Genomic DNA, 51,011 nt, shown 5'->3' on the forward strand with positions numbered 1-51,011 from the left:
TACTTGCAAGAATATCTCAATGCGTTTTGCTACCGTTTTAACCGGCGAGCATGGGAAGCTGAATTACCTTCCCGTCTCCCGAGTGCTTGCTTGTGGCACAATCCAATTAAACTGAAAATAGTTTAGAGGCATATTATTTAATAGGAACAACGCATGGCTTTTTCGGAATACAAAATACTGCACGTTACCGAGGGCGGGCTCGGCACTATTTTCTTGGGAGCTTCAGGATTGCCGTTAAAAAAACTCGAATCGGTGCTCAATAAAGAAGCTGCAGACGGTTGGCAACTTGTCTTCCAGCTCGTTGAACAGAAACGCTTCATGTTATTCTGGAAACGCGAAGCTGTGATCATCACGCTTGGCCGGTGACATTGCGCATAACACTTGACGACACCCCTCTAAGGCAACATCCATGATTACCGAACAGGACGTACTTGACGAAGAAGAGCGCCTGCGCAAATGCGTGCGCGCCCTGCCCGAGAACAAACGGTTTGCCTTTCACAACCTGGCGGAAAAACAACTGAAAGACCCGGACACCTATGCAGCATTAAACTATATCTTTATTGTCGGCCTGCACCATTTTTATCTGGGCAGATGGGGTCGCGGGCTGTTGAATATCAGCATTTTTTCCACCGGCGTGGTGATGCTGTTTACGCCCCTTGTTATGATTGGCATATTACTCATGGTGTTTATCAGCATCATTGAACTGTACGCACTGTTCAGATCGCAGATTATCGTGCAGACGCATAATAATGCCATGATGAAAAAGATTTACCAGGAGATAACGAAGGAATCCGGTAACCGGCACCGTCCATAAACACATGCGCGCGCCGCAGTTTTTGAAAAATCCAGAACTGCACCGCGATATGAAAGTGTAAAAAATTTTTACACCTTGTCAGTTCGATCTTCATTACCCGCACAAAACAAATTATAATTCATGTCATTATAATTATGGCACATTATTTGCTTGCCTTTTATTGGTACTGATGCAAAGCGGCTGAGTATGTAACTTCGCCGTTTCAGCGCATGCTTTGCACATTGATAAAAACGATAAATAGAGTCTGAGAGCAGCGCACCGCCATATTCGTTCAAAACGAAAACAATAACCGGTTACATACACAGCGTGCGTGTAATCTCGGAACGGGGAGAATACATGTCTGCAGGACCAGAGCTGCGTTCATACAGCAGCAACCTAACACAGGCCAACAGCAATGTTCGCGATATCCGCGGACTGATTGAAGACGTTGACGAAAAAATTGACCGAGTTGAAATGGCCATAGATGCCGTCGACGCCGTCGAGAACAAAGCCGATGAATTCAGCGATACTATTGCCAAACTCAAACTCAATCTGAAATTGATGGATAAGGCCGGCCCCTTGAAATTTCTGGCCAAAGTAGCCGGCAAAGTGCTCGACAGTGTCCAGAATGTGACCAACAAAGTCAGGGACAAAGCCAAACAGCTGGCAAAAAAAATTGATGACAGCAAACTGGAAGAAAAGCTCGATGCAGCCCAGGAGAAACTGGACAGTTACGATCTGAAACTTGCCGGCACGCAAAACCTGCTGATCAAAAATATCACTGCTGTTGATCAGTTGATTACTGCACTTGACAAAGCTGATGAATTTGACCCCGATGGCGACCCTGCCGCACCTGCCGCAGCCGGCGCAGACGCTTTGGTGGCCCCGCCGAATGATGCGATCACCGCTATCAATACGCTTTTTGCTGAAGTCAAAGAGAAAACGCAGATACTGGATAATGCGGTGCCCAGCGCAACGTTTTTGCCGGTACTCAGCGTACGGATCGCATTTGACGGCATTTCTTCGTCGCTGAGTTTCCTGCGCGGACCGCTCAATGCGGTTTCAAAAGTGCTAAAACCAATTGAAGGTATCCTGGATGCAGTCGGTTTTATCTTTAAAATAACGGTCGAGCCTATCATTGATTACATTCTGGATACACTTGGCATCAACCGTATCATCAATTCAGTTTCGGACAAAATCAATAAACTGCTGCCCAACCCGGGCATTTTCGACAATATTCTGGAGGATTTTGACACTGCGTTCCTGGAAATCGATCCGCTCGGTCAACTGGAGGACTATCTGGGCGTATCGTCCTGGCTGGACGAACTCAACCAGAAAGTTGTTGACCCCGTTGGCGATACGCAGACCGGACCGATCGGCATCGGCACGCCATTAAACGATCCGCTGACGGGCACAGGCAGCCATAACCTGCTGTATGGCGGCGATGGAGACGACACTCTGACTGGCGAAGCAGGCACCGATATCATGGTCGGCGCTGCAGGCAACGATTTTCTGGATGGCGGCTCAGGCACCGATATCGCCGTATTCAGTGGCAGTTTTTTGGAATACAACTATTCTCAGTCCGAAGATGGCGAGTCGATTACGTTCAACCACCTGTATCCGACCAACCCGAACCGCATTGACGGTACCGATGAAACACAAAACATCGAATTATATGTTTTCGCTGACATCGCCCTGACACCCGACGTTTTGCTGAACAGTGTATTCAGAGCAGTAACCGGACAAAACGTACTGGATGGCACTGAAAACAGGGATATTCTGTTTGGCCGTTCGACAGCCATCACCATTAACGCATTTGGCGGCAATGATATGCTCGCCGGCAGTCCCGCCAGCGGCGATTTTCTGAATGGCGGCTCAGGCGATGACCTGCTCGTCTTCACTGGCGGCGAAGACACATTTTCCGGCGGTTCCGGCAGCGACACCTGGCGGTTTCCAATCAACAATGAATCCGGCAATCCAACAATTGATGCCGATATCGAACGCGGAACAATCTTTGCAGGCAGTGATAATACGTCAACATTGTCCTCCATCGAAAATATCGTGGTTGAAGATCATCGCCAGTCGTTTCAATTTGGCGACGCCACCGACAACCGGCTGGTCGCCGCCGCCGACCGGGACGTGCTTGACGGCCGGGCGGGGAACGACTTTCTCGATGGCGGCGGCGGTCAGGATATTCTAATTGGCGGTCCCGGCAGTGACGCATTGTTCGGTGCGGAAGGCAACGATACACTGGTCGCAGGGGATGTGGCCACACCCGGAAGTGTTAATTTCTACGATGGCGGGGAAGGCGACTTTGATGCATTAACCTACGCCTCCGATATTCGCGATGTTCTGCAGCGGGAATATATTAATGATGGCATCCGTTTAAAAGCCCGCTCCCAGGAAGCCTCCGGACCGGTGCGAATATTCGCCGAAACAGGCCAAATCGAGCGCTTATCCACAGACGGCAACACCGTGATCGTTACCGATACCGCCGTGAATATAGAACAGTTTGCGGGTTCCGATTTCGATGACACGCTCTATGGCGGCTCTGGCAACCATACGGAAATCGACGGTGGCCTAGGTAATGACACGCTGTACGGTGAGCGGGCCGGGCGCTATGTCGGCGGCGGCGCAGGCGACGATACCATTTATGCGGGCACTGGCGGCGCCAGATATGACGGCGGCGGCGGTTTTGATACGCTGTATCTGACCGAAGTCCCGGATGTCCGCTGGCTTGTTCGCATCGACGGCTCAATCGGCTCATCGCTGCGTGTATTTAATGCACTGGAAGGCAGCGAACTGGCCACGCCGGACGGCAGCCTGCAAAATGAAAGCGGGCCTTCCGTTATTGCCTCGGGCAACGTGGAGAATTTTGACGTTTACCACGGAGGCGGCCTGGATGATTACTTCGATATCAGAGAACGCGGCCTGATCACCGTTTATGCAGGTGACGGCAATGACTTTGTCCTCGGCAATAACGGTGGAGACAACAATCCATCGTTTGAATTGCATGGCGAATCCGGTGATGATGAAATTGTAATCAAGGAAGCCGGTCTGGCATCCGGCGGCGAGGGAGACGATACCATCGAGATTGATGCGGGCTTGAGCCAGACCGTGCAGGCCATGGGCGACAATGGCGACGATATCTTCATCTTGCGCAGCGGCGATGTGAATATCGACGGCGGCGAAGGCCGGGATACGCTGTCAGCAAACCAGCGCAGTATTTTTGCAGGTCTTGAGGTTGATCTGCTTGCCGGCACCATCGGTACATTCGACGACAGAGAATGGTTCACCGGTAACGTTCGCAATGTTGAGGAGCTCATTGGCGCCAATGATTACCCTGATTTACTGCAAGGCAGCAACACCGGCGAACGCTTCATCGGCGGTGGCGGTAACGATACCATTCACGGCCGGGGTGGACAGGATGCGCTATACGGCGGCCCTGGAAACGACAACCTGTTTGGCAATGATGATGACGATCTGCTTCATGGCGGCGCCGGCAATGATCTTTTAGACGGCGGCAGTGGCATCGACACCGCTTCATGGGCATTTGCGGCACCGGGCGCTCAGCAGGGAGAAGTCGAGAGCAGCAGCTTCGGCCACCTGGACGCCGATCTCGATTCAGGCAGCGCAATTTTCAGATTGTTTTCCGGCGGACAGGAAAATAACACATTGGCCGCAATCGAAAATATCATTGGCGGAGACGGCAACGATACGCTGCGTGGTGACAGTTTTGACAACATGCTGGCAGGCGGTTCCGGTGACGATCTTCTGGAAGGTCGTGGCGGTAATGACGTGCTGGTACTGGATGGCGATGACACCGCCAATGGCGGTACCGGCGACGACCGGTTCGTCATAGGCCTGGGCGATATGTCGATAGACGGCGGCGATGGCAACGATACGCTCGATTTCGGCACGTTAAAGGGAACCATACACATAGACACGTCGGCAGGCACGTATGAGGCTGAACTCGAGTTTGACAAACCCGTCTGGAAGGACGGTTCCGGAACTGCGCCGCGCAATGCGAACGGTATAGCGTTCACGCCGCAGGATGTGCTGGAGGCGGATGCAACCTTCTCAAATTCAACAGACGACCTCGCGTTAAACGCAGCTCTCAACGCTTCCGAAACAGACACAGACACAGAGACAGAGACAGACGCAGATCTGGCAATTGATTTTGTTACAGAAACACAAACAGTTAGCGGCACATTCAGTAATATTGAACAATTTATTGCGGGCGCAGCCACGCTGGTCGGCTCAGCCGGCGATGACCGTTTTGACGGGGATGATGGCGTTAATGTGTTTGAAGGAAAACAGGGCAATGACATTATAGACGGGCAAGGCGGGTCGGATACGACGATATTCTCATACCCAATCGCTAACTATACAATTTCACGAAATGCCCAAGGTATAGAAATCGTAGACACGGTCAATGATGATGGCCGGGATACACTCACCAGTATTGAGCGTTTACTGTTCTCCGATATTGGCATTGCGTATGATCTGGATAGCGGTGCAGGCCAGGTAGCCAAATTGATTGGCGCCGTTCTTGGTGCCGGGCATGTCAATAATTCCAGAATTGTCGGTATCGGTCTGGATCTACTCGATGACGGCATGAGCAGTGAAGAATTGGCTGAACTGGCAATCCAGGCCGCCGGTCTTGAAACGCCACAGGAAATTGTTACGCAGCTCTGGACCAATGTCGTGGGGTCGCCGCCGACAACGCAGCAGGCGCAGCCATATATCGATGCCCTGAATAACGACATGACAACCGGGGAGCTGGGTGTGTTGGCTGCGGAAACCGATTTGAACGCGGTGAATATCGGTCTGGTTGGATTATCGAATACCGGGATCGAATACACGATTTAGCTGCGATACACACTCATGCAATCCGTGTACCGGATGATCCGCAGTACCATTGTAACAGCAGCAATACCGGCTGCTCCAATGGCAATGCGGATTAATGCAGTTTCTGTAGCTGTTCGTTCAAGCTGTCCAGTCGAGTATTAAAACCCGCCAGCCGTTCTTTCTCCTGCGCCACCACGGCTGCCGGCGCACGCTCGACAAAATCCGGATTGGACAGCTTCGCTTCAGCCTTGGACTTTTCAGCCGCTATTCGCACTATTTCCTTATTCAGGCGCTCACGTTCGGCATCGACATCGATCTCGATTTTCAACATCAGTCTGAAATCACCCACAATGGAAACCGGCGCGTCGGCGTCGGGCAATTGATCCAGAATTTCAATTCCGGACAATCTGGCAAGCGCCATAAGATAAGGGCTGTTAACAGTCAGTACCTGCTTATCGCCCGCAGCCTGCAGCGGCACCTTCTGTGCCGGCGAAATATTCATTTCACCACGCAATGTACGGCAGGCGTTGACCATCTCCTTGAGTAACTGGATTTTCTCAATCGATTTCTGGTCAATTTTTTCCAGATCGGCTACCGGGTAAGGCTGGCACATGATGCTTGCACCGTTTTTTCCAGCAAGCGGCGCCGCTTTCTGCCACAGTTCCTCGGTAATAAACGGAATAATTGGATGCGCCAGGCGCAGCACTGCTTCAAGCACACGCACAAGTGTTTGACGTGTTGCCCGCTGTTCGGATTCGTGGGTACTGTTTAAACGGACTTTCGCCAATTCTACGTACCAGTCGCAGTACTCATCCCACACCAGTTCATAGATTTCCCTTGCAGCCAGGTCGAAGCGATAGCAGGTGAAATATTTTTCAATGGCAGCCTCGGCCTGCTGCAACCGGCTGATAATCCAGCGGTCTGCATCCGAAAATGCATACGTTTGCCGTGTATCCAGCCCGGTATCCCTGCCCTCGCAATTCATTAAAACATAGCGGGTTGCATTCCAGAGTTTATTACAGAAGTTGCGGTAGCCTTCGCAGCGCTGCAGGTCGAACTTGATGTCCCGTCCATGCGAAGCCAGACTGGCAAAAGTAAACCGCAGCGCGTCCGTGCCAAAAGCCGGTATTCCCTTGGGAAAGTGCTTGCGGGTGTTTTTTTCGATTGCCGGTGCAGTTTTAGGGTTCATCAACCCCGTTGTCCGCTTGGCAACCAGATCCTCCAGCGAAATACCGTCGATCAGATCCAGCGGATCCAGCACGTTACCTTTGGACTTGCTCATTTTCTGGCCTTCCGCATCACGGATCAGTCCGGTGATATATACTTCTTTGAATGGCACTTTACCGGTGAAATGCAACGACATCATCACCATGCGCGCCACCCAGAAAAAAATGATATCAAAACCGGTAATCAGCACCGAAGTGGGCAGAAATGTGTTCAATTCCCGTGTATCGTCAGGCCATCCCAGTGTTGAAAAAGGCCACAACGCAGAAGAAAACCAGGTATCCAGCACGTCGTCGTCCTGCTTGAGACCGGTTTTACCCGACAACTGCCGTGCTTCTTCAAGATTATGCGCAACGGTGATATTTCCATCCTCGTCGTACCAGGCAGGTATGCGGTGCCCCCACCAGAGTTGACGGGAAATACACCAGTCCTGGATATTCTCCAGCCACTGATTGTAAACATGCGCCCAGTTGTCAGGCGTAAATTTCACTGCGCCATTTGCAACCACTTCCAGCCCGCGCCGGGCCATTTCTTCCATGGACACATACCACTGGTCGGTCAGCATGGGTTCGATGATAGTATTGGTACGGTCACCGCGCGGCGCCATCAGTTTATGCGGCCTTGTTTCAACCAGATAGCCATGGTTTTCAAGGTCGGTTACGATTTTTTTTCTCGCATCGAAACGGTCCATGTCCTGATATTGTGCCGGTGCAAGTTCGCTGATTTTACCGTCGAGTGTAAAAATGCTGATCGGCACCAGTTGATGCCGTTGCCCCATCTGGTAATCATTAAAATCGTGCGCCGGCGTAATCTTGACACAACCCGTGCCAAATTCCGGATCAACATAGCTGTCGGCAATCACCGGAATACTGCGCTCGCACAACGGCAAGCGCACATGCCGCCCGATTAAATGCTGGTAGCGTGTATCTTCCGGGTGTACCGCAACTGCGGCATCACCCAACATGGTTTCCGGCCGGGTGGTTGCAACAATAACCGCTTCATCGGCGGAAATATTGCCGTCGGGTTGTTCGAGCGGATAGCGGATATGCCACAGATAACCGTTTTCCTCTGTCGAAATCACTTCAAGATCGGATACGGCTGTTTGCAAAACCGGATCCCAGTTCACCAGCCGCTTGCCACGATAAATCAGCCCTTCACGATAAAGACGGACGAACACTTCGGTCACGGCACGGGATAATGCCGCATCCATGGTAAACTGCTCCCGCGTCCAGTCACACGATGTGCCTAATCGCCGCATCTGCCGGGTTATCGTAGAACCCGATGATTCTTTCCACTGCCACACGCGTGCTAAAAATGCTTCCCGCCCGAGATCACGCCGGTCAATATTCTCTTGGTCCAACTGACGCTCAACAACAATCTGTGTCGCGATCCCGGCATGGTCGGTGCCCGGCTGCCACAGTGCATTATCACCTTTCATACGGTGATAACGCGTCAGTGCGTCCATCAGCGTATGCTGGAAAGCATGCCCCATATGCAGTGTTCCGGTTACATTGGGCGGCGGCAGCATAATACAGTAGGCAGTTGCATTGTCTTTATAATCGGGTTTGAAATATCCTGCGGATTCCCATACTGAATACCATTGGTTTTCAATCAGTCTAGGATTAAAACTTTTCTCAAGCTCCATGAAATTTGTAATCTGAAAGGTGGTTAATTATCTTGGTTGGTATGAAATAAAATCTTTTTATTATAAAGGAATAGAACATGATTTACGTATTGTGCGTGATTGCACGTATTGGACTATCCAGCTGTGCAACTGCTTTCGAAGCACACGCTCTGAACAGGCATTGAAATTTCCCCGCCCGGCAGCTTTTCAGTTTTGCTGTTCCAGCAGAACTTTTTCCTGAACAATAATACGGTTCTCCAGCGCACGCACCAGAGCCTGCCTGTCGGCCGCATCCAGTTCAATGCTGGCATCAACCAGTGCGGCATCCAGCAGTAAACGCAAGGGTGACAATTCATCAAATTGTGTTTGCAATTGCTTGGATCGTAGTGTCACGCATTCAGTAAGCACGGGGATCTTGTCAACATCACTGACATTTTCAGACGTCACAGTCGACCTGTCATAGTGATGATATTTGTCAATCAGAAAATTAAATTTTTCCAGGACTTTGTCATTTTCTGCGTCCACTTCAGTCTTGACTGTATCAGACATAAACACTTCCCTTTTAAATTTAACCTAATGCTGTTGAAGCTGATGGTGATGCAACACGTATCCGGCTTGCTGGTAAAAACGGTAACGTTTTCGGGCTGAGATTTTATCCGCGTATGACTGGCCCGCTACTTCAATTACGCGTTTGAACTGCGCAAAATCCGGCGGGCATTGTTCATGCAGATTCAACAATATGGTACAGCCATTTTCCAGCACCACGCTGCCACTCAGAACAATGGGCGTTGATTTGACCAGCGCTGTATCGTCATGCATGAAACAATGCGGCAAAAAGCTCGTTTGCTGAAAGGTCCAGAGCAGCTTGTCGAGTTTTTCCAGCGTTGTCTGATTTAACGCGTAAACAATGATGCGTGCATTCTGACTCAAAGCCTTCTCACAAAGCCTGCACGCAACACGCAGCTTGTCCGCCGCATTCGAATAAAAATAGATTTCAGTCATTATCTTTCGTAACACAACAGAAAAGCACCTTAATTTTTTGCATTCGCCTGAGCAATCAAATAATTAGTCAGCAACGGCACAGGCCTGCCTGTCGATCCTTTTTCCTTACCTGATTTCCAGGCCGTTCCCGCGATATCCAGATGCGCCCAATGGTATTTTTTAGTAAATCTCGATAAAAAACATGCTGCGGTTACAGTACCCGCAGCACGCCCGCCGATGTTGGCCATATCCGCAAAATTGCTTTTTAACAAATCCTGATAATCATCCCACAGTGGCAGCTGCCAGACCTGATCTGCGGCTTGTTCGCCCGCCTTTATCAACGCCTGCGATAACGCTTCATTATTGCTTAGCAAACCTGTCGCCACATGTCCCAGCGCTATCACACACGCGCCGGTTAATGTGGCAATATCGATTACTGCTTTTGGATTGAAACGCTCTGCATAGGTTAATGCGTCACAAAGAATCAGCCGGCCCTCCGCGTCGGTATTCAACACTTCAATTGTCTGCCCAGACATGCTCGTCACCACGTCACCCGGCTTGGTTGCACTGCCGCCCGGCATATTTTCCGTGGCCGGTATAATCCCAACGACATTAACCGGCAAACTGACTTCGGCAACAGCCTTTAGCGTGCCGAGCACACTTGCGGCACCACTCATGTCGTACTTCATTTCATCCATGTCCGCAGCCGGTTTTAATGAAATACCACCGGTATCAAAAGTCACGCCTTTACCTACCAGCACGACGGGCTTTTCTTTTTTTCCTTTCCCCTGATATTCCAGCACAATCAGTTTTGCCGGTTGATGACTGCCGCGTGCAACAGCCAACAATGCGCCCATACCCTGTTTCTCCATATCTTTCTCTTCGAGAACAGTAACTTTGAGTTTGTATACTTTGGCCAGTTCTTTGGCCTGTTCCGCCAGATAAGTCGGCGTACAGATATTGGGCGCCAGATTGCCCAGATCCTTGGTCAGACTCATACCATGCGCGATAGCCGCACCTTGACTCAGCGCTTCTTCACCGGCCGCCAGATCGGCGCGGTTACCTATGCAGATAGTAATTTTGCGCAGCCCCTTTTTGTCAGCTTCCGGTTTGCTTTTGAGTTGGTCAAAACGATAGTTGCTTTCAACGGCCAGTTTAGCTATCTGCATAACTTTCCAGGCATTGTCACGCTTTTGAACAGGTATGTCCGATAAAAAAAACGCACAGTCAGTAGTGCCAGTATTCTGTAGTGTGCGGAATGTTGTTTGGACAGCCGCAATAAATGCGCTGCCACCGAATTCCTGTTCCTTGCCTAGGCCGACCAGCAGTACGCGTTTGCTTTGAAGATTTGGAATTTTATGCAGTAACAGCGCAGTATTAGCTTTTCCTTCCAGATCGCCCTGACCGATGATCTCTTTGATATAACCTTTCGAGAGACGATCCAGCTCTTTCGCCGCATCCGTCATTTTTTTCGATTCAAAAATGCCCACCACCACGCAGGCGCTTCGTTGTTTATCCGTGGTTGCTACTTTGATTCCAAATTCCACATCGCACTCCTTTATTTTTTGCTATTTTCTCAGTTTAAAATCCAAACACGAATAGCCAGTTGACAATACTACACTTGTCTTTACTTGTGTCATACCAAAATCCGCGCTTATGGGTTAATATAACACGGTGTCGAGCGATGCAGGATAATGGCAGGCAATGTATTGTCAATCGAACGTGCCCGGTCAACCTTTCTTTTTTTGCCGTATCCAGCAATTTAGGAGCCGCGAATAAATATTAGTATTAATATAACCACTTCAATTGGTGTTGCCTCCTACATGCAGGATATAACGCAATTCACACAACCCGAGGATTTACTAAAAACCGCGGATTCAGCACTTTATACGGGAAAAAACGAAGGCCGCAACCAAATTGTCGAGCGGCAAAAACCCTAGGGGGCGTTAACAATTAGTGAATTATTTCTGTTGTTCCTGAGACTGTGCCAGGCAAGGCATGAGAAGCGCCGCTTGGTTATTCCAAATGAAGGACGAATAACGCGGCATGGCGATATTTCAGGAACAATCCATAGGGCTGGGCCCATTTTAGTCCTCAACTGCGTTATCATTCGCGCACGTAGCGTGACTACATAGTAGCGCTCACGCTGCCTTGCTGAGGACTAAAAATTGTTAATACCCCTAGCCAAATCTATTCAATAACCCAAAAATCACTTTATGCATCTTATTATTCAAGGTATTGAAGTCGAAAATTATGACTTAAGATCGCTGGCCAAACTTGCCGGCGCCAATGAAATTGAAAAAATCTCCGGGCAGGCATTCAGACTGAGAAATATCCAGCGGCAGGAGGGTATCAGTGACTATTGTAACGAAGCCGGACTGGACTATGCGGTTGTCAAGCCGGACCGACACCTGTCGGATTTCAAATTACTCGCGATGGATATGGATTCAACACTGCTTGCAATCGAATCAATCGATGAAGTTGCAGACTTCCAACAAATTAAGCAACAGGTCGCTGAAATTACGCGCAAAACCATGTGCGGCGAAATCAGTTTTGAAGAAAGCCTGACGCAACGTACCGCACTGCTGCGCGGCGTACACATTGACGCATTGCAAACAGTTTACGACGAACGTATGCAACTGAGCCCCGGCGCTGAAATTATGCTCAAAAAAGCCAAAGCCGCTGGTTTGAAAACCATGGTTATTTCCGGAGGGTTTACTTTCTTTACTGACCGTATCAAAGAAAAACTACAATTGGATTTTGCAGCCGCTAACACAATTGAGGTTCAAGAAAACAAACTTACTGGAAAAGTACTGGGAAAGATTCTTGGCCGGGAAGGTAAAGCCGAGGCGTTAAGCAGTGTTTGTGGGAAACTGGGAATTCCACATGATCAGGTCATTGCCGTCGGTGACGGTGCCAACGATCTGGATATGCTGGCGGCAGCGGGTATCAGTATAGCCTACCACGCCAAACCCGTGGTACAGCAGCAGGCAACTTATTCCCTTAACCATGTCGGTTTGGACGGCATCATTCATTTGTTTAACCAGTAAAATTCACCTGGCTAATAAAGTGGATCATACATGAGCGACTGAATATATTCATCCAGATTTTCCGGCAGCTTTTCACACGCCAAACCGTCACGTCTTACCGCCTGACAAACCGCTACCGCAATCGAACGGGACACTTCGCGCACACGATTGAGTGATGGATACACCGAGCCTTTTGCGATTTCCTGATCGGTCACGTGTCTGGATAAGGTTTCCGCTGCGGCCAGAAACATTGCTTGCGTGATCCGCCGCGCAGAACAGGCAGTCACGCCCAAGCCGAGACCCGGAAAAATATAGGCATTATTGCCCTGTCCGGGCGCAAAATGCTTATCCCGGTACTGAACCGGCTCAAACGGGCTGCCGCTGGCGAAAATAACACGCCCATCACTCCACCTGTAAGCTTCTTCCGCCGTACATTCGGTATGCGATGTCGGATTTGACAGTGCAATAATCACAGGTCTTTCATTGACCGCAGCCATTTGACGCACAACCGGCTCGGTAAATGTGCCTGGCACACCTGTGGCGCCGATCAGCACGTCAGGTTTGATATCCGCAATCGCATCAACAAAACTACAGGGCAAATGTTCATGCGCAAATGGTTTAATGCGTGGCTTGATGTTTTCATTGGTCGACACTACCAGCCCTTTTCTATCAATAAACCACAATCTCTTCCGAGCCTGCTGCATATTCAAACCCGCCGCATGAAAAGCCGCCGCCATTAATTCCGCAGTCCCGCCGGCAGCGGAACCTGTTCCAAGGAACATGACTGTCAAATCGGAGAATTTTTTTTGTGTTATTCGGCATGAAGCATAAACGCCCGCCAAAGTTACCGCTGCCGTTCCCTGAATGTCGTCATTAAAACAGCATACTTTATCGCCATATCGATCCAGGAAATTGAATGCGTTTGGCGATAAGAAATCCTCGAATTGAATCAGGATGTTGGGAAACTGGTTCTGAACCGCTTCGACAAACTCATCGACCATGGACAAGTATGCATCGCCTTGCAACCGCGCATATGGATAGCCCAGATATAATGGATCTTCGCGTAAAGACTGATTATTGGTGCCCACATCCAGCATCACAGGCATGCAGTGCGCTGGATGTATTCCGGCACAGGCGACATACAAAGCCGTTTTTCCGATAGAGATTCCCATACCGTTCGCACCCAGGTCACCGAGGCCCAGCACACGCTCTCCATCGGTCACTACAACGACCCGCACATCCCGCTCCGGCCAGTTACCAAGTACAGATTCAATATCCCCACGATCTTCCGGCGTGATATAAAGTCCCTGAGGCCGCCTGAAAATATGCGCGAATTCCTTGCAGGCTTCTCCGACTGTTGGTGTGTAAACCAGTGGCATAATTTCGTCCATATGATCAATCATGGTACGGTAAAAAAGACGTTGATTACGGTCCAGCAATGCATTTAAAAAGATGTATTTTTCAATGGCACTGCTTTTGCGCCGCATATTTTCAAGTGCACGTTCCTTTTGTTTGCTGATATTTGCCACATCGTAGGGTAACAGTCCGCGCAAACCGTACTGTTTACGCTCTTCCCGTGTGAACGCCGTTGATTTGGTGCAGGCCGGATCATCCAGCAATGCTTTTCCGTATAACTCTTTCATAATGCTTGCCTTCTACTATTGATCGTTTCGATAAACACCCTGACGAAAGCCGATATATCGATAGCCAGAAACTTTTCAAAATACATTCCGCACGGGGAAACAGTAACGCATTCTATTTCAAACGCTTCATGGCGCATAACACATGACGGCACCTAGTACTCTATCAGCCCAATCCGTCTTTCGACCGACACTGTCCGTTTACATTGAACTTCGCATACATTTTACACTCGATATTGCATGTCCGGCCTTGCCGTTTGCAGATATGTGAAATGCGCATGTGACGCAAAAACAGTATAATCAAATAAAATTGCCAATAGCGTTACGCTATGTCCCAGAAAGCCATTAAGATAGCTATTTGATAAACTTTTATTGACTTGTACTGGTTTAACATATCGACGCTTGCAAAAATCCAATTTTTTCTTTTATATCTATTAAATTAATTTAGGCTTTTATATATGAGACAATCACCTTTTCCAACGCCCAACCCTGATTTGTACACTGAAGAAGATATTTCAAAGCTTGTTCATGAATTCTACGCCAAAGCGCGGAAAGACCCATCACTCGGACCGATATTTGAGGAGCATGTTATCGACTGGGATGCCCATTTTGTCCAGATGACCAATTTCTGGTCTGCTCAATTACGCGGCACCAGCCGCTTTCGGGGCGCACCAATGCCAAAACATATCGCCCTACCCGATTTGTCAGCCAGTCTGTTCGAGCGCTGGCTTGCGTTATTCAAACAGACAACAAGGGAAATGGATAACGCCGGACTTGAACAACATGCCAACATGATTGCTGCTTTTATTGCAAACAGACTTTGGCACGGGTACCAAATGAGCCATTACCCTGACAGGCAACCCGTTGAACTCAATGCTGTTTAATCGCTAACTGTAAAAGCAAGAATAAAACAACATTTACACGCTTTCTCTTGTATTAAAAATTATAAATCCAGCTTAAAGTTATATTGTTTGTATGAATATTATTTAACAGAGAAATCTATTGAAAAGCATCAAAAGCAAAATTTTTGTTTTCGCTTTATTGTCTACACTGGTTCCTTCGCTTGTGCTCGGTTTGCTCTCATTCCATCAGAATGAGGAGCTGATCCAGGATAATGTCAAGCGGGAATTACGAATTTTAGCCAGTCATGCGAGTCGCGAGGTCGACGCGTGGATAAACCAGAATATTCATGAAGCCAATTCATTGACCTCAGCTAAAATCATTATCGATGCGCTTTCAAATGCAGCCAGGCCACAGAACGCCCAGAGCAAAAGTTCACCGGAAATTCTGACGCATTATCTTATTTCGGTACAAAAAAAACTTGACACAATTTTGGAACTGACTGTACTCGACACAAACAAAAATATTTTCGCCAGCAGTTCCTCTCGATATGTGCTTAACGAACCCCTTCAAAATAATTGGTTAGGAGGCAAAATAACGCATACCCCTGTTGTCTCTCCACCACAGCTGCATGCGTATTATGAAACTGTTACGGTCAGTATTATTCTACCTATCGTCTCTTACGATGATTATATTCTGGGACAGTTAGCAATTACGTATGATTTGAATAATGTCAAATCTGTACTAAAAAGTTCAACCAAATCACCTCACGGAGAAATTCTTTTAGTTGATTCGGATGGCCTTCTATTGCTGACAAGCCGTGCCGAAATAACACATCCGTCAATACTTTCTCCCTTTGCTTTTGATTACTTAAAAAATAATCCCGGGGAATCCACCACTTTTCAAAATTCTTCACAAGAAAACATAATTGCTCTTGCCTATACTGCAAAAAAGCTACCGCTTACAGTCATTGCCACAAAAAATCACCGTGATGTTTACGCCGCTTGGTTAGAACAGCGCAACCTGTACTTTATACTGGTAGGAATATCGATCTTTATAGTCGCGGTTATTGCAACTTATCTAGGTCATTCCATTGTCACTCCCCTGCAGCGTTTGATTAACGCAACAGGGCAAATTGTAAAAGGTAATCTGGACATTCCAATTACCAATGTAACACAAAAAGATGAAGTTGGAAAACTGGCGCACATGTTTAACCTGATGACGGAAAAATTACGCCAGAGCCAGTCAAAAATTTTGACTGCCAACAAGGCCATGCAGCAGAAAAATCAATTACTGGAAAAGCTATCGATTACAGATGGGTTGACCGGTCTATATAATCGGAACAAACTCAACCTGATCATCAATGAGCAACTGCTCAGGTATCAGCGTAATAAACGGCCTTTTTCCGTGCTCATGATAGATGTAGATTATTTTAAGGAACTCAACGACAGATTGGGCCATATTGCCGGTGACGAAATATTAGCTGCTGTTGCCAAAAATTTATCACAATCAATTCGAAGCATAGATTTCGCCGCACGTTATGGCGGCGACGAATTTATTATTATATTGACTGAAACCAATATCCAAGAAGCCGCCATCACTGCAGAACGTATACGCATCAAGACTTCAGAGATAGATTGCAAAACAACCAACAATAAAATCCAAGTAACATTAAGTATCGGCATTATACAGTCAGAGCCAGAAGACACCTCTCCAACAACCATTATTTCACGTGCTGATCATGCATTATACAAAGCGAAAAATGCCGGAAGAAACCAAGCATATGCGGTTCAACCCGTTTCTATCCTAACCTGAAAAAAAGCACATCAGCGCGCTGGATCTGCCTGCTTGCAGAAAGAATGCAAAAAATTACTTTAACTTGATCTAATTGTACATAACACGTGACGACACCCTAGTCGTCAACGACCACGCTAACCAATGAATTGAACACCCACCCCTGCATACTTTCATCAGTCTGAACCATCAACCAGTTCCCCTGATATGCATTTGCAGTCAATACTGTGTCTTTATTCAATGTACCGATAACCAGCGTATGTCTGCCAGGTTCTCTGCGCAGATTTGCATTCGTTGTGGTATGCAAGATAATCGGCGTATTAAACCTTATGGTTGGCCGGCTGGGGAGTTCTCGCTCCTTATCTGACACCATATTGATAAATTCAAGCGCCTGGGAAGCATAATAGGTTGCAGTTGCGTAGTCGCCTTGCCCATAGTTAGCAACAGCGGCATCAAGCAATCGCGTTGCCTCTTCAAGGAGTTCAATATCAGGTTGGGCAGTCAGCTGCTTTCTGATATATTCCATGGCTACTTCGGCTTCTGAAATCAACGAAGCCGAACTCGGCTTTGTTGCCAGTCTGTGCAGTGTAACTTGAGTACGTGCTATTTCTTTACTTGAAGCCTGTATCACCTGTGCTTGATCTTGTTCGCGTGCGGATATGCGTTTGATCACCGCATCCTTCTCAGCCAATTGCTTTTCCAGGTTTTCAACTTTTATTTTCATGCTCTCGAGTTCCTGCTGATGCACCCTGACAGGCATCTGTTCTTCATAATACGCCAATTCAGGTTCAACCGGTTCTTTTAGCAAAGCGCATCCGGATAGCAGAACACCTGACAGCAGGAATGCAGAAAACGGCAGTTGAGATTGGCTTGTTATTTGCAGTTGACGTGACATAGTAGCGGACATGAGCAATTTCGATATGAATTTCCTGCAGATAACAATCGGAACAGTTATCATTAACTTGAATTTTTTTGCATCTTGGTATTTGCCATCACCAGAACTATATACAAACACTGATACATAACCATGCAAACCTAACGGCTTAATACAACTTCCAAAACAAATTTACTGCCAATATAAGCCAACAAAAGCATGGCAAAGCCAGCCAACGTCCAGCGTATCGCGATCCTGCCACGCCATCCATAGAATTGCCGCCCAATCAACAACGCCGCGAATGTTCCCCACGAAATGAAACCAAACAATGTCTTATGCGTAAATGTCAACGGCTGGTCGAACACTTCTTTGGAAAAAACAATTCCGCTGAGCAGTGTCAGTGTCAATAAAATAAAACCAACCCAAATAATAGCAAACAGCAACTTTTCCATTGCCAACAACGGTGGCAGATTGGTTAATAACGAATGCGCTGCGGGGTGATGCAACTGATACTCAACGACTGTCATCAGAACGGCATGCAGTGCCGCTATCGTCAACAGACTATATGCGGACATTGCCACGATCAAATGTGCTTTAAATGCTGGCAGCTCGGTATTTTCCAGCGGTTTCAGTGAAGGAAAAACAAGCGGTAACACAACAGCAATAGCTGCAGCAGCTGCAATCGGCGCCAGTAACGTCTGCAACCCCTGGTATCGATTAAAAAATCCCGAAAACCAGTATATAGCGGCAGTCAACCATACTATCAGTGAAACCGCGCCGCCAACACCGAGATTGAGTCCTGTACCTGCAAGAATTGTTCTATAAAGCACGAATGCATGAAGCATTAGCGGCACAAACATAACATAATGAACGTAGCGGACAGTCGCAGCGGCACTTTTTTCTTCACCGTTCGTTTGCGTAGAGGGCTGCCTGTAAAGACTGCGCCAGATCAACCAACCGACCAGACTATAAAGCAAAAAAGCTGCAAGATAAGTTAAAATGTCAATCATTGATACGGTCATTAAATAGATAGACAATTATTAAGTCTACATGGCACGTTAACAAATTCATAGTATGCACATGCATAATGCATGATTTTTTCACCACCGTATTACTGATATACATTTATTTTCTGAGGTTTTTTGTATGTTTGAAAATCTAACCGGCCGGCTTTCTGATGTCATCAAAACGCTAAAAGGCGAAGCACGGCTCACCGAAAGCAATATCCAGAAAGCACTGCGTGAAGTTCGACTGGCATTACTTGAAGCAGATGTCGCCTTACCTGTCGTGAAAGAATTCATCGCACGTGTGAAGGAAAAGGCGGTTGGACATGAGGTCATGAGCAGCTTGACGCCGGGCCAGGCACTTGTGGGTGTTGTCCATCAAGAACTCATGGCCATTATGGGCGGAGACAAAGCTGACCTTAACCTATCGACGACCCCTCCCGCCGTCATTTTAATGGCCGGTTTGCAAGGGGCAGGCAAAACAACCAGTAGCGGAAAGCTTGCAAAATGGCTCATGGATCATAACAAGAAAAAAGTATTGCTGGTTTCTTGCGACATATATCGCCCTGCCGCCATCCATCAGTTGGAACTTCTGGCAAATCAAACCGGCGCCGATTTTTTCCCGGTTCAGAGTGGACAAAAACCCGGCGAAATTGGAGCAGCCGCATTGGATTACGCGCGTAAACATCACCATGACGTCATGATAGTTGATACGGCCGGCCGATTGGGTATTGATGAAGCTATGATGCGGGAAATCAACGAACTTGAAAGCCTACTGAGTCCGATCGAGACATTATTTGTTGTCGACGCCATGCAGGGACAGGACGCTGTCAACACGGCAAAAGCTTTTTCAGAAGCATTACCGTTGACCGGCGTTGTGCTAACCAAGCTTGACGGTGACGCGCGCGGTGGTGCCGCATTATCGGTTAAACATATAACTGGAAAGCCCATCAAGTTTACGGGCATTGCGGAAAAACTGACCGGACTGGAAGCCTTTTATCCTGACCGCATGGCTTCACGTATTTTGGGTATGGGCGATGTTCTTGGCTTGATTGAAGAAGCACAGCGCAGCACTGACGAACGCGAAGCTAAAAAACTGTTAAAAAAAGTCAAATCAGGCAAAGGATTCGATTTAAATGACTTTAAAGCGCAATTTCAACAAATGAAAAATATGGGCGGCATGAGCGCCATGCTTGACAAGTTACCTGCACAATTAAGCCAGGCTGCGCAAAGCGTTAACGTGGATGATAAAGTGATTAGCCGCACTGAAGCCATTATCAATTCAATGACACTACAAGAACGCGTCAAACCAGAAATACTTAAGGCGTCGCGTAAAAGACGTATCGCGGCAGGTGCAGGCGTTTCCGTTCAGGAAGTTAATCGTCTGTTGTCCCAGTTCGACCAGGCAAAAAAAATGATGAAAATGATGAACAAAGGCGGCATGACAAAAATGATGCGCGGCTTAAAAGGTATGTTTCCCCGGGCGCGTTAGACTTCTCCTTGATCAGCACGGATTTACAATATGTTTCAGTCTGCGACAACCGGAACCAGTTCAAGTCCGACGACCTGATCCCCCGCATTTATTTTTCTTTGTGAAAACCAGCCGATATTCATTTCCAGAGCATATTTTGCCTGACCAGCTGAATAATAAGCAGAAAGAGTATGAGGCTGCATGTCGGCAATATTGATAATAAAACCCTTTTCATCAATGAAAGCAACGCTTAACGGTATCATCGTGTTTTTCATCCACATACCATAATAAGCGTTTTTTGGAAACACAAACAGCATGCCGGCACTTTCATCCAGATGCTCCCGAAACATCAATCCTTGCGCTCTGGAAGCATACGTAGCAGCAACCTCCGCTGACAAAGCATAACCGGATATCTGCAATGAAATCCGCCGCGGGTCGGTGGCCGCCGCTCCCGCCGTACCCGACATGATCACAAACGAACAAAAACAACAGGCAAGCATTATCAAACGCATACTCAGTGCTTCCTCAGTGCTTTCCTGTGCTGCCAAATCCATTTTCCCCGCGCTGACTGACGTCGAATTCTTCAACTACATTAAAGCCGACTTGCACAACGGGCAGAACAACCAGCTGCGCAATACGTTCCATCGGCTTTAACTCAAACGACACCTGCCCCCGATTCCAGCAGGATACAAAAACCTGCCCCTGATAATCCGAGTCAATCAGTCCAACCAGATTTCCTAAAACAATCCCATGTTTGTGGCCAAGTCCAGAGCGCGGCAAAACCATTGCCGCCAAACCGGAATCAGCGATATGCACTGCGATACCAGTTGGCACCAGAATTGTTTGTCCAGCTTGTATTGTTTCAGTCTGCTCAATACATGCGCGCAAATCCAGTCCGGCTGAACCCGGCGTGGCATATGATGGCAGATGCTCATACAAACGCTTATCGAGAATTTTTACATCTAGTTGCGTCATATCTTGTTCAATTTCCTGTCGCATTGCTGCTGTAAATATAATTTAGCAATATGCCGGATCAACCGGCCGGCCTGCAATTGCTTGGAAGCCCTTTCAAGAACATGTTGGCCGTCATCATCGAGCAAAATCAACGCAGCCTCATCGGAATTCATTGCTTCCTGCGCCCAATTGGCAACCAGCAAAGGCAATTTTTTTTGGCGCCGCTTACGCGCCGCGTTTTTTTCCAAATTCTCAGTTTCCGCCGCAAAGCCAACACAAAATGGAGGTTCGGGTAAATATGCGACTTGCGCCAGTATATCCGGATTCGGCATCAACTCCAGAACCAGCTTTTGATCTGTTTTCTTAATTTTTCTCGGACTAATATTAACTGCACGATAATCTGCCACGGCCGCAACGCCAATAAAAATATCCGGTTTTTCCCTGGCTATTACTGTCTCAACAGCGCCCAGCATTTCCCGTGCACTCGACACATTTATCAACCGGTTAACAGCAGGTGCGCTCAAGCATGTCGGACCGGTAACCAGTGTCACCGTAGCGCCGGCATCCAGCGCAGCCTGTGCAAGTGCATACCCCATTTTTCCAGAACTGATATTTGTAATGCCGCGCACCGCGTCAATAGCTTCAAATGTCGGCCCGGCAGTGATCAATACATTTTTGCCTTGCAACAAACCATTAGATAATCTTTGCTGCACGACAGCAAGCAATGCTTCAACTGCAAGCATGCGCCCCATCCCAACTTCGCCACATGCCTGTTCTCCATTTTCGGGTCCGGCAATAATTACGCCATCATTTTGCAAGCAACTGATATTCCGTTGCGTGGCCGGATTCTCCCACATTTTTCGATTCATCGCAGGCGCAATCATTAATGGACAATTGCGCGCCAAACAAACTGTCGTCAACAAATCATTTGCCAAGCCACATGCCAGTTTTGCAATAAAATCAGCACTTGCCGGTGCAATCAATATCAGGTCCACATTTCTGGATAGATTGATATGCGCCATAGCACTTGCTTTATCAGCTTCCCATAAATCAGAAAATACAAACTGACCGGTCAACGACTGGAAAGTTATTGGTCCGATAAAACGACACGCTGAATCAGTCATCACGGTTTTTACCAGGCACCCCGCCTGTGTTAATAGACGCGCGAGCTCAGCCGCCTTATATGCCGCCACCCCTCCTGTAACCCCAAGTAGCAGGCGTTTACCGGATAAAGATGACCCAGCATAGTTATTATTCATATAAATCTGAGAAAAATGAGTAGTTCAATATCATATGCCGTTCATGCAGGCTGATTGCTAAAATTTTAACTTAATCACATTCATTTCGATGCCGTATCAATTGAAAATCCAATAAATATTTCACAGCTATGGCAATTACCGACTGGCCTACTCATGAACGCCCCCGAGAGAAACTACTAAAACTGGGCGCAAAAAACCTGTCAGATACAGAGTTACTGGCCATTTTCCTGCGTACAGGTACTACTGGCAGAAACGCAGTTGAACTTGCTAGAAATCTGCTAACCCATTTTGGTGGCCTTAGCAATCTATTTTCTGCTGATAAAGCGGCACTCTGCAATGTTCAGGGTGTTGGAATCGCCAAATATACACAGTTACAGGCCATTCTTGAAATAGCACGCCGCACAATCTGCGAAAAACTTGAACGCGGCTGTATGATGAATACACCTCAACTTGTACGGGATTTCTTGCACCTAAGTCTCGCAAATAAACAGCATGAAATTTTCATGGCCATCTTTCTTGACGCAAAACATCATATGATTGCAACCGAAGAACTGTTCACCGGGACACTAACTCAAGCCAGTGTTTATCCACGCGAAGTCATTAAACGTGCTTTATATCATAATGCCGCTGCCATTATTTTCGCCCACAATCACACCTCGGGCAGCACAGAACCAAGCCAAGCCGACAAGGCACTGACACATATACTAAAAAAGGCGCTTGACTTAATAGACATCAAGGTGCTCGACCACTTTATCATAGGTAATAATGAAATAATGTCATTTGCAGAACATAATCTTATCTAACAAACGCCGATAACACACGTCATCTCGATTGCACCAAGCGTATCCTGCAGACGTAAAAATCTTCATTTCAATAAATGGCAAAACAAATTCTTCTCCGATTATATATTTGGAAAAAAAATAAAAATCGCGATATAATTTAGTTCTTTGCAATTTCTGGGTGTACAAATAATATATGGCACGAGTATGTGAAGTTACGGGTAAAAAACCGCTGACCGGGAACAATGTATCTCACGCAAACAACAAAAGCAAAAGGCGTTTCTTACCAAATTTACAGAGACGTAAATTCTGGCTGGAGAGTGAGAACCGTTGGATCAGCATGCGATTAACGAACGCGGCCTTACGCACAATCGATAAAAAAGGAATAGATGTAGTTGTTGCTGAAATGCGAGCACAAGGTAAACGCATTTAACCCTAACTGATTAGTTTACAACAACATAAAGGAAGCAACCCATGCGCGATAAAATCAAGCTCGAGTCTTCAGCCGGAACCGGACATTTTTATACAACAACAAAAAATAAACGTGCAAACCCTGAAAAATTAGAAATTACAAAATTTGACCCGGTTGCCCGTAAACACGTCAAATACAAAGAAACAAAACTTAAATAACTGTAAATTCAGATTCTTGAGTATAAAATTAGCACAGAATTTACTTGCAAGCTAGCTGCTAAAGCTTCAATTTATTTGTCGAAGTACGCTTTTCATGAGTCACTGCTGAGATAACAAGCAATCAACGGCCTTACGCAATGCAGCCACTTCAGCTTGCAGCCTGATGACCTCTGATTTGAGCGCATCAAATTCGTTGTATGACACAACGGAATTCGTATCCGTTTTGGAAGGTATATCGCTGAATTCTTTGTCATCAGGGTTTTCCGAAAGCAAATGCATCCAGCGATTTTCCCGCGAGCCCGGTTTTCGCGGCAATTTCATCACCAAACTTCTGTCTTTACCCGCCTCGGCCAATTCCTCAAGAAAAGCTTCAACCGATGAAATATCAGCAAACTTATGTAGCCGTCCACAATGAATGCGCAATTCTCCGGCTGTTTGCGGTCCTCTCAATATGAGCATGGCTATTAACGCAACTGATTGAAACGGTAATTTAAGTTCCCGTTCAACATGATGCGCATAACGTACCGCGCGCCCACCACTTGACTCCGAAACCAAGGACAACTGTTTTAAATTTTCAACCGCTTCCAGGACGTCTGCTGGCGAAGCATTCATCACAGGAGACCGATTCGACCTCTGGCTACAACCTGATATCAAGGCATTTAATGTAAGCGGATAGATATCTGGAACCGTGTATTGTTTTTCAATCAATACGCCCAGCACACGGGCTTCAATTGATGATAATACTGGCAACAAGGAGCTATTCACTTATTCACTGTCAATGAATGGCTAGTTTCAAAATAATGCAGAATCATTTTATAAACCATATGAACACAACCCTTACTTATATAGCATAAACTATGAAATAGCGAGCATGCGGTCTAATGCTTGTTTAGCCAGGCCAGCTTCTGTTGTCGGTACCTGAATACGGTTAACGACCGTTCCATTAACTAGATTCTCTAGTGCCCATGCCAAATGTTGCGGATCAATACGGGCCATGGTTGAGCACATACAAACCAGTGGCGACATAAACTGTACGATTTTATTTTGCGATTTAAATTCGTCGGCGATCCTGCTCACCAGATTCAATTCCGTTCCAACCAACCAACGTGTTCCCTCCTCGGCTGCGGCAATCGTTTTGATAATATATTCGGTTGAGCCGACATAATCCGAAGCGCGACAGACTTCAAAGCTGCATTCCGGGTGGGAAATGACAATACCATCAGGATGTTGGTTGCGGAAACGGAGAATATGCTGCGGCTGAAACATTTGATGTACAGAACAATGACCTTTCCATAGCAGTATCTTTGCCCGTTTGATTTGTTCCGGAGTCAATCCACCCATCGGTTCGTCAAAATCCCATACCACCATTTCATCCAGCGGTATACCGAGCTGGTGACCGCTCCAGCGGCCCAAATGTTGATCAGGAAAAAACAAAACTTTCTCACGCTGCTGAAAGGACCATTCGAGGATTTTACCCGCATTGCTGGACGTACAGACAATACCCCCATGTTCACCGCAGAAGGCTTTCAAATCGGCAGCAGAATTGATGTAAGTAACCGGGGTCACGACATCTTCGGGTGGCAAAATATGGGCAAGCTCGCGCCAGGCACGTTCCACCTTTGTCAGACTAGCCATATCTGCCATCGAACAACCCGCAGCCATATCCGGTAAAATCACAGTCTGCTCGTCACTCGACAATATATCCGCCACTTCTGCCATGAAATGCACACCACAAAACACCAAGTAATCCGCATCAGTCCGCGCAGCCTGATAGGCTAGTTTTAATGAGTCGCCAGTCAGATCCGCGTGGCAGTAAACATCCGCGCGCTGATAATGATGCGACAAAAGCACTACTCGCTCACCCAATACTTTTTTTGCTGCCGCTATACGTTGCGCACACGCCTCGTCCTGCATGTGGTCAAAATTTTCAAATTTTATCGCTTCAGCCCGCATACAATATTTCTTTCTTTTAATTAATCAATAAAAACGTTTACATTAACATAGAAAAAGGAATTCTCATCCCAAAACTGTATTTCTCAACAATCAAACAACTCTTTCAAATGGCTTTGCAATTTTATATTTCTGCCTGCCTGTCGACAGCAGTGTCAACTTCAATCGCAGCCATCAGCTATATGAATGTTTATTTATATAAGACACCCCTTAGTACTCTATTCATTGATAAGCGCATATCCAAAATACAAGCTACCCGCGCTTTTATAGCGTCAATCGGAATATAATATACTACCGTCTGTCGTTATAATGACATACTTTTGGCACAGTAAGTTCTGCTATAATTTTCAATCATATTGGTTTTGCATAGATAATAATGCTTACCACACAAATCCGCGCTGGTTAACCGTATTAATCTTCTGAAAATTTATGACAACAATTGTCATTTGAGCTTATGTCCATGTTTCGACGCCAAAGCTTCAGCTTTTCCTTTATCGTGCTGGTTGGATTAACGGCGCTGATACTATGGTTCGACAATGTAACTGAGCGGCTACCATCAGGTGCAGATGGCGATTTATACCAACAACCTGACTATATCGCCGAAAATATTTCGGGACTGCGTGTGGAATATGCACAATCGATTCAGCAAATCTTTCATGCAAAGGAAATGTCACACTTCATAAATCAGGATTTTACAAAGCTCAATAATGTCCATTTCATGCACGCCAAACCTGACACGCCCCCATTCCGGGTGTCTGCCGATCAAGCTGAAATTCATGAGAATGGTAAAAATATTTACTTAAGGGGCAATGTAAACGTTATCAGAGGAACCGATGAAGACGACAAAAAAATCATACTTAAAACAGAAACACTTCATCTTATTCCGGATCAAGAGCTAGCTAAAACAGATCAATCAGTCATAATCACGAGACTTAACACGACCATCCATGCAACTGGCTTGAAATTTAACAATAAAACGAACACGATTGAACTATTGTCACACGTACGCGCGTTTGACCGGTAACTCAAACTTTATGAAGTGTCACTTTTTTCTTTTTTTATTATTTTTAATTTTGTCATTCAGCGTATATGCTGAGCGCGCCGATCGTGATAAGCCAATTCATCTTGAAGCAGACCGTGCAACTGTTGAGGACATAAACCGCAAAGACTCCACACGCGTGAGCATTTTTACAGGCAATGTCATTTTGACGCAAGGCACGTTGCATATCAGCGCCGACAAGGTGGTGATAAAAGAGGACATTAATGGATTCCGCCATGCCACTGCCACAGGCAATCTGGTCAGTTTTCGTCAAAAACGTGATGGAACTGACGAATATGTTGAAGGTTGGAGTAAACGTGCCGAATATGATAACAGAACTGACAAAATAGAATTATTCAAACAAGCCCGTTTAAAGCGGGGAGAAGACGAAGTCAACGGTGATTATATTTCCTACAACATGAATAGCGAGTTTTTTCAAGTCATTGGCAGCTATGAACACGGTGAGGAAACAGATACTGATAATCGTGTGCGCATCATTATTCAGCCCAAAAACAAATCTGCCGAGTCCAGTTCAGAATAAGCGTTTATAAAACATGTTATAAGCGTCTATGAGTATATTAAGGGCTGAAAATTTAAAGAAACGTTACAAATCACGCACTGTGGTTCATGATGTCTCTTTTTCGCTTAACAGTGGAGAAGTAATTGGCCTGTTAGGTCCTAACGGTGCGGGAAAAACAACTTGTTTTTACATGATTGTCGGACTTGTATCGCTTGATCACGGCAATATTTATCTGGATAATCGCAGCTTAACACAACTCCCTATGCATGAAAGAGCACGTTTGGGCCTGAGCTATCTGCCTCAGGAAGCTTCCATTTTCAGACGGCTCACAGTTGAAGAAAATATCTTAGCCATTCTGGAATTACACCGTCTAGATAATGGCCAATTAGAGCAACAACTTGATTCGTTATTACATGACTTACATATCAGTCATATCCGTAATCATGCTGCGGTCAGTTTATCCGGTGGCGAACGCAGACGGGTAGAAATTGCACGTGCGCTGGCTTCGCGCCCCAGGTTTATTTTACTGGACGAACCATTTGCAGGTGTTGACCCTATAGCCGTTATGGACATTCAGAAAGTTATCAACTTCCTAAAAGAACGTGATATCGGCGTTCTGATTACCGATCACAATGTTCGTGAGACATTAGGTATTTGTGACCGTGCCTATATCATCAGCGACGGAAAAGTCTTAGCACAGGGCATGCCAGATGAAATCATTTATAATGAGCACGTCAGAAAGGTTTATTTAGGTGAGCATTTTCAGTTGTGACAAACCAATCGAACGCTTTTTTAGATTAATCAACACCTATCTGTTTCTTGGAATCATGAAGCCTACGCTCCAATTAAAACTCTCACAACAGCTAAATCTCACACCGCAATTGCAGCAATCCATAAAATTATTGCAATTATCCACGCTTGAATTAAATCAAGAAATTGAGCGCTTAATCCAGGAAAATCCATTGCTCGAATTAAGTGAAAACTGGGATATCAAACCTTTTGAAACCGAGGAATCTGAAAACGATCAACAGCCGCATAATATGTCTGATGAAAAAGATACCGCACAAACCGATCATGATTTTGATCTCGATATGGAATGGTATGAAAGCGGCAGCACATCGCATACTACGCAAAATGAAGATTACGAAATACCACAAATGGCTGCCGAACCGGCCTCTCTCAGAAATTATCTTTCTCAGCAGTTGTCTCTCAGCCATGCAACGGAACGAGAAAAACAGATTATCAGCTTATTGATCGACAGTTTAAATGATGATGGTTATTTAACACAGGATCTGGATGAACTACTAACTATTCTGCCTGCCGAACTAGGTATTGAAATTGGTGACTTGAATCGCGCCCTTGTTTATCTTCAACATATGGACCCACCTGGGGTAGGTGCACGAAATCTTCAAGAATGCCTTCTGTTGCAATTACAGAGCTTACCCGAAAATAACGCACACAAAAGACAGGCTATCCGGATAGTGACGCAATACCTTGATATTCTGGCTTCTCATGATTATACGTTAATCAAAAAATTATTAAAATGTGACGACAAGTGTCTGCGTGCAGTACAAAAACTGATTGTAAACCTGAATCCCAGGCCGGGATCTGATTTTAATTCGGCAAATGCCCGCTATATTATTCCCGACATCATCGTCAATAAAGTCAATGATGTCTGGGTTGCCAACCTGAATGTGAACGCGTTTCCGAAATTAAATATTAATCATTTTTACGCCAATATTCTTAAACAAACGCATGATGAAGCATCAAAAAGCATGTCTAATCAACTAATTGAAGCCAGGTGGCTGATTAAAAATCTGCAGCAGCGCTCCCGCACCATCCTCAAGGTATCAAATGCCATCGTTGAAAGACAACAACAATTTTTCGAACACGGAGAAATCGCCATGAGGCCGCTTATTCTTCGAGAAATTGCAGAGTCCCTGAGTCTTCATGAATCGACAGTTTCGCGTGTTACAACCCAGAAATTTATGCTTACACCTCGCGGCATTTTTGAGCTGAAATATTTTTTTGGCAGTCATGTCACCACAGACACAGGCGGCGCCTGCTCAGCCACAGCTATACGGGCATTGATCAAACAACTTATCCAAAAAGAAAACCCCAGAAAACCACTGAGTGACAACAAGATAGCAGGTATTTTGGAGCAACAGGGAATTGTAGTTGCTCGCAGAACAATAGCAAAATACCGGGAATCCATGCAGATTCCTCCCGCCAATCTTCGCAAGACATGTTAACAATTTAAAGGAAATAATATGAATTTAAAACTAACAGGCAACCATGTAGAAGTAACTCCGGCGCTACGTGACTATGTCAATACCAAAATCAGCAAAATTACACGTCATTTTGATCATGTAATTGTTGTCAACGTTATCCTGTCTGTGGAAAAACATAAACAAAAGGCAGAAGCGAATGTGCATATCAGCGGCAAAGATATTTTCGTCGAGGCAGACAGCACTGATATGTATGCTTCTATCGACAGCCTGATTGACAAATTGGATCGTCAAGTTTTAAAACACAAAGAAAAAAACCTTGAAAAAAGAAATCATCAAGGATTGAAGGACCAAGAATTCGATTAATCCATGTCAGAATCTTTGATAGCAACAGATTTCATTCTTTATTGAAAATCCATGAACCTAATTTCACAATTATTACCGGAGTCGAATGTCATAATCGATCTGGATGTGGCAAGCAAAAAACGTGTGTTTGAGCAAGCCGGTTTATTATTTGAAAATACCAACCAGATTGCGCGCAGTCAGGTTTTTGACAGTCTATTCGCGCGCGAGAAACTTGGTTCCACCGGTCTCGGACAAGGTGTTGCAATACCACATGGCCGTATTAAAGGGTTACGCGATGCAGTGGCCGCTGTGGTCACAATGAAAGAAGCAATTCCATTTGATGCACCTGACGGTCAGCCCGTCAACATTGCCTGTATACTGCTAGTTCCGGAAAAAGCTACCGACACACATTTACAAATTTTAAGTGAATTGGCACAGATGTTCAGTGACAAAAAATTTCGTGAAAAAATACTGCACAGCAAGGATGTCACAGAAATTCATCAGTTGATTACAGATTGGACGCCTCATGTCTCAAATTAGCATTTCCGATCTTTTCGAAAACAAACAGGAAAAACTGGAATTAACCTGGGTAGCCGGCTTAACTGCCAAAAACAAATTACTCAGTCATGACCGGATTGTACAATCCAATCAGGGCTTAATCGGCCATTTAAATTTTATCCACCCCAACTGGATCCAGGTTCTGAGTCGCAACGAAGTCGACTATATCAATAATCTTGATACTCAAAGCCTTAACAAAAAACTCGACGCATTAAAGCAAAGTAATCTTGCCTGCATTATCATCGCCGGTAACGAAAATGCGCCCGGCCCCATGCGTCAACTGGCTAATGCAACGCATACACCGTTACTTAGTTCGCCTTTCCCCAGCATAGAGGTCATTTGGTTGCTGAGATCTTACTTAGGCAGGGTGCTTGCCCCCTCATGCTGTTTACATGGCGTTCTTTTAGACGTGCTCGGAATGGGTGTAATGATTACCGGTGAGAGCGGTGTAGGCAAGAGTGAACTTGCACTGGAACTTATCAGCAGAGGGCACGGGCTTGTTGCCGATGATGTTGTAGAATTGCGCCGAATTGCGCCGGAAACGCTTGAAGGACGATGCCCACCGATTCTGCGCGATTATCTGGAAGTCCGTGGTCTTGGCATGCTGAACATTCGTACCATTTTTGGCGAAACAGCCGTTCGTCGGCATAAAAATATGAAACTGATTGTACATTTGCAAAATACCACCAGCACTGAGGCATATCAATTGGAAAGGCTGCCGATCAGCAACCTGAATGAGACAATCATGAGCGTGGATATACCTAAGGTCATTATTCCTGTGGCAGCTGGACGCAATCTTGCGGTGTTGGTGGAAGCAGCGGTGCGAAATTATGTATTACAGCTACGGGGTATAGATGGCACCAAAGATTTTATCGAACGTCATGAACAGGAAATGGCCAACCTGCCTGAAAATCATGATGAGTAATAGCAGACACTGGCTGTCATTGTCGCGACAAACACCGCAACCTGTCAGATTTATATTGGCACAATCGTCCCGGGAAATCAGTAAATGCATAAGCCGCGAACTATTACGCTCGCGCTGACTGGTGCATCCGGAATGCCGTATGGCATTCGTTTGCTGGAAATGCTACTGCAAAACGGACAGCATGTTTACTTACTTTATTCAAAAGTTGCACAAATCGTTGCGCAACAGGAAATGAGTATGGTCTTGCCTTCTCAGCCCAGGGAAGCTGAAACTTTTTTTAAGCATTTGTTCAGATCGTCAACTGGTCAGTTAGAGGTTTTTGGCCGTGAATCCTGGTTTTCACCCGTTGCATCCGGCACAAGTCCAGCTGATGCAATGGTAATTTGCCCCTGTACTATGGGCACGCTAGCTGCCATTGCTACAGGTTTGAGTCAGAATCTGATCGAACGGGCTGCGGATGTCACGTTAAAAGAAAAACGGCAACTGATTCTGGTGCCGCGTGAAACTCCTTTTTCCACAGTGCATTTAGAGAATATGCTTAAGCTCTCAAATGCTGGCGCAGTCATTCTGCCTGCCAATCCGGGTTTCTATCATTATCCGAAGGCGCTTCAGGATATGATTGACTTTATAGTGGCGCGCATACTCGACCACTTAACAATTGAGCATCAACTGATACCCCGTTGGGGTGAAAAGAAATAATTCGCTTACCAGAAATCTGACCGGAAGCTTTTGCTGACAGCCAATCAAGACTCAGCCCCAACAACATAAACACTCTAAATATCAACACTGCAACATATTCTTAGCAATATGCCAGTCAAGTGGTAACAATATTCAAAATGATAGTTGACTAATTCAATCAAGAATTGTATAGTTGACTAAATTGATCAGGTATTTCCTGTTTCCGGAAATGCTTTTTTATTGTTATTTTAACCAAAATCACCAAGGAGTGTTTAGACATGAGATTGACGACAAAAGGCAGATTTGCAGTAACAGCACTTTTAGACCTTGCCATGCAACAAAGCAATAATCCGGTAACGCTGGCTGATATCAGTCAACGCCAAAAAATTTCACTATCTTACCTTGAACAATTATTTGCCAAATTGCGTCAGTCTGAACTTGTTGACAGTGTACGAGGCCCGGGCGGCGGCTATTGTCTTGCGAAAGAACTTGGACAAGTTTCTGTTGCAGATATTATCTTGGCTGTCGACGAGCCCATCGACGCCACACAATGCGGCGGTAAAGAGAACTGTCATAACGACAGTAAATGTATGACACATGATTTATGGGCGAAGCTGAACGATCTGATCTTCGATTATCTCGGCGCGGTTACATTGAAAGAATTGGTCGAGCATCAAGAGCAAATCAATGAGGAACAGGAAGTTGTACCGCTTTTTGATATGCGCAGTTCAACGGCAGCTTAGATCAAGGCAGTTCAGCATTTTTTATTTATTACATGCGGCCATACTGATTGGCTGGTTGATAATTATTTCAGAACAGTTTACGTAAAACTTTGTCATAAAATTTGACAGGCTTCAGCTTCAATCTGACGCTGAAAACAGATGCGGTATTCATCCAACTCTGTTTCATTAGCCCAGGATTTGGAGTCGGACGATTGATAGATCAATCAATATAATGAATAAGGAAAATGTGAATTTACTATGACACTTACATTAACTGAAAATGCTGCCAAACACATCAGGCAACAAATTGCCAAACGTGGTCACGGAATTGCTTTACGTATCGGCATCCAGAAATCGGGTTGTTCCGGATATTCCTATACGTACGATTTAGCCGATAAAATCGGGAAAGATGACCGGTTATTTTCATATGGAGATACAAGTGTTGTCATAAATATGAATGACTTACCTTTTCTCAACGGCTCACAAATTGATTTTGTTCAAGAAGGCCTAAACAGTTTTTACAAACTCAATAATCCTAATATTGACAACCCTTGCGGTTGTGGTGAAAGTTTCAGCTTAAATGAATCGACAAAAATATAACGCACACAATAATAGCAATACGTTTTTAATAAAAATAATGCTCTGTTATTACAGCAATTTAAATTCTAGATAGCCTAAGCTAATAGATACATCGAGAAAGGAACAAATTTTATGAGTGCTGTATTACAAAATTTGGTTAATCAACCATATAAACATGGCTTCGTTACAGAAATCGAATCGGAAATTGCGCCTAAAGGGCTCAACGAAGACACAATTCGCTTGATTTCGGCAAAAAAAAATGAACCTGAATGGCTTTTGGATTTTCGTCTGAAAGCCTACCAGAAGTGGCTTTCCATGTCAGAACCTAACTGGCAGAATGTTCATTATCAAAAAATTGATTTTCAGGCGATAAGTTACTATGCAGCGCCAAAGCCCAAGAAAAAACTGGCCAGCATGGATGAAGTTGATCCTGAATTATTGCGTACCTTTGAGAAACTGGGTGTACCGATGCATGAAAGGGCAGCGCTCGCTGGTGTTGCAGTCGATGTCGTTTTTGACAGTGTTTCCGTTGCCACGACTTATAAGGAGAAGCTCGCCGAGGTCGGTATTATTTTCTGCTCAATTTCAGAAGCAGTGCAAAAGCACCCGGAGTTAGTCAGGCAATATCTCGGTACGGTCGTGCCTGTGGGAGATAATTTTTTCGCCGCACTCAATTCTGCAGTATTTACCGATGGCTCATTTTGCTATATTCCAAGGGGCGTTAAATGTCCGATGGACCTATCTACATATTTTCGCATTAATACCGAAGGTTCCGGTCAATTTGAACGCACGCTTGTAATTGCCGAAGAAGGTGCGTCCGTATCTTATCTGGAAGGCTGCACTGCGCCACAATTTGATACCAATCAACTACATGCAGCAGTGGTTGAATTAATTGCCCTGGATAACGCAGACATCAAATACTCGACCGTACAAAACTGGTATGCCGGTGATGAAAACGGTGTTGGTGGCATCTACAATTTTGTTACCAAACGTGGACTTGCCAAAGGCGTCAACTCCAGAATCTCCTGGACACAGGTTGAAACCGGCTCTGCAATTACCTGGAAATATCCTTCTTGTATTTTACGTGGCGACAATTCCGTTGGTGAATTTTATTCTGTCGCGCTCACTAATAATTTACAACAGGCAGATACCGGCACCAAAATGATTCATCTTGGAAAAAACACGCGAAGCACGATTATCAGCAAAGGTATTTCAGCAGGCAAATCCAACAGCAGTTATCGCGGACTCGTGCGTATTACACCCAACGCCCGGAATGCGCGTAATTTTTCACAGTGCGATTCCATGCTGGTGGGAGATCAATGCGGTGCGCATACGTTTCCATATATACAAGTACACAATAACAGCGCAAAAGTAGAACATGAAGCATCTACGTCGAAAATCGGTGAGGATCAGTTATTTTATTTTGCACAGCGCGGCATCGACTCTGAAGAAGCGGTTTCAATGATCGTAAATGGTTTTTGTAAAGAGGTATTTCAACAGCTACCTATGGAATTTGCAGTTGAGGCCACAAAATTACTCAGTTTCAAACTAGAGGGCAGCGTCGGATGAAAAATGAAAACAATCAAATCCTGCTTGATGTACAAAATTTGTACGCAAGTACGCAAGATACTGAAATTCTCAAAGGTATCAATCTGACAGTAAAACGCGGTGAAATTCATGCCGTTATGGGCTTGAATGGTTCCGGAAAAAGCACCTTCGCCAAGGTATTGGCCGGCCATCCGGACTATACGGTCACGCAAGGCAAGATTCAGTTTGAACAACAGGATTTATTAGCACTGCCTCCCGAAGAACGTGCGCAAGCGGGCGTATTTCTTGCATTTCAGTATCCTATTGAAATTCCCGGCGTAGCCAACAGCCAGTTTTTGCGGCTTGCATACAATACAATCCAGTCAAAACGCGGCACTGACGAACTTGATCCACTAGAGTTCGACGATTTTGTACGTGGAAAAATGAAACTGCTGGAAATGAATCCAGATTTTCTGGATCGCAGTGTCAACGAAGGATTTTCAGGTGGCGAGAAAAAGCGCAATGAAATACTGCAAATGGCGCTGCTTGAACCGAAACTGGGAGTTCTTGACGAAACCGACTCAGGTTTAGACATTGACGCACTTAAAATAGTCGCAAAAGGCGTCAATCACCTCAGCACCGAACAGAACGCCATGATTCTAATTACTCATTACCAACGTTTGCTGGATCATATTGTGCCAGATTACGTACATGTCATGGAAGCAGGCCGCATCATCAAAACCGGCGGCAAAGAACTGGCGCTGGAATTGGAAAAACACGGTTACGACTGGCTACACGGCGACCGGCAGAACAATGCAGGGATATCGGCATGAATGAATCAAAAAATATTGACTACCTAACATGCCTGTTCAAATCGTTACCAGCCCAATCCAATGGCAGCTTATCCCAGGATACACTGCCAGAAGATCAAAAGTTATGGCTAAAACGATTGCGCGCACAGGCGATCGACAAAGCCGGGCAGCTTAAATGGCCCACTGTAAAAGACGAGGAATGGCGCTTTACTGATATTTCACCATTAACAAGGCTGCCATTCAAACCGGCCAAGGCTGGGCACGTGCCGGGTTTATCTGAAACCCAGCCGCTTTTTATCGAAGAAACGGTAAATCGCCTGGTATTTATCGACGGTTTTTTTGCACCGGAACTCTCCAGTATCGCAGATGAAAACCAATTGATCATTGGCAATCTGGATACGCTGGCCACGCGCCATGCGCATACTGTCTCTACGCATCTGGGACAATACGTTCAATCACAGCAAAATCTGTTTACAGCGTTGAACACAGCATTTTTACATGATGGCGCAGTTGTTGTCGTACCTCAAAATACTGTTGTCGACCAACCGGTTCATCTGTTATTCATCGCCACGCAGGCGGAAACGACGCATTATCCGCGTAGTCTTATTGTTGGAGAAGCCAACAGCCAAATGACTGTAGTTGAAGATTATGTTGCACTTCAGGCTGATAACGGCGCATATATCACCAATTCCGTTGCCGAATTCAAACTTGCTGCCAATGCACAAATTCAACACATTCGCCTGCAACGCGAAAACGTTAATGCTTTTCATCTGGCTAATTGTGCCGTCTCCCTTGATTACGCCAGCCGGTATCAAGCGGTAAACGTCGCCATGGGTGCGAAAATTTCACGCTTCAATCTGGACATCAGCTTCAAGGAAGAAGCCGCTGAATGCGTAATTGACGGGCTGGCGTTGATTACTGATGAACAACTGGCCGACACGCATACCTGTATCGACCATTTGAAGCCGAACTGCACCAGTAACCAGCAACACAAATGTATAGCCGATGGTAAGGCGCATGCTGTTTTCAATGGAAAGATTATTGTTCGACCCAATGCCCAGAAAACAAACTCTTCCCAATCAAGCCGCAATCTGTTGCTTAGCAACGAGGCGCAAATTGACACCAAACCGCAGTTAGAAATTTTTGCCGACGATGTCAAATGTGCGCATGGCGCAACGGTGGGACAACTGGATAAAGAAGAAGTCTTTTATCTGAAAAGTCGCGGCTTATCGGAATTAGCAGCCCGCAATCTTCTAACATATGCATTTGGTGCTGAAATTCTAAACAGCATTCCTGTTGCTTCACTCAAGCACACGCTTGAGCAGACTGTACTCAACCAAACACGCAGCTGTTAAATTTATGGCTAATAACAACGCAATTGCAGTGCTGGAAACTGGCGCACATTTTGACATGGAACGAATCCGTGCCGATTTTCCTATCCTGAACACTAAAGTTGAAGGAAAACCGCTTGTCTATCTTGACAATGCCGCATCCAGCCAAATGCCGCAACAGGTAATCGATCGATTGGTTTACTACCAGACCGCCCAGCACGCCAATATCAACCGTGCCGTGCATTATCTTTCGGAAGTTGCCACTGATGAATACGAAAAAGCGCGGCAAAAAATACAGCGGTTTGTCAATGCCCGCGAGCAGAGAGAAATTATTTTTACCAGCGGCACCACCGATTCGATCAATCTGGTGATGCATGGCTATGGCCGTCAGTTTATCCAGGCTGGTGATGAAATTATTCTGACGACGCTTGAGCATCATTCTAATATCGTACCCTGGCAAATGCTGGCCAAAGAAAAAGGAGCCGTCATTCGGGTCGTGCCAATAAATGATGCAGGCGAACTCGATATCGAATCCTATGAAAAACTGTTTAATGATCGCACCAAATTTGTCGGTCTGATACATGTGTCGAATGCGCTTGGAACAATCAATCCAATCAAGCGAATGATCGATTATGCACACCAGCAGGATGTGCCTGTGCTAGTTGATGGCGCTCAGGCTGCACCGCATATCGCGGTGGACATGCAAGCGCTGGACTGTGATTTTTATGTTTTCTCCGCACATAAATTATGCGGACCCACCGGTATCGGCATGCTATATGGCAAAGCATCAGTTCTTGAAGCCATGCAGCCTTTCAAAGGTGGCGGCGACATGATTGCTTCTGTAACTTTTGAAGAGACAACTTATGCCGATATACCACATAAATTTGAAGCCGGCACACCGCCAATCGCTGCTGCCATCGGTTTCGGCGCAGCAGTCGATTATTTATCTTCAATCGGTATGGAGCAGATTTACGCACACGAATCAAAACTGCTGCACTATGCAACAGAGCGCATCAGCGCAATCAAAGGCGCAAAAATCCTTGGGACAGCCGCACAAAAGACTGCTGTCATATCTTTTATACTTGACGGCATACATCCCCATGATATCGGCACCATCCTGAATCAGGATGGTATAGCCGTTCGTACCGGACATCATTGTGCGCAACCCATCATGCAACGGTTTAACGTCCCCGCGACATCACGTGCTTCCTTTGCCTTTTATAACGACATATCTGAAGTGGATGCTTTAATCGCCGGCATCCGGAACGTGCAAAACATTTTCCTATAATGAATACGAAATCACTCTATCAGGAAGTTATTCTCGACCACAACCGTAAACCGCGTAATTACGGCACACTAGAACATCCCAGTCATCAGGCTGTCGGTCACAACCCCTTGTGCGGCGACCGTCTCGATATTTCGCTGCAGCTTGAAAATGATCAAATCAGCTGTATCGCATTTCATGGCGAATCCTGCGCAATCTGTAAAGCCTCCGCTTCCATGATGACGGCAGCAGTCAAAGGAAAAACGCGCACGGATGCAGAAACGCTCATCCAGGAATTCCGTGAAATGACTTTGGGTGAACTGGATTTGAATCACCCGCACCACCTCGGGCGGCTCACCGTTTTTTCCGGCATAAGAGACCTGCCAACACGCGTCAAATGCGCAATATTGCCCTGGCACACACTACATGCCGCTTTGAACGCATTATCCAGTGTTTCAACGGAAGCGGAAAATGATCCGGCTTCAAGTACTTCCGAAAACGCATCCGGCAATGTGTAACCGCTTATCCTCCGTTATTTCAAGATAACGGCGCATTCAACATAATTTTTTTGCGAAACAGTATCCAACAGTACAACAGTTAAAGATTATGCCCAAAATAGCTGACATCGAAGGCACACCAAATAAAAACGCACTTAAATTTATTCTCAAGGAACCCTTGACCTGGGGCGTTGCGCGCTCATTTGACAACGCTGAAGCCGCTAAAGAAGATCCGCTGGCATCGGTGCTGTTTGAAATCGACCACGTAACAAATGTTTTTTATATCGATCATTGGATCACTGTGACCCAGGATGGCGAAGTCAACTGGCAGGACCTGGCGCGCGAAGTAGCCGATCCGATACGCGCGGCACCCGCTGCAAGCGAACAAACAAAAGAGACGGTTGCCTCCGCAAACGATCTGCTTGCGCAACTCAGTCCTGAGGATCAAAAACGCCTTGAGAGAATTAACATCATGCTTGATGAAGAAGTGCGCCCCTATCTTCAACATGACGGTGGTGATCTGCATATACTCGGTTTGGATGGCAACATATTACGAATCCACTACCAGGGCGCCTGCGGCACATGTCCCAGCTCTATCACCGGAACGTTGCGGGGGATCGAACACATGCTCAGAACAATCGAGCCAGATATTCAAGTCGTCGCTTGCTAAAATAAGGATTTCACGCCCTGAATCCAATCCAGTAATGGGTTTCGAGTTATTTTTTAGGCTTTCAACCTAGAATCCTATAAGGATTCCGTGCGCGGATTTTATCGTGGCCCGGCCGCACAAGTGGCCAAACAGAGGCCGGCTATAGAGCTGCAAAGACATTGCCTCCGACATAGATAGCTATCATGACTAAAGGGAGCATCAGTGAAGATACAATCAGAGAACATGACAACATTTAAACAAATTACCGGAAATAAAATTCTTCTTGCAAATACCGGGAAGTCCTTATAGAGGATTTTAGGTTCAAACGTCCGGCTGATAGGATTACCCCACAAATACGAGTAACTTGCCCCTCAAAATCACATTCGTTAGTAATTTGATAAGAATAAAAACGAATCGGTTTGCTGGTTTTCTTTAGCCAGAAACTTCCTAAGCATATATAACCGCAGATGTCGGCATAAACGCGCCTGCCAAAAAACCTCTTCTTGTTAAGTTACTCATTCTGTACCTCCGAAGATTGCAATTAACCAGCGTTAACCACCCCCGAGAATTTCACATGACATCAATAAAAACAGAGCCCAGCCATATATTGGCTTTTCTGTCCCACGATTTCAGATACAAGCCCGGCCAGATATTTCGATCAGATATCCAAATCATTATTTAACACACAGAAACGCTCTCGAGGCGAATTTTACAGCCTGATTTTCAAATTAACGATACAATAACGTAACAGTAAACACGCGGTCACGGAATCAGAAATAATATTCAACAAAGATATACACAATGAATCATCATATCCAATTGCATAGCAGTCCGACCGATAAATCTGTTCATTTCATGTCGCGATGGTTTAATCCATACACCGTTCGCCAGCGATTCGAATATTGAGCATGTTTACATCCGTTGCCACAAGCCAGTTCAACCTTATCCTGCGTCAGGAAAGCTGGCCGTGTAAGCGGCTGCAGCCGTTTGAAGGCAGAACCGTACGTGTCCGCATACCGCCATTAATTGATTTAACACTGACAGTACTTGAAAACGGCGAACTGCTTCATTGTCCGGATCAAACTGAAGCAGACGCAACGCTTTTTATTCCGTCCGCTCTGCTGCCTGGTTTACTGGCCCGTAATGAAACAGCTTATGACAAAATAACCATATCTGGGGATACCGTATTTGCAAATGAATTGATCGTTATCGGCAAGCATATTAAGCCCGGCATTGAACAAAACCTTAGCGGAATCATGGGCGACATTCCAGCGCATCGTATCGCGCAAATCAGCGGCGGCATTTTTCAATGGCACATCAAGATGGCCAGAAATCTGGCTGAAACATTAGGCGAATACTGGCAGGAAGAGCAGCCGATAATTGTAAAATCGAATGCTGTCAACAATATTTCTCATCAAATTAAAACGTTACAACGCGACACCGACCGGCTGGCAGGACGGATTAATCGAATCATTCAAACAACACGCACAAATAAGAATTAGTGCACAATCATTGAAATCATTGTTATGAACCCCGTTCGGCTCTCTGAAAACGCTTCAATTAATTCTTGCTCAAGATAACCCGCGCTATCAGGGCAAGTCATTATTTACATACAACTTAATGCGCATATTTCGCCTTTTAAAAATACAATCCGTTGCATTCCGGCACGGACTGGACGAATTTTTCACAAGCCACGGTCCGTTACGCTTTTTACACAGACCGATTAAGTGGCTGACTTTCTGGCGTAAACTCGAGCGGCCACGGGGCGAGCGGTTGCGCTTGGCCCTCGAAGCACTTGGCCCTATTTTTGTCAAGTTCGGTCAAATGCTGTCAACCAGGCGCGATCTCATTCCACATGATATCGCCGACGAACTGGCGAAACTTCAGGATCGCGTACCGTCGTTTTCTTCGGATACGGTCCTGAATATACTGGATAAAACGTACGAGCATAAAATTGATCACGTTTTTTTGAAATTTCACAAGGATCCGGTTGCCAGTGCTTCCGTCGCACAAGTGCATTTAGCTGTGTTACACGATAATACAGAGGTAGCTGTCAAAATTTTACGCCCTGGAATCGCTCCTATTATCACGCATGACATTGAATTGATGGAAACAGGGGCATGGCTGGTCGAGAAGCTGTGGCCTGACGGCAAACGCCTGAAGCTCAGACAAGTGGTATCGGAATTTGCCCGGCATCTTGATGACGAGCTGGATTTAATGCGTGAAGCATCAAACTGCAGTCAGCTGCGCCGCAATTTTCTGAACTCCCCCCTGTTACAGGTTCCGGAAGTTTATTGGGACTATTGCCGCAGCAATGTAATGGTCATGGAACGCGTATCCGGTATTCCGATCAGCCATGTTGACGAATTAATAGCGCATAATATCGACATTCCGTATCTTGCGCGAATGGGTGTTGAAATTTTCTTTACGCAGGTATTTCGTGACGGTTACTTCCATGCAGATATGCATCCCGGCAATATTTTTGTCGGCAAAGACGGCCGGTATGTAGCGGTTGATTTCGGCATCATGGGCACACTGAGCGACGAAGACAAAAATTATCTGGCGCAAAACTTCCTGGCCTTTTTCAGGCGTGATTACGCCCGGGTTGCACAAGCGCACGTTGAGGCCGGATGGGCGCCTAAAAACACCCGTGTGGATGAATTTGAAACAGCCATCCGCGCGGTTTGCGAACCAATTTTTGACAAACCGCTTAAAGAAATTTCTTTCGGACGTGTATTGTTCCAATTATTTCAGACGTCGCGTCAGTTCAATGTCGAAATACAGCCGCAGCTGGTTTTATTACAAAAGACGCTGCTCAATATTGAAGGACTGGGCCGCGAACTCGATCCTAATCTTGATCTGTGGAAAACAGCCAAACCCTTTCTTGAGAACTGGATGTCAGAACAAATTGGACTGCGTGGACTCACAGCACGCATGCAGAAAGAGGCGCCCAGCTGGGCGGTCATTTTTCCGCAGTTTCCACGCCTGTTTCACCATTTACTGACTGAAAACCGCAATCAAGGTCTGGAAGATAAAATACAGCACCTGATTGCGGAAGAGAAACGGCAAAACCGTTTTCTGATATATGTCATTATCCTGCTGACCGCATTACTGCTCTGGCAGATAATCCAGTGAACGCTTATTTATGACCGCATGGTCTTTGGTCTTTTCTTGGCATGGTGAAAATGCCGGATATCCAGGCGCAGTGACTTGACTTCCTTGGCGAACGTGCGCCGCTGAGAAACACCATGTGTTTTGGTAATCTTGTTCAAGCGATTGATAATTCTAATCGCAAGCTTGTTGTGTACAATCCGGTCCTGTTCATCATAATCACAACAAAACTATTGTTTGAATGTAGATCTGTGCCGCAACAAAATAACATCTCGTCCCCCGTCAATAAAGTTTGGTTCTAACCTTGACCTTATCCCTTCCAGTTGCCGCCAAGACGGGGGACGGCTAGATGATTATCAATTTTGATCCGGTATCAGCAGGTCAAGATTTGTTTTCTTACTAGGCGCGCAAATGGGGCTCGTTAAAGTCCAGTATTGGCCCTAAAGGCACAACGCCACTCGGGTTTATACTGCTATGGCTGCGATAGTAATGATTTTTTATATGCCCCATATTAATGGTCTCCGCAATGCCTGGCTGCTGGTAAAGATCGCGTGTATACGCCCAAAGATTGGAGTAATCAACCAAATGCCTCAGGTTACATTTGAAATGTCCCACATATACTGAGTCGAAACGAGCCAGTGTAGTAAACAAGCGCCAGTCGGCTTCGGTGATAAGGTCGCCAGTTAAGTAGCGCTGTTTTGTCAATCTTTGCTCCAGCCAATCCAGCGTTTCAAATAAAGGACTCACCGCCTCTTCATATGCCTCCTGTGTTGTGGCAAAGCCAGCTTTATATACGCCATTATTCACGGTATCGTAAATGCGCGTATTCAGTGTATCGATTTCCACGCGAAGGCTTTCAGGGTAATAATCACCTTCAACAGCACCCAACGCATCAAAAGCACTATTAAACATCCGTATGATTTCCGAAGATTCATTGGAGACAATCGTATTGGTTTTTTTATCCCAAAGAACTGGAACGGTAACGCGACCTGAGTAGCGACTATCTGCCTTAAGATAAATCTCCCGTAAATAGTTTGCGTTAAAAATAGGATCGGGGATAACACCTTCGCCATCGTTAAAGGTCCAGCCTTCTTCAGCCATATGCCAATGTACGACGGACAGGGAAATCATTTTTTCCAGCCCTTTAAGTTTGCGAAAGATCAATGTACGATTAGCCCAAGGACAAGCATAGGACACATACAAGTGATACCGGTCTGCTTCTGCTTCAAACCCGGAACGCCCCGTAGGTCCCGCTGACCCGTCAGCGGTAATCCAGTTCCTGAACTGTGCCGACGAGCGTATAAAGCGTCCCTTTGTTTCATGAGTCGGATACCAAGTATCTTGCCATTTTCCATCAATTAATATACCCATATCAATGCTCTAAAAATTTATTGTGTTTAAAATCCTCAAATGCCTGCAAAACTTCTGCTTTGGTATTCATCAACGAGCGAGCTATGATCATATCTGGTGTATGACAAAAGAGGGGAAAGCGGTGTAATCTGTTGGTATGGATCTCGACAGATCAACCAATAAAAAAGGAAAATACCGCATGACAGATAGTAATATTTTTAAGCTGAATAAACCAGAACAAAATGATCCATTGCAGGAAGTACTGCGAGAAGGTGCACGAAAAATGTTGACTGCAGCCATAGAATCGGAAGTAGCTGCTTTTATTCAACAGCATGGAGGTTTAAAGTCCGATGAAGGTAAAGCGGCAGCAGCTTTGCCGGCCGATACCGGCGCACTCGGCATCTCATGTTCTTCTTGTGTCAGCTCTACTCTGTATTTCGCTGTCGTTGACATCATCATATCTCCAAGGCATCAATAAATTCAAAAATTTACCTGGAGATTACATGATATTCCTGTCACTGCAAAGTTGTTGCTATACTAGCATCTCATAACGACGCTATCTAGCGGGAATAACTGAGAGAACAATATATTTATTGATAATTATTATCGTTTGTTTTAATATTTCTAGTTTGAATAAACCTCTTTTTAGGTGCATCAGATCTGATGTTGGTAATAAGATAGATTGGGTTACCGGTGCAATTTCGGTACATGAGTAAAATGCGCAAATGTAGTTCGCGGCTGTTCAGCAGCAGCTTGTATAGTACATCACTAGTACTCTATTCATATGATATTGGTACAGCGTTACCGCGGTGTTATGCAACAAGGAACAGTGCTTGAAAAGGTTGTTCCCTTCTCAAGTAAATACTGTAACACGGTTGCAGGACATCATGGTAACGCCCTGTGGATGCGCTTGTCAGCGTCCATTGTCTGCGTTTGCGTCTTTTGACGATAGAACGGCTATTGCCTGCAAGGCAGGCCTTACCATGTACACTGATAAGCGCACTGAACCCGGCAATATCATATGGATAGAGTACTAAGTCGTCTGTTATTATCTTCACGCTGTTGTAACAATCAAAAGAAAGGTTATTAATATTGCTATAGTTTATTCCTCAATGCATTCACTGACACGGAAAAATGCTGATTACCTTGGGTCAAAGCAGAATTTTATCTCGTTACCTGGATTGCTGTTTGTACTTGTAGCGCATGGAGTGCTTGCTTACGTGTTGTGGAATCAACGTATGGTCCCGGCACCTGAGCAAATGGTGACCTTGTTTGCCGAGATCATATCGCAGCCCGCGCCAGAAGCAACGCCCGAGCCTAAACAGGAACCAACACCTGCAAAGTTAAAGCCCGTCAAAAAACCTGAATCCAAACCTAAAGTCAAGCGGCTGGCATCCAAAGCCCCAAAATTACCGAAGCCAGCACCCGTTGTGCAACCTGATCCTGAGCCAGAACCGGTGGCAGAACAGGACGTGTTTCCTGAACCGGTTGCTGAAGTACCGCCTCGGCAAATGGAAACGGGGCCGGTCACATTGTCTTCCGAGCTGTCGGTTTCATGTCCAAAATTGACGGCGCCGACGTATCCGGCGATTTCCCGTCGTATGGGTGAAGAAGGCAAGCTGGTGTTGCGAGTCGTTCTGGATGAGGGCGGCCATATTGATGAAGCGCAAGTTGTTGACAGCAGCGGTTACGCGCGCCTGGATAATGCGGCGCTGGAGGCCGTAAAAAATTGGCAATGCAGGCCATCAATGCGTGATGGTCAACCGGTTCGCGCAATTGCGCTGCAACCTTTCAATTTTGTACTGCAAGGAAATTAATTTAAATGGAACAAGGACTTGGATTTTCAAATTTTCTGGCTCAAATCGATAGTGTTGGTATCAGCGTCCTGGTGTTGCTGATCTCGCTCTCGGTTGCCAGCTGGTATCTGATTATCACAAAAAGCATAAACAATTTTATTGCAAAAAAACGTGCTACCGCATTTCTGAACCATTTTTGGAACGTTGAATCGTTGGCTGAAGTAAAAAAATCTTTTAACAGCGAAACCCCGGATAATGCGTTTGCCGAACTGGCCAAACTGGGCATTGAGGCCGCCGCCGATTCCCAATTGCAGGATTCTTATAAATTGGCTGCAGCCGGCGGCACCAGCGAGTTTTTAACGCGTGCTTTGCGTAACGGTATTGACCAGGAGGCGGCGCGGGTCGAGAATGGATTGACACTAATTGCATCGGCAGGATCAGCTGCCCCGTATATCGGTCTGCTCGGAACGGTATGGGGCATTTATCATGCATTAATACAAATCGGTTTGTCCGGACAGGGTACACTAGACAAAGTTGCAGGTCCTGTCGGTGAAGCGCTGATTATGACGGCGCTGGGACTTGCTGTAGCGATCCCTGCAGTTCTGGCATATAACGCATTCGTTCGCCGCAACCGGATCTGGCTTGCACGGCTCGATGCATTTGCGCATGATCTATTCGTTCTGATTACGGTGGGTAACGGTGCCGCCAGTAACAATGAAGCCGCTGTGCAACGTACGCAATCAGCACCCACACCCATACCGCAAACTATCGCGCCTGCCACTACCTATTCAAACCTTGAAGAAAGGGGACAATAATGGGGTTTGGCAGCATGAACAGCGGCAAACAGCAGGCGCCGATGGCTGAAATCAATGTTGTGCCACTGGTTGACGTCATGCTTGTACTGCTGATTATCTTTATCATTACTGCGCCATTACTGACGCATTCAGTCAAAATTGATTTGCCCAAAGCGGAAAGTAATCCGAATATAACGCAGCCCGAACATGTCGAACTGGCAATCCGGGCGGACGGCAGTTTTTTCTGGAACGGCGAGCCGGTGTTGTTTGATCAGTTACCTGAACGGTTTGCAGCAGCGGTGTCGTTGGATCCTAAGACCGAACTGCATATCCGCGCCGACAAGACCGTGCATTATGAGCACGTTGCGCGCGCCATGAGTGCCGCCGCCAATGCCGGTATGGTAAGAATTGGCTTTATTACTGACCCGACATTGGCTCAGCAGTAGTCAGTTTTGTGCAGCGTCGTGATGCGGTAGCTGTACAGGTTCCAGTGTGCCTGCGGAAGGGTCATTGAAAACGTCCATCGAAATATTGTTTTCACTTTGGGCTACAATCATGGTGACAACCGCGTCACCGGTCACGTTGACGGCAGTGCGGATCATGTCGAGCAGGCGGTCGACACCCATGATCAAGGCAATGCCTTCAACGGGAAGCCCGACTTGATTAAACACCATGGCAAGCATAATCAAACCCACACCCGGAACACCTGCGGTGCCGATAGACGCCAACACGGACATTCCGATAACCGTCAGATAACCAATGATGCCGATTTCTATACCGTAAACGTTGGCAATGAATACAGTAGCGATGCCCTGCATAATGGCTGTTCCGTCCATGTTAATTGTCGCGCCAAATGGCACGACAAATGCAGCCGTCGAATTGTCGACGCCCATGCGTTTCTCAACCGTTCTGAGTGTAACCGGGATTGTGGCGTTGGAACTGGCGGTGCTGAAAGCGAAGATCTGAGCAGTGCGCATTTTTTTAAGGAACTTGACGGGATTGATTCTTCCGAGAAGTCTCAGCAGAAACATCAACGTACCCGTTGCGTGACAGAATAACACGGCTACCACAACGCCAAAATAACCGATCATGGGCATAATCAGGGCGATGCCCTGTTCCGCAAAGGTTTTCGCCATCAATGCAAATACACCGTAGGGGGCGATAGACATCACAACATTGACTATCTGCATCATGACTTCGTTCATTCGCTCCGCGCCCTGGATCAATGGCCGCGCACGCTCACCGAGCATGAGCAAACTGATAGCAAACAAGATTGTAAAAAAAATAATCTGCAGCATATTGCCCTCTGCGAATGCCGCAACGGGATTGCCAGGTACAAGATCGATGAAAACCTGTGTAATCGGCGGCGCTTCCGGTACTGTAAATAAACCCGGCATGCCTTGTGACAAATTAAAGTTTTTCCCTGGAGCAATATTTACCGCCGCCAGAATTGCCAGCGAAATGGCCAGCGCCGTGGACAGCAAAAACAAAGCAAACGCCTTGATACCGATGCGCCCCAGTTTGCTGATGTCGCCGATACCGCATACGCCGCAAATGAGTGAAAATGTGACCAGCGGAACCACTAGCATTTTCAGTAAATTGATAAATACTGTACCTGCGACATGAAACAGGCCGTCAACGAAATAATCCTGGATAATTGTGTTGCTTTGCGCGAAATTATTAATCAGGCTGCCCACTGCAAGACCGGCAGTCATCCAGATAAGAATTTTGGTCGTTATGTTCATCACGCCTGATCAACCGGTTGCTGTTATGAACCGATAGTGCAAACCGGCGCTATTCACCCGGCTGTAGTGTTACAGGCACTTCAATCTCCTGTTCATCACGCAGGATCCTGACTTGTATGGTATCGCCGACACGGTATCCATCGATAATTGATAACAGCTTTTCAACCGAGTCGACCGGTTCGCCATTGATGGCGATAATAATATCCCTGGGCGTGATCTCGCCGTCGGGTGAAATAACGGCACCTTTGAAACCGGCAGCTTCGGCGGCCGAGTCACGGCCGACGCCAAGGATCACAATGCCGCTGACATTGATCGTACTGGTCAGACGTTCATTGAATTTGCCGTCGACTGTAATGCCCAGTGCCGGACGGATATATTTGCCGCGGCTGATGAGTTGCGGCACGACACGGTTGGCGGTATCCACGGGCACAGCAAATCCGATGCCGGCACTTGCGCCACTCGGACTGTAAATCGCCGTGTTAATACCGATCAGGCGGCCCGCAGAATCCAGCAGAGGGCCACCTGAATTTCCCGGATTAATGGCGGCGTCTGTCTGGATCAGGTTGCCGATGATGCGGCCGTTTTCGCCGGGAAGTGAACGGTCAAGTGCGGACACTATGCCGGTTGTCAGTGTCCAGTCCAGACCGAAAGGATTGCCGATGGCAAATACTTTTTGTCCGACCTTAAGGTCGTTGCTGGTGCCAAGCGGAACCGGCGACGGGCGCTGAAAACCGATTCCGATCCGCAGGACGGCAATATCATGCGCCGGACTTGCGCCCACCAGTACAGCTTTATAGTCCCGTCCATCCACCAGACGTATCATGGCTTCGCTGGCGCCTTTGATGACATGATAATTGGTGATGATGTGACCATGATCGTCCCAGATAAAGCCGGAACCCGTTCCACTGGGTACGGAAAAAATATTGCGCGTCCAGGCATCCATGACACGCTGCCGGGTAGTAATAAAAACCACCGAGTCACGCGAATTTTCAAACAGTTCAATGGTGCTGATTTCATCTTCTGCAAGATTTCCACGCGCCTCTACAATACGGGGTTCGGCGTATTCGCGTTTGTCTCCGAATATAAAGAAGTCGGACATGTCGTACAACAGCAGGATCAGTAACATGACCACCAGTGTGATCCAAATCAAGCTGGGCTGAAAACGGCCGCTCTCGGGCATATGGATTAACTCCTTATTAAAATTCGGGTGTGCCGTATAATTGTTGTTGGGCAATCAGAACGGTCCGGTTATTTCGAAAGTCACACCGTCCTGCGATTTGCCTGACGCACCCCGTTGCGAACTGAAATACAAACGTGTACCGTCCGGGTTGAATGACGGACCGGTTATCTCCGACCGGTCATGATCGACAATCTGTAACAACGGCATCACAGTATCTGGCGCGACGACGACAATCTGCATATCACCGCCGTCTTCGGCCACCAGCAGCTCGCCGGTTGTATTGGCCGTAATATTGTCGACGCCGGTCAGCACAGGGTTTGGATAAAAGGCGGCATTATAAACAATGCTGAGCCGCTTGTTTAGGGTGTTGTACGCCCATATCCGGTCGTCTCCTTTGGTGGTGAAATAAACGATACCTGCGTGGTACCAGATACCTTCGCCACCGTCAAATGCTGTGCGCTGCTTGATTTGATAACGTGTCGGCGCATGTATCGCCAGCGGGTCTGGGAGTGGGTGCCAGCGTACTTTCCCAACAGGACCGCCGATGACTTCGGCGACTTCCAGAAAACCGTCATCCAAACCGGGCCATCCTGCGGCATCATGGGTATTGCCAGTGTAGCGGTATAAACAACCGTCCGGTTTGTCTTCAGTCAGATACAATTGCTTGTGATGTACATCGACAGCAACAGCTTCGTGACTAAATGTGCCCAGGGCCGGCCGCAAACGCGCAGTTTGCACGCCAAAGGGATCGCATTCCCATACCTGGCCTTGGTCATATTCCTCGCACGAGAGCCAGGTCTGCCAAGGCGTATGACCGCCCGCGCAGTTACGCGTGGTATGTTGCAAGATGGAATAGGCATCTGTCATTTCGCCTTGCCGGCTAAAACGAATGGCGCCGACACCGCCTCTTTGATGATCAAGTTCGCTGTTTGAGACATATATCCAGCCCTTGTCTTGCGTGGCAAATGTGGCGCCACCGTCTGGAGCGGCGTGCCACGCGTAGCCGAAGGTGGTTTGTCCTGAACGTGCTATGACGCGGGAACTGAATCCCTTAGGCAGGCGTATGCCATTTATATCCGGCGGCAGCAGACCGCTTCGCGCCGCCCGGGCTAACGATGCGGCGCGAGCCGGCGTAGATAACCAGTGATTTGAAACAAATACGCCTAAACCTCCAATCAGGCTGAACTTGAGCAGTTTTCTGCGCTGTTGTCCAAAAAAATTCATAATAACTGAGAAATTAATCCTGGCGGAAGATCTACCGATGTGACGGCAACTTGAATTATTTATCGCAATTCATATTTTAGCCCAGATTTTCCATTAGTATCGATTTCTTATGGTACCGCCAGTACTTTTATCCATATGATATTGGCGGATTCAGCGTTGTCCAGATGATTCAAGACAAGGCGTGGTCTGCAGCGGGTGGTTGGCCATTATCAAAGGCCACAACACAGTATTGGATCATCTGGATAACTTCCTTCGGGCCAATTATTCTCAGCGATGCGTGCCTAAGAGGCATCACTTCCGGGGTCTCTGAACCTGTCAATATCAAGCAGCCGGAGCACTGGAACAAATTGTTGGACGAAGCCGCTACGCGGAGAAAAGGCAGTTTGGTTTCGCCGGTTAATCGTAAAATGTAACCTCACCCTGCTGTAAACGCAGCAGAT

Annotated in this window: 49 protein-coding genes and 1 pseudogene; 34 read left to right on the forward strand and 16 right to left on the reverse strand. The window is 46.4% G+C overall.

Features of this window, described 5'->3' with window-relative positions:
* The 4 genes and pseudogenes from BMY60_RS15355 to BMY60_RS08050 all read left to right on the forward strand — a co-directional run.
* Window positions 1-126 (forward strand): annotated as a pseudogene (locus BMY60_RS15355) (IS1595 family transposase); the annotation flags it as partial.
* A 27-nt stretch (window positions 127-153) separates the two neighbouring features.
* Window positions 154-366, forward strand: coding sequence for a DUF4177 domain-containing protein (locus tag BMY60_RS08040; RefSeq protein WP_090332758.1), 213 nt, complete (start codon window positions 154-156; stop codon window positions 364-366).
* A 43-nt stretch (window positions 367-409) separates the two neighbouring features.
* Window positions 410-814, forward strand: a complete 405-nt coding sequence (locus tag BMY60_RS08045) for a TM2 domain-containing protein (RefSeq protein WP_090332759.1) — start codon at window positions 410-412, stop codon at window positions 812-814.
* A 336-nt stretch (window positions 815-1,150) separates the two neighbouring features.
* The gene (locus tag BMY60_RS08050) at window positions 1,151-5,665 is read left to right on the forward strand and encodes a calcium-binding protein (protein ID WP_090332761.1); all 4,515 of its coding nucleotides are present in this window, start codon (window positions 1,151-1,153) and stop codon (window positions 5,663-5,665) included.
* Between the two features lie 91 nt (window positions 5,666-5,756).
* Here the strand turns inward: BMY60_RS08050 and BMY60_RS08055 are convergent, their stop codons facing one another.
* The 4 genes from BMY60_RS08055 to BMY60_RS08070 form a co-directional block, all read right to left on the reverse strand.
* Window positions 5,757-8,513 (reverse strand): valine--tRNA ligase, encoded by a 2,757-nt coding sequence (locus BMY60_RS08055; protein ID WP_090332762.1) that lies wholly within the window; start codon window positions 8,511-8,513, stop codon window positions 5,757-5,759.
* Window positions 8,514-8,699: 186 nt separating this feature from the next.
* Complete coding sequence (locus BMY60_RS08060; protein ID WP_090332764.1) at window positions 8,700-9,041, reverse strand: hypothetical protein; 342 nt, start codon at window positions 9,039-9,041, stop codon at window positions 8,700-8,702.
* 24 nt (window positions 9,042-9,065) lie between these two features.
* Window positions 9,066-9,494: a DNA polymerase III subunit chi gene (locus tag BMY60_RS08065; RefSeq protein WP_090332765.1), complete on the reverse strand. Its 429-nt coding sequence runs from the start codon at window positions 9,492-9,494 to the stop codon at window positions 9,066-9,068.
* 29 nt (window positions 9,495-9,523) lie between these two features.
* On the reverse strand, window positions 9,524-11,020 hold the full coding sequence (locus tag BMY60_RS08070) for a leucyl aminopeptidase (protein WP_090332767.1): 1,497 nt from the start codon (window positions 11,018-11,020) through the stop codon (window positions 9,524-9,526).
* A 246-nt stretch (window positions 11,021-11,266) separates the two neighbouring features.
* On the opposite strand from BMY60_RS08070, the gene BMY60_RS16645 reads away from it, so the two are divergent.
* Both BMY60_RS16645 and serB read left to right on the forward strand, forming a co-directional pair.
* Window positions 11,267-11,413: a GGDEF domain-containing protein gene (locus BMY60_RS16645; protein WP_371264199.1), complete on the forward strand. Its 147-nt coding sequence runs from the start codon at window positions 11,267-11,269 to the stop codon at window positions 11,411-11,413.
* A 276-nt stretch (window positions 11,414-11,689) separates the two neighbouring features.
* Window positions 11,690-12,523: a phosphoserine phosphatase SerB gene (gene serB / locus BMY60_RS08080; RefSeq protein ID WP_090332770.1), complete on the forward strand. Its 834-nt coding sequence runs from the start codon at window positions 11,690-11,692 to the stop codon at window positions 12,521-12,523.
* 11 nt (window positions 12,524-12,534) lie between these two features.
* Here the strand turns inward: serB and BMY60_RS08085 are convergent, their stop codons facing one another.
* On the reverse strand, window positions 12,535-14,145 hold the full coding sequence (locus BMY60_RS08085; protein ID WP_090332772.1) for an NAD-dependent malic enzyme: 1,611 nt from the start codon (window positions 14,143-14,145) through the stop codon (window positions 12,535-12,537).
* Between the two features lie 455 nt (window positions 14,146-14,600).
* Between BMY60_RS08085 and BMY60_RS08090 the strand changes: the two genes are divergently transcribed.
* Together BMY60_RS08090 and BMY60_RS08095 are read left to right on the forward strand one after the other, a co-directional pair.
* Window positions 14,601-15,026 (forward strand): group III truncated hemoglobin, encoded by a 426-nt coding sequence (locus BMY60_RS08090; RefSeq protein ID WP_090332773.1) that lies wholly within the window; start codon window positions 14,601-14,603, stop codon window positions 15,024-15,026.
* A gap of 181 nt (window positions 15,027-15,207) precedes the next feature.
* Window positions 15,208-16,797 carry a sensor domain-containing diguanylate cyclase gene (locus BMY60_RS08095; RefSeq protein ID WP_256250766.1) on the forward strand — a complete coding sequence of 530 codons (1,590 nt, stop codon included), beginning with the start codon at window positions 15,208-15,210 and terminating at the stop codon, window positions 16,795-16,797.
* Window positions 16,798-16,894: 97 nt separating this feature from the next.
* Here BMY60_RS08095 and BMY60_RS08100 read toward each other — a convergent pair whose 3' ends face one another.
* The gene (locus BMY60_RS08100) at window positions 16,895-17,683 is read right to left on the reverse strand and encodes an SH3 domain-containing protein (RefSeq protein WP_177166631.1); all 789 of its coding nucleotides are present in this window, start codon (window positions 17,681-17,683) and stop codon (window positions 16,895-16,897) included.
* A 128-nt stretch (window positions 17,684-17,811) separates the two neighbouring features.
* Window positions 17,812-18,660 carry a cytochrome C assembly family protein gene (locus BMY60_RS08105; protein ID WP_090332778.1) on the reverse strand — a complete coding sequence of 283 codons (849 nt, stop codon included), beginning with the start codon at window positions 18,658-18,660 and terminating at the stop codon, window positions 17,812-17,814.
* A gap of 136 nt (window positions 18,661-18,796) precedes the next feature.
* Between BMY60_RS08105 and ffh the strand changes: the two genes are divergently transcribed.
* Window positions 18,797-20,146, forward strand: a complete 1,350-nt coding sequence (ffh, locus tag BMY60_RS08110) for a signal recognition particle protein (RefSeq protein WP_090332779.1) — start codon at window positions 18,797-18,799, stop codon at window positions 20,144-20,146.
* Window positions 20,147-20,181: 35 nt separating this feature from the next.
* Here the strand turns inward: ffh and BMY60_RS08115 are convergent, their stop codons facing one another.
* The 3 genes from BMY60_RS08115 to coaBC are packed head-to-tail and all read right to left on the reverse strand — an operon-like array spanning window position 20,182 to window position 22,338.
* Window positions 20,182-20,679, reverse strand: a complete 498-nt coding sequence (locus tag BMY60_RS08115) for a DUF192 domain-containing protein (protein WP_256250764.1) — start codon at window positions 20,677-20,679, stop codon at window positions 20,182-20,184.
* Window positions 20,651-21,100 (reverse strand): dUTP diphosphatase, encoded by a 450-nt coding sequence (gene dut / locus BMY60_RS08120; RefSeq protein WP_090332832.1) that lies wholly within the window; start codon window positions 21,098-21,100, stop codon window positions 20,651-20,653. The genes BMY60_RS08115 and dut overlap by 29 nt, the downstream gene beginning before the upstream one ends.
* Complete coding sequence (gene coaBC / locus BMY60_RS08125; protein ID WP_090332781.1) at window positions 21,097-22,338, reverse strand: bifunctional phosphopantothenoylcysteine decarboxylase/phosphopantothenate--cysteine ligase CoaBC; 1,242 nt, start codon at window positions 22,336-22,338, stop codon at window positions 21,097-21,099. The genes dut and coaBC overlap by 4 nt, the downstream gene beginning before the upstream one ends.
* A gap of 128 nt (window positions 22,339-22,466) precedes the next feature.
* On the opposite strand from coaBC, the gene radC reads away from it, so the two are divergent.
* From radC to rpmG, 3 genes are all read left to right on the forward strand, one after another.
* Complete coding sequence (gene radC, locus BMY60_RS08130; protein ID WP_090332782.1) at window positions 22,467-23,141, forward strand: RadC family protein; 675 nt, start codon at window positions 22,467-22,469, stop codon at window positions 23,139-23,141.
* 172 nt (window positions 23,142-23,313) lie between these two features.
* Window positions 23,314-23,550, forward strand: coding sequence for a 50S ribosomal protein L28 (gene rpmB, locus BMY60_RS08135; protein ID WP_090332783.1), 237 nt, complete (start codon window positions 23,314-23,316; stop codon window positions 23,548-23,550).
* Between the two features lie 41 nt (window positions 23,551-23,591).
* Window positions 23,592-23,747, forward strand: a complete 156-nt coding sequence (gene rpmG / locus BMY60_RS08140) for a 50S ribosomal protein L33 (RefSeq protein ID WP_090332785.1) — start codon at window positions 23,592-23,594, stop codon at window positions 23,745-23,747.
* A 99-nt stretch (window positions 23,748-23,846) separates the two neighbouring features.
* Here the strand turns inward: rpmG and BMY60_RS08145 are convergent, their stop codons facing one another.
* On the reverse strand, window positions 23,847-24,512 hold the full coding sequence (locus tag BMY60_RS08145) for a YceH family protein (protein ID WP_090332786.1): 666 nt from the start codon (window positions 24,510-24,512) through the stop codon (window positions 23,847-23,849).
* Window positions 24,513-24,602: 90 nt separating this feature from the next.
* Window positions 24,603-25,700: a quinolinate synthase NadA gene (nadA, locus tag BMY60_RS08150; RefSeq protein WP_090332788.1), complete on the reverse strand. Its 1,098-nt coding sequence runs from the start codon at window positions 25,698-25,700 to the stop codon at window positions 24,603-24,605.
* 436 nt (window positions 25,701-26,136) lie between these two features.
* Between nadA and lptC the strand changes: the two genes are divergently transcribed.
* The 18 genes from lptC to ubiB all read left to right on the forward strand — a co-directional run bounded on the left by lptC (window position 26,137) and on the right by ubiB (window position 42,506).
* Window positions 26,137-26,721, forward strand: a complete 585-nt coding sequence (gene lptC / locus BMY60_RS08155) for an LPS export ABC transporter periplasmic protein LptC (protein ID WP_143057399.1) — start codon at window positions 26,137-26,139, stop codon at window positions 26,719-26,721.
* Window positions 26,722-26,770: 49 nt separating this feature from the next.
* Complete coding sequence (lptA, locus tag BMY60_RS08160) at window positions 26,771-27,277, forward strand: lipopolysaccharide transport periplasmic protein LptA (protein WP_371264198.1); 507 nt, start codon at window positions 26,771-26,773, stop codon at window positions 27,275-27,277.
* A gap of 28 nt (window positions 27,278-27,305) precedes the next feature.
* Window positions 27,306-28,028 (forward strand): LPS export ABC transporter ATP-binding protein, encoded by a 723-nt coding sequence (lptB, locus tag BMY60_RS08165; RefSeq protein WP_090332792.1) that lies wholly within the window; start codon window positions 27,306-27,308, stop codon window positions 28,026-28,028.
* 55 nt (window positions 28,029-28,083) lie between these two features.
* On the forward strand, window positions 28,084-29,508 hold the full coding sequence (locus tag BMY60_RS08170) for an RNA polymerase factor sigma-54 (protein ID WP_090332834.1): 1,425 nt from the start codon (window positions 28,084-28,086) through the stop codon (window positions 29,506-29,508).
* Between the two features lie 18 nt (window positions 29,509-29,526).
* Window positions 29,527-29,850 carry a ribosome hibernation-promoting factor, HPF/YfiA family gene (gene hpf, locus BMY60_RS08175; RefSeq protein WP_090332794.1) on the forward strand — a complete coding sequence of 108 codons (324 nt, stop codon included), beginning with the start codon at window positions 29,527-29,529 and terminating at the stop codon, window positions 29,848-29,850.
* Between the two features lie 51 nt (window positions 29,851-29,901).
* A complete protein-coding gene (locus BMY60_RS08180; RefSeq protein WP_090332795.1) occupies window positions 29,902-30,369 on the forward strand; it encodes a PTS sugar transporter subunit IIA in 468 nt (155 codons plus the stop codon).
* Window positions 30,356-31,312, forward strand: a complete 957-nt coding sequence (hprK, locus tag BMY60_RS08185) for an HPr(Ser) kinase/phosphatase (RefSeq protein WP_090332797.1) — start codon at window positions 30,356-30,358, stop codon at window positions 31,310-31,312. Before BMY60_RS08180 ends, hprK begins: the two co-directional genes overlap by 14 nt.
* Before the next feature lie 84 nt (window positions 31,313-31,396).
* The gene (locus tag BMY60_RS08190) at window positions 31,397-32,011 is read left to right on the forward strand and encodes a flavin prenyltransferase UbiX (RefSeq protein WP_090332799.1); all 615 of its coding nucleotides are present in this window, start codon (window positions 31,397-31,399) and stop codon (window positions 32,009-32,011) included.
* 257 nt (window positions 32,012-32,268) lie between these two features.
* Complete coding sequence (gene iscR, locus BMY60_RS08195) at window positions 32,269-32,733, forward strand: Fe-S cluster assembly transcriptional regulator IscR (protein WP_090332800.1); 465 nt, start codon at window positions 32,269-32,271, stop codon at window positions 32,731-32,733.
* Window positions 32,734-32,970: 237 nt separating this feature from the next.
* Window positions 32,971-33,312, forward strand: coding sequence for a HesB/IscA family protein (locus tag BMY60_RS08200; protein WP_090332802.1), 342 nt, complete (start codon window positions 32,971-32,973; stop codon window positions 33,310-33,312).
* 111 nt (window positions 33,313-33,423) lie between these two features.
* On the forward strand, window positions 33,424-34,860 hold the full coding sequence (gene sufB / locus BMY60_RS08205) for a Fe-S cluster assembly protein SufB (RefSeq protein ID WP_090332804.1): 1,437 nt from the start codon (window positions 33,424-33,426) through the stop codon (window positions 34,858-34,860).
* The gene (gene sufC / locus BMY60_RS08210; RefSeq protein ID WP_090332805.1) at window positions 34,857-35,651 is read left to right on the forward strand and encodes a Fe-S cluster assembly ATPase SufC; all 795 of its coding nucleotides are present in this window, start codon (window positions 34,857-34,859) and stop codon (window positions 35,649-35,651) included. Before sufB ends, sufC begins: the two co-directional genes overlap by 4 nt.
* Window positions 35,648-36,985: a Fe-S cluster assembly protein SufD gene (gene sufD, locus BMY60_RS08215; protein ID WP_090332807.1), complete on the forward strand. Its 1,338-nt coding sequence runs from the start codon at window positions 35,648-35,650 to the stop codon at window positions 36,983-36,985. The genes sufC and sufD overlap by 4 nt, the downstream gene beginning before the upstream one ends.
* 4 nt (window positions 36,986-36,989) lie before the next feature.
* Entirely contained in the window at window positions 36,990-38,249 is a 1,260-nt protein-coding gene (locus tag BMY60_RS08220) for an aminotransferase class V-fold PLP-dependent enzyme (protein ID WP_090332808.1), read from the forward strand.
* Window positions 38,249-38,743: a Fe-S cluster assembly sulfur transfer protein SufU gene (gene sufU / locus BMY60_RS08225; RefSeq protein WP_090332810.1), complete on the forward strand. Its 495-nt coding sequence runs from the start codon at window positions 38,249-38,251 to the stop codon at window positions 38,741-38,743. The genes BMY60_RS08220 and sufU overlap by 1 nt, the downstream gene beginning before the upstream one ends.
* Before the next feature lie 88 nt (window positions 38,744-38,831).
* Window positions 38,832-39,392 (forward strand): NifU family protein, encoded by a 561-nt coding sequence (locus BMY60_RS08230; protein ID WP_090332812.1) that lies wholly within the window; start codon window positions 38,832-38,834, stop codon window positions 39,390-39,392.
* Between the two features lie 887 nt (window positions 39,393-40,279).
* Window positions 40,280-40,873 carry a ubiquinone biosynthesis accessory factor UbiJ gene (locus BMY60_RS08235; protein WP_090332814.1) on the forward strand — a complete coding sequence of 198 codons (594 nt, stop codon included), beginning with the start codon at window positions 40,280-40,282 and terminating at the stop codon, window positions 40,871-40,873.
* 118 nt (window positions 40,874-40,991) lie between these two features.
* Window positions 40,992-42,506 carry a ubiquinone biosynthesis regulatory protein kinase UbiB gene (gene ubiB, locus BMY60_RS08240; protein WP_090332815.1) on the forward strand — a complete coding sequence of 505 codons (1,515 nt, stop codon included), beginning with the start codon at window positions 40,992-40,994 and terminating at the stop codon, window positions 42,504-42,506.
* Window positions 42,507-42,881: 375 nt separating this feature from the next.
* On the opposite strand, the gene BMY60_RS08245 is transcribed toward ubiB, so the two are convergent.
* Window positions 42,882-43,853 carry a glutathione S-transferase family protein gene (locus BMY60_RS08245; protein WP_090332817.1) on the reverse strand — a complete coding sequence of 324 codons (972 nt, stop codon included), beginning with the start codon at window positions 43,851-43,853 and terminating at the stop codon, window positions 42,882-42,884.
* Window positions 43,854-44,031: 178 nt separating this feature from the next.
* Between BMY60_RS08245 and BMY60_RS16270 the strand changes: the two genes are divergently transcribed.
* The 4 genes from BMY60_RS16270 to BMY60_RS08265 all read left to right on the forward strand — a co-directional run bounded on the left by BMY60_RS16270 (window position 44,032) and on the right by BMY60_RS08265 (window position 46,868).
* Window positions 44,032-44,310 (forward strand): hypothetical protein, encoded by a 279-nt coding sequence (locus BMY60_RS16270; RefSeq protein ID WP_256250765.1) that lies wholly within the window; start codon window positions 44,032-44,034, stop codon window positions 44,308-44,310.
* Window positions 44,311-44,944: 634 nt separating this feature from the next.
* Window positions 44,945-45,649, forward strand: a complete 705-nt coding sequence (locus BMY60_RS08255; protein ID WP_090332820.1) for an energy transducer TonB — start codon at window positions 44,945-44,947, stop codon at window positions 45,647-45,649.
* Between the two features lie 5 nt (window positions 45,650-45,654).
* Window positions 45,655-46,443 carry a MotA/TolQ/ExbB proton channel family protein gene (locus BMY60_RS08260; RefSeq protein WP_090332822.1) on the forward strand — a complete coding sequence of 263 codons (789 nt, stop codon included), beginning with the start codon at window positions 45,655-45,657 and terminating at the stop codon, window positions 46,441-46,443.
* Window positions 46,443-46,868: an ExbD/TolR family protein gene (locus BMY60_RS08265; RefSeq protein ID WP_090332823.1), complete on the forward strand. Its 426-nt coding sequence runs from the start codon at window positions 46,443-46,445 to the stop codon at window positions 46,866-46,868. The genes BMY60_RS08260 and BMY60_RS08265 overlap by 1 nt, the downstream gene beginning before the upstream one ends.
* On the opposite strand, the gene BMY60_RS08270 is transcribed toward BMY60_RS08265, so the two are convergent.
* The 3 genes from BMY60_RS08270 to BMY60_RS08280 are packed head-to-tail and all read right to left on the reverse strand — an operon-like array spanning window position 46,869 to window position 50,571.
* Window positions 46,869-48,167 (reverse strand): dicarboxylate/amino acid:cation symporter, encoded by a 1,299-nt coding sequence (locus BMY60_RS08270; protein WP_090332824.1) that lies wholly within the window; start codon window positions 48,165-48,167, stop codon window positions 46,869-46,871.
* A 49-nt stretch (window positions 48,168-48,216) separates the two neighbouring features.
* A complete protein-coding gene (locus tag BMY60_RS08275; protein WP_090332826.1) occupies window positions 48,217-49,347 on the reverse strand; it encodes a S1C family serine protease in 1,131 nt (376 codons plus the stop codon).
* 54 nt (window positions 49,348-49,401) lie between these two features.
* A complete protein-coding gene (locus tag BMY60_RS08280) occupies window positions 49,402-50,571 on the reverse strand; it encodes an alkaline phosphatase PhoX (RefSeq protein ID WP_090332827.1) in 1,170 nt (389 codons plus the stop codon).
* Between the last annotated feature and the right edge of the window lie 440 nt (window positions 50,572-51,011).

The organism is Nitrosomonas sp. Nm51 (assembly GCF_900111165.1).
Taxonomy (GTDB): Bacteria; Pseudomonadota; Gammaproteobacteria; order Burkholderiales; family Nitrosomonadaceae; genus Nitrosomonas.

What these genes read in the sequence shown, in the direction of transcription:
- BMY60_RS08270 (WP_090332824.1), bottom strand. Translation starts at nt 48,167, where the DNA reads ATGAACATAACGACCAAAATTCTTATCTGGATGACTGCCGGTCTTGCA.
- BMY60_RS08275 (WP_090332826.1), bottom strand. Translation starts at nt 49,347, where the DNA reads ATGCCCGAGAGCGGCCGTTTTCAGCCCAGCTTGATTTGGATCACACTG.
- sufU (WP_090332810.1), top strand. Translation starts at nt 38,249, where the DNA reads ATGAATACGAAATCACTCTATCAGGAAGTTATTCTCGACCACAACCGT.
- BMY60_RS16270 (WP_256250765.1), top strand. Translation starts at nt 44,032, where the DNA reads ATGACAGATAGTAATATTTTTAAGCTGAATAAACCAGAACAAAATGAT.
- BMY60_RS08265 (WP_090332823.1), top strand. Translation starts at nt 46,443, where the DNA reads ATGGGGTTTGGCAGCATGAACAGCGGCAAACAGCAGGCGCCGATGGCT.
- BMY60_RS08045 (WP_090332759.1), top strand. Translation starts at nt 410, where the DNA reads ATGATTACCGAACAGGACGTACTTGACGAAGAAGAGCGCCTGCGCAAA.
- BMY60_RS08040 (WP_090332758.1), top strand. Translation starts at nt 154, where the DNA reads ATGGCTTTTTCGGAATACAAAATACTGCACGTTACCGAGGGCGGGCTC.
- BMY60_RS08170 (WP_090332834.1), top strand. Translation starts at nt 28,084, where the DNA reads ATGAAGCCTACGCTCCAATTAAAACTCTCACAACAGCTAAATCTCACA.
- BMY60_RS08055 (WP_090332762.1), bottom strand. Translation starts at nt 8,513, where the DNA reads ATGGAGCTTGAGAAAAGTTTTAATCCTAGACTGATTGAAAACCAATGG.
- sufD (WP_090332807.1), top strand. Translation starts at nt 35,648, where the DNA reads ATGAATGAATCAAAAAATATTGACTACCTAACATGCCTGTTCAAATCG.
- BMY60_RS08085 (WP_090332772.1), bottom strand. Translation starts at nt 14,145, where the DNA reads ATGAAAGAGTTATACGGAAAAGCATTGCTGGATGATCCGGCCTGCACC.
- BMY60_RS08105 (WP_090332778.1), bottom strand. Translation starts at nt 18,660, where the DNA reads ATGATTGACATTTTAACTTATCTTGCAGCTTTTTTGCTTTATAGTCTG.
- rpmG (WP_090332785.1), top strand. Translation starts at nt 23,592, where the DNA reads ATGCGCGATAAAATCAAGCTCGAGTCTTCAGCCGGAACCGGACATTTT.
- BMY60_RS08235 (WP_090332814.1), top strand. Translation starts at nt 40,280, where the DNA reads ATGTTTACATCCGTTGCCACAAGCCAGTTCAACCTTATCCTGCGTCAG.
- rpmB (WP_090332783.1), top strand. Translation starts at nt 23,314, where the DNA reads ATGGCACGAGTATGTGAAGTTACGGGTAAAAAACCGCTGACCGGGAAC.
- lptB (WP_090332792.1), top strand. Translation starts at nt 27,306, where the DNA reads ATGAGTATATTAAGGGCTGAAAATTTAAAGAAACGTTACAAATCACGC.
- BMY60_RS08050 (WP_090332761.1), top strand. Translation starts at nt 1,151, where the DNA reads ATGTCTGCAGGACCAGAGCTGCGTTCATACAGCAGCAACCTAACACAG.
- hprK (WP_090332797.1), top strand. Translation starts at nt 30,356, where the DNA reads ATGTCTCAAATTAGCATTTCCGATCTTTTCGAAAACAAACAGGAAAAA.
- BMY60_RS08065 (WP_090332765.1), bottom strand. Translation starts at nt 9,494, where the DNA reads ATGACTGAAATCTATTTTTATTCGAATGCGGCGGACAAGCTGCGTGTT.
- iscR (WP_090332800.1), top strand. Translation starts at nt 32,269, where the DNA reads ATGAGATTGACGACAAAAGGCAGATTTGCAGTAACAGCACTTTTAGAC.
- BMY60_RS08115 (WP_256250764.1), bottom strand. Translation starts at nt 20,679, where the DNA reads ATGGATTTGGCAGCACAGGAAAGCACTGAGGAAGCACTGAGTATGCGT.
- BMY60_RS08230 (WP_090332812.1), top strand. Translation starts at nt 38,832, where the DNA reads ATGCCCAAAATAGCTGACATCGAAGGCACACCAAATAAAAACGCACTT.
- BMY60_RS08090 (WP_090332773.1), top strand. Translation starts at nt 14,601, where the DNA reads ATGAGACAATCACCTTTTCCAACGCCCAACCCTGATTTGTACACTGAA.
- nadA (WP_090332788.1), bottom strand. Translation starts at nt 25,700, where the DNA reads ATGCGGGCTGAAGCGATAAAATTTGAAAATTTTGACCACATGCAGGAC.
- ffh (WP_090332779.1), top strand. Translation starts at nt 18,797, where the DNA reads ATGTTTGAAAATCTAACCGGCCGGCTTTCTGATGTCATCAAAACGCTA.
- sufB (WP_090332804.1), top strand. Translation starts at nt 33,424, where the DNA reads ATGAGTGCTGTATTACAAAATTTGGTTAATCAACCATATAAACATGGC.
- BMY60_RS08060 (WP_090332764.1), bottom strand. Translation starts at nt 9,041, where the DNA reads ATGTCTGATACAGTCAAGACTGAAGTGGACGCAGAAAATGACAAAGTC.
- hpf (WP_090332794.1), top strand. Translation starts at nt 29,527, where the DNA reads ATGAATTTAAAACTAACAGGCAACCATGTAGAAGTAACTCCGGCGCTA.
- BMY60_RS08190 (WP_090332799.1), top strand. Translation starts at nt 31,397, where the DNA reads ATGCATAAGCCGCGAACTATTACGCTCGCGCTGACTGGTGCATCCGGA.
- ubiB (WP_090332815.1), top strand. Translation starts at nt 40,992, where the DNA reads ATGCGCATATTTCGCCTTTTAAAAATACAATCCGTTGCATTCCGGCAC.
- BMY60_RS08280 (WP_090332827.1), bottom strand. Translation starts at nt 50,571, where the DNA reads ATGAATTTTTTTGGACAACAGCGCAGAAAACTGCTCAAGTTCAGCCTG.
- dut (WP_090332832.1), bottom strand. Translation starts at nt 21,100, where the DNA reads ATGACGCAACTAGATGTAAAAATTCTCGATAAGCGTTTGTATGAGCAT.
- BMY60_RS08180 (WP_090332795.1), top strand. Translation starts at nt 29,902, where the DNA reads ATGAACCTAATTTCACAATTATTACCGGAGTCGAATGTCATAATCGAT.
- coaBC (WP_090332781.1), bottom strand. Translation starts at nt 22,338, where the DNA reads ATGAATAATAACTATGCTGGGTCATCTTTATCCGGTAAACGCCTGCTA.
- radC (WP_090332782.1), top strand. Translation starts at nt 22,467, where the DNA reads ATGGCAATTACCGACTGGCCTACTCATGAACGCCCCCGAGAGAAACTA.
- BMY60_RS08245 (WP_090332817.1), bottom strand. Translation starts at nt 43,853, where the DNA reads ATGGGTATATTAATTGATGGAAAATGGCAAGATACTTGGTATCCGACT.
- serB (WP_090332770.1), top strand. Translation starts at nt 11,690, where the DNA reads ATGCATCTTATTATTCAAGGTATTGAAGTCGAAAATTATGACTTAAGA.
- BMY60_RS08100 (WP_177166631.1), bottom strand. Translation starts at nt 17,683, where the DNA reads ATGTCCGCTACTATGTCACGTCAACTGCAAATAACAAGCCAATCTCAA.
- BMY60_RS08255 (WP_090332820.1), top strand. Translation starts at nt 44,945, where the DNA reads ATGCATTCACTGACACGGAAAAATGCTGATTACCTTGGGTCAAAGCAG.
- BMY60_RS08220 (WP_090332808.1), top strand. Translation starts at nt 36,990, where the DNA reads ATGGCTAATAACAACGCAATTGCAGTGCTGGAAACTGGCGCACATTTT.
- BMY60_RS08260 (WP_090332822.1), top strand. Translation starts at nt 45,655, where the DNA reads ATGGAACAAGGACTTGGATTTTCAAATTTTCTGGCTCAAATCGATAGT.
- sufC (WP_090332805.1), top strand. Translation starts at nt 34,857, where the DNA reads ATGAAAAATGAAAACAATCAAATCCTGCTTGATGTACAAAATTTGTAC.
- BMY60_RS08200 (WP_090332802.1), top strand. Translation starts at nt 32,971, where the DNA reads ATGACACTTACATTAACTGAAAATGCTGCCAAACACATCAGGCAACAA.